The 55,833-nt window shown below is 73.6% G+C and carries 52 protein-coding genes, 3 pseudogenes and 1 riboswitch (2 of these 56 running past the window's edge); of the genes and pseudogenes, 22 read left to right on the top strand and 33 right to left on the bottom strand.

All coding sequences use genetic code 11. From position 1 onward, the window contains the following. Positions 1–405, top strand: partial view of an alpha/beta fold hydrolase gene (locus F0L17_RS02475; protein WP_155069685.1) — the final stretch only. 489 nt of this gene lie to the left of the window's left edge; only the last 405 of its 894 coding nucleotides appear in the window; its start codon lies beyond the left edge, outside the window; the stop codon is at positions 403–405. A gap of 86 nt (positions 406–491) precedes the next feature. Continuing rightward, on the top strand, positions 492–1,316 hold the full coding sequence (locus F0L17_RS02470; protein ID WP_155069683.1) for a MerR family transcriptional regulator: 825 nt from the start codon (positions 492–494) through the stop codon (positions 1,314–1,316). 67 nt (positions 1,317–1,383) lie between these two features. Here F0L17_RS02470 and F0L17_RS02465 read toward each other — a convergent pair whose 3' ends face one another. The 3 genes from F0L17_RS02465 to F0L17_RS02455 form a co-directional block, all read right to left on the bottom strand. Next, complete coding sequence (locus F0L17_RS02465; protein WP_162465688.1) at positions 1,384–2,133, bottom strand: SDR family NAD(P)-dependent oxidoreductase; 750 nt, start codon at positions 2,131–2,133, stop codon at positions 1,384–1,386. A 206-nt stretch (positions 2,134–2,339) separates the two neighbouring features. Further along, complete coding sequence (locus tag F0L17_RS02460) at positions 2,340–3,359, bottom strand: sigma-70 family RNA polymerase sigma factor (RefSeq protein ID WP_155069681.1); 1,020 nt, start codon at positions 3,357–3,359, stop codon at positions 2,340–2,342. A 165-nt stretch (positions 3,360–3,524) separates the two neighbouring features. Next, entirely contained in the window at positions 3,525–4,766 is a 1,242-nt protein-coding gene (locus F0L17_RS02455) for an aromatic acid exporter family protein (protein WP_162465687.1), read from the bottom strand. 314 nt (positions 4,767–5,080) lie between these two features. On the opposite strand from F0L17_RS02455, the gene F0L17_RS02450 reads away from it, so the two are divergent. The 3 genes from F0L17_RS02450 to F0L17_RS02440 all read left to right on the top strand — a co-directional run bounded on the left by F0L17_RS02450 (position 5,081) and on the right by F0L17_RS02440 (position 10,173). Further along, entirely contained in the window at positions 5,081–6,943 is a 1,863-nt protein-coding gene (locus F0L17_RS02450) for a SpoIIE family protein phosphatase (RefSeq protein WP_155069677.1), read from the top strand. A 222-nt stretch (positions 6,944–7,165) separates the two neighbouring features. Further along, positions 7,166–9,700 (top strand): molybdopterin oxidoreductase family protein, encoded by a 2,535-nt coding sequence (locus F0L17_RS02445; protein WP_155069675.1) that lies wholly within the window; start codon positions 7,166–7,168, stop codon positions 9,698–9,700. Then, positions 9,700–10,173: a hypothetical protein gene (locus F0L17_RS02440; protein WP_155069673.1), complete on the top strand. Its 474-nt coding sequence runs from the start codon at positions 9,700–9,702 to the stop codon at positions 10,171–10,173. The genes F0L17_RS02445 and F0L17_RS02440 overlap by 1 nt, the downstream gene beginning before the upstream one ends. Positions 10,174–10,234: 61 nt before the next feature. Here F0L17_RS02440 and F0L17_RS02435 read toward each other — a convergent pair whose 3' ends face one another. The 3 genes from F0L17_RS02435 to paaI form a co-directional block, all read right to left on the bottom strand. Continuing rightward, entirely contained in the window at positions 10,235–10,735 is a 501-nt protein-coding gene (locus F0L17_RS02435) for an MSMEG_6728 family protein (protein ID WP_162465686.1), read from the bottom strand. Positions 10,736–10,810: 75 nt separating this feature from the next. Then, on the bottom strand, positions 10,811–12,181 hold the full coding sequence (gene paaK, locus F0L17_RS02430) for a phenylacetate--CoA ligase PaaK (protein WP_155069670.1): 1,371 nt from the start codon (positions 12,179–12,181) through the stop codon (positions 10,811–10,813). Beyond that, positions 12,178–12,630 (bottom strand): hydroxyphenylacetyl-CoA thioesterase PaaI, encoded by a 453-nt coding sequence (paaI, locus tag F0L17_RS02425; RefSeq protein ID WP_155069668.1) that lies wholly within the window; start codon positions 12,628–12,630, stop codon positions 12,178–12,180. The genes paaK and paaI overlap by 4 nt, the downstream gene beginning before the upstream one ends. A 307-nt stretch (positions 12,631–12,937) precedes the next feature. On the opposite strand from paaI, the gene F0L17_RS02420 reads away from it, so the two are divergent. Further along, positions 12,938–13,795 carry a 3-hydroxyacyl-CoA dehydrogenase family protein gene (locus F0L17_RS02420; protein WP_155069666.1) on the top strand — a complete coding sequence of 286 codons (858 nt, stop codon included), beginning with the start codon at positions 12,938–12,940 and terminating at the stop codon, positions 13,793–13,795. A gap of 45 nt (positions 13,796–13,840) precedes the next feature. Here the strand turns inward: F0L17_RS02420 and F0L17_RS02415 are convergent, their stop codons facing one another. The 4 genes from F0L17_RS02415 to F0L17_RS02400 all read right to left on the bottom strand — a co-directional run bounded on the left by F0L17_RS02415 (position 13,841) and on the right by F0L17_RS02400 (position 16,673). Next, positions 13,841–14,242, bottom strand: a complete 402-nt coding sequence (locus tag F0L17_RS02415) for an OsmC family protein (RefSeq protein WP_155069664.1) — start codon at positions 14,240–14,242, stop codon at positions 13,841–13,843. Between the two features lie 105 nt (positions 14,243–14,347). Further along, positions 14,348–14,758 (bottom strand): SRPBCC family protein, encoded by a 411-nt coding sequence (locus tag F0L17_RS02410; RefSeq protein ID WP_162465685.1) that lies wholly within the window; start codon positions 14,756–14,758, stop codon positions 14,348–14,350. A gap of 127 nt (positions 14,759–14,885) precedes the next feature. Then, the gene (locus F0L17_RS02405; protein ID WP_155069662.1) at positions 14,886–16,232 is read right to left on the bottom strand and encodes a 6-phospho-beta-glucosidase; all 1,347 of its coding nucleotides are present in this window, start codon (positions 16,230–16,232) and stop codon (positions 14,886–14,888) included. A gap of 204 nt (positions 16,233–16,436) precedes the next feature. Beyond that, entirely contained in the window at positions 16,437–16,673 is a 237-nt protein-coding gene (locus tag F0L17_RS02400; RefSeq protein ID WP_155069659.1) for a hypothetical protein, read from the bottom strand. A gap of 277 nt (positions 16,674–16,950) precedes the next feature. Here F0L17_RS02400 and F0L17_RS02395 point away from each other — a divergent pair, with 277 nt between their 5' ends. Together F0L17_RS02395 and F0L17_RS02390 are read left to right on the top strand one after the other, a co-directional pair. Continuing rightward, positions 16,951–18,321: an MFS transporter gene (locus F0L17_RS02395; RefSeq protein ID WP_155069658.1), complete on the top strand. Its 1,371-nt coding sequence runs from the start codon at positions 16,951–16,953 to the stop codon at positions 18,319–18,321. A 36-nt stretch (positions 18,322–18,357) separates the two neighbouring features. Continuing rightward, positions 18,358–19,605, top strand: coding sequence for an anhydro-N-acetylmuramic acid kinase (locus F0L17_RS02390; RefSeq protein WP_155073047.1), 1,248 nt, complete (start codon positions 18,358–18,360; stop codon positions 19,603–19,605). Between the two features lie 11 nt (positions 19,606–19,616). Here the strand turns inward: F0L17_RS02390 and F0L17_RS02385 are convergent, their stop codons facing one another. Together F0L17_RS02385 and F0L17_RS02380 are read right to left on the bottom strand one after the other, a co-directional pair. Continuing rightward, the gene (locus tag F0L17_RS02385; RefSeq protein ID WP_155069655.1) at positions 19,617–20,267 is read right to left on the bottom strand and encodes a phosphoribosyltransferase; all 651 of its coding nucleotides are present in this window, start codon (positions 20,265–20,267) and stop codon (positions 19,617–19,619) included. 42 nt (positions 20,268–20,309) lie between these two features. Continuing rightward, entirely contained in the window at positions 20,310–20,972 is a 663-nt protein-coding gene (locus F0L17_RS02380) for a dienelactone hydrolase family protein (protein WP_155069653.1), read from the bottom strand. A 254-nt stretch (positions 20,973–21,226) separates the two neighbouring features. Between F0L17_RS02380 and F0L17_RS02375 the strand changes: the two are divergent. Continuing rightward, positions 21,227–22,274, top strand: a pseudogene (locus tag F0L17_RS02375) (S66 family peptidase). Between the two features lie 15 nt (positions 22,275–22,289). Here F0L17_RS02375 and F0L17_RS02370 read toward each other — a convergent pair. Further along, positions 22,290–23,564 carry an endonuclease Q family protein gene (locus F0L17_RS02370; protein ID WP_155069651.1) on the bottom strand — a complete coding sequence of 425 codons (1,275 nt, stop codon included), beginning with the start codon at positions 23,562–23,564 and terminating at the stop codon, positions 22,290–22,292. A 157-nt stretch (positions 23,565–23,721) separates the two neighbouring features. Beyond that, positions 23,722–23,781: riboswitch (guanidine-III (ykkC-III) riboswitch) on the top strand. Between the two features lie 51 nt (positions 23,782–23,832). Here F0L17_RS02370 and F0L17_RS27365 point away from each other — a divergent pair. Further along, the gene (locus F0L17_RS27365; protein WP_162465684.1) at positions 23,833–24,147 is read left to right on the top strand and encodes an SMR family transporter; all 315 of its coding nucleotides are present in this window, start codon (positions 23,833–23,835) and stop codon (positions 24,145–24,147) included. A 109-nt stretch (positions 24,148–24,256) separates the two neighbouring features. On the opposite strand, the gene F0L17_RS02360 is transcribed toward F0L17_RS27365, so the two are convergent. The 7 genes and pseudogenes from F0L17_RS02360 to F0L17_RS02335 form a co-directional block, all read right to left on the bottom strand. Beyond that, on the bottom strand, positions 24,257–25,780 hold the full coding sequence (locus F0L17_RS02360; RefSeq protein ID WP_338017924.1) for a sensor histidine kinase: 1,524 nt from the start codon (positions 25,778–25,780) through the stop codon (positions 24,257–24,259). After that, positions 25,777–26,514 (bottom strand): response regulator transcription factor, encoded by a 738-nt coding sequence (locus tag F0L17_RS02355; RefSeq protein WP_155069649.1) that lies wholly within the window; start codon positions 26,512–26,514, stop codon positions 25,777–25,779. The genes F0L17_RS02360 and F0L17_RS02355 overlap by 4 nt, the downstream gene beginning before the upstream one ends. A 136-nt stretch (positions 26,515–26,650) precedes the next feature. Then, on the bottom strand, positions 26,651–27,316 hold the full coding sequence (locus tag F0L17_RS02350) for an ABC transporter ATP-binding protein (RefSeq protein WP_155069647.1): 666 nt from the start codon (positions 27,314–27,316) through the stop codon (positions 26,651–26,653). Positions 27,317–27,350: 34 nt separating this feature from the next. Then, the gene (locus tag F0L17_RS02345; RefSeq protein ID WP_155069645.1) at positions 27,351–28,787 is read right to left on the bottom strand and encodes an ABC transporter permease; all 1,437 of its coding nucleotides are present in this window, start codon (positions 28,785–28,787) and stop codon (positions 27,351–27,353) included. A 65-nt stretch (positions 28,788–28,852) separates the two neighbouring features. Further along, positions 28,853–29,224, bottom strand: a pseudogene (locus F0L17_RS26785) (transposase); the annotation flags it as partial. 19 nt (positions 29,225–29,243) lie between these two features. Beyond that, positions 29,244–29,366: pseudogene (locus tag F0L17_RS28500) on the bottom strand (transposase); the annotation flags it as partial. A gap of 37 nt (positions 29,367–29,403) precedes the next feature. Next, the gene (locus tag F0L17_RS02335; RefSeq protein ID WP_155069640.1) at positions 29,404–29,598 is read right to left on the bottom strand and encodes a hypothetical protein; all 195 of its coding nucleotides are present in this window, start codon (positions 29,596–29,598) and stop codon (positions 29,404–29,406) included. Positions 29,599–29,783: 185 nt separating this feature from the next. On the opposite strand from F0L17_RS02335, the gene F0L17_RS02330 reads away from it, so the two are divergent. The 4 genes from F0L17_RS02330 to F0L17_RS02315 all read left to right on the top strand — a co-directional run bounded on the left by F0L17_RS02330 (position 29,784) and on the right by F0L17_RS02315 (position 33,955). Then, positions 29,784–30,926 carry a CE1758 family FMN-dependent luciferase-like monooxygenase gene (locus tag F0L17_RS02330; RefSeq protein ID WP_162466724.1) on the top strand — a complete coding sequence of 381 codons (1,143 nt, stop codon included), beginning with the start codon at positions 29,784–29,786 and terminating at the stop codon, positions 30,924–30,926. A 61-nt stretch (positions 30,927–30,987) separates the two neighbouring features. Further along, positions 30,988–31,623, top strand: coding sequence for an FMN reductase (locus tag F0L17_RS02325; protein ID WP_155069636.1), 636 nt, complete (start codon positions 30,988–30,990; stop codon positions 31,621–31,623). A 77-nt stretch (positions 31,624–31,700) separates the two neighbouring features. After that, positions 31,701–32,732, top strand: a complete 1,032-nt coding sequence (locus F0L17_RS02320; RefSeq protein ID WP_155069634.1) for a glutathione S-transferase family protein — start codon at positions 31,701–31,703, stop codon at positions 32,730–32,732. 212 nt (positions 32,733–32,944) lie between these two features. Then, positions 32,945–33,955: a zinc-binding dehydrogenase gene (locus F0L17_RS02315; protein WP_162465682.1), complete on the top strand. Its 1,011-nt coding sequence runs from the start codon at positions 32,945–32,947 to the stop codon at positions 33,953–33,955. 183 nt (positions 33,956–34,138) lie between these two features. On the opposite strand, the gene snpA is transcribed toward F0L17_RS02315, so the two are convergent. After that, on the bottom strand, positions 34,139–34,792 hold the full coding sequence (snpA, locus tag F0L17_RS02310; protein WP_155069629.1) for a snapalysin: 654 nt from the start codon (positions 34,790–34,792) through the stop codon (positions 34,139–34,141). Positions 34,793–35,085: 293 nt separating this feature from the next. Between snpA and F0L17_RS02305 the strand changes: the two genes are divergently transcribed. Then, the gene (locus F0L17_RS02305) at positions 35,086–36,201 is read left to right on the top strand and encodes a LysR family transcriptional regulator (protein ID WP_420802460.1); all 1,116 of its coding nucleotides are present in this window, start codon (positions 35,086–35,088) and stop codon (positions 36,199–36,201) included. 13 nt (positions 36,202–36,214) lie between these two features. On the opposite strand, the gene F0L17_RS02300 is transcribed toward F0L17_RS02305, so the two are convergent. Then, positions 36,215–36,442: a hypothetical protein gene (locus tag F0L17_RS02300; RefSeq protein ID WP_155069627.1), complete on the bottom strand. Its 228-nt coding sequence runs from the start codon at positions 36,440–36,442 to the stop codon at positions 36,215–36,217. Positions 36,443–37,084: 642 nt separating this feature from the next. Between F0L17_RS02300 and F0L17_RS02295 the strand changes: the two genes are divergently transcribed. Next, positions 37,085–38,482, top strand: coding sequence for an MFS transporter (locus tag F0L17_RS02295; protein WP_238419237.1), 1,398 nt, complete (start codon positions 37,085–37,087; stop codon positions 38,480–38,482). Between the two features lie 63 nt (positions 38,483–38,545). Then, the gene (locus F0L17_RS26935) at positions 38,546–39,223 is read left to right on the top strand and encodes a hypothetical protein (RefSeq protein ID WP_155069625.1); all 678 of its coding nucleotides are present in this window, start codon (positions 38,546–38,548) and stop codon (positions 39,221–39,223) included. A 6-nt stretch (positions 39,224–39,229) separates the two neighbouring features. On the opposite strand, the gene F0L17_RS02285 is transcribed toward F0L17_RS26935, so the two are convergent. The 5 genes from F0L17_RS02285 to F0L17_RS26930 form a co-directional block, all read right to left on the bottom strand. Next, the gene (locus F0L17_RS02285; protein ID WP_162465681.1) at positions 39,230–40,084 is read right to left on the bottom strand and encodes a dioxygenase family protein; all 855 of its coding nucleotides are present in this window, start codon (positions 40,082–40,084) and stop codon (positions 39,230–39,232) included. A gap of 56 nt (positions 40,085–40,140) precedes the next feature. Beyond that, positions 40,141–41,133: an AraC family transcriptional regulator gene (locus F0L17_RS02280; protein ID WP_238419235.1), complete on the bottom strand. Its 993-nt coding sequence runs from the start codon at positions 41,131–41,133 to the stop codon at positions 40,141–40,143. Between the two features lie 88 nt (positions 41,134–41,221). Beyond that, positions 41,222–43,300: a neutral/alkaline ceramidase gene (locus tag F0L17_RS02275; protein ID WP_162466723.1), complete on the bottom strand. Its 2,079-nt coding sequence runs from the start codon at positions 43,298–43,300 to the stop codon at positions 41,222–41,224. A gap of 288 nt (positions 43,301–43,588) precedes the next feature. Beyond that, complete coding sequence (locus tag F0L17_RS02270) at positions 43,589–44,140, bottom strand: GNAT family N-acetyltransferase (protein WP_155069620.1); 552 nt, start codon at positions 44,138–44,140, stop codon at positions 43,589–43,591. A 90-nt stretch (positions 44,141–44,230) separates the two neighbouring features. Continuing rightward, a complete protein-coding gene (locus tag F0L17_RS26930; RefSeq protein ID WP_155069618.1) occupies positions 44,231–44,392 on the bottom strand; it encodes a hypothetical protein in 162 nt (53 codons plus the stop codon). Positions 44,393–44,685: 293 nt separating this feature from the next. On the opposite strand from F0L17_RS26930, the gene F0L17_RS02260 reads away from it, so the two are divergent. After that, a complete protein-coding gene (locus F0L17_RS02260; protein WP_162465680.1) occupies positions 44,686–45,714 on the top strand; it encodes a substrate-binding domain-containing protein in 1,029 nt (342 codons plus the stop codon). A gap of 64 nt (positions 45,715–45,778) precedes the next feature. Here the strand turns inward: F0L17_RS02260 and F0L17_RS02255 are convergent, their stop codons facing one another. The 4 genes from F0L17_RS02255 to F0L17_RS02245 all read right to left on the bottom strand — a co-directional run bounded on the left by F0L17_RS02255 (position 45,779) and on the right by F0L17_RS02245 (position 48,375). Beyond that, positions 45,779–45,958, bottom strand: a complete 180-nt coding sequence (locus F0L17_RS02255; RefSeq protein ID WP_155069616.1) for a hypothetical protein — start codon at positions 45,956–45,958, stop codon at positions 45,779–45,781. A 207-nt stretch (positions 45,959–46,165) separates the two neighbouring features. Next, positions 46,166–47,101, bottom strand: coding sequence for a hypothetical protein (locus F0L17_RS26925; RefSeq protein ID WP_238419233.1), 936 nt, complete (start codon positions 47,099–47,101; stop codon positions 46,166–46,168). Positions 47,102–47,372: 271 nt separating this feature from the next. Then, a complete protein-coding gene (locus tag F0L17_RS27360; protein ID WP_338017921.1) occupies positions 47,373–47,501 on the bottom strand; it encodes a DUF397 domain-containing protein in 129 nt (42 codons plus the stop codon). Next, positions 47,464–48,375 carry a helix-turn-helix domain-containing protein gene (locus F0L17_RS02245; protein ID WP_155073041.1) on the bottom strand — a complete coding sequence of 304 codons (912 nt, stop codon included), beginning with the start codon at positions 48,373–48,375 and terminating at the stop codon, positions 47,464–47,466. The genes F0L17_RS27360 and F0L17_RS02245 overlap by 38 nt, the downstream gene beginning before the upstream one ends. A 333-nt stretch (positions 48,376–48,708) precedes the next feature. Here F0L17_RS02245 and F0L17_RS02240 point away from each other — a divergent pair, with 333 nt between their 5' ends. Then, complete coding sequence (locus tag F0L17_RS02240) at positions 48,709–49,077, top strand: ATP-binding protein (protein WP_420802369.1); 369 nt, start codon at positions 48,709–48,711, stop codon at positions 49,075–49,077. 120 nt (positions 49,078–49,197) lie between these two features. On the opposite strand, the gene F0L17_RS02235 is transcribed toward F0L17_RS02240, so the two are convergent. Further along, positions 49,198–49,728, bottom strand: coding sequence for a DinB family protein (locus tag F0L17_RS02235; RefSeq protein ID WP_155069613.1), 531 nt, complete (start codon positions 49,726–49,728; stop codon positions 49,198–49,200). A gap of 202 nt (positions 49,729–49,930) precedes the next feature. Then, on the bottom strand, positions 49,931–51,757 hold the full coding sequence (locus F0L17_RS02230; RefSeq protein WP_162465679.1) for an AMP-binding protein: 1,827 nt from the start codon (positions 51,755–51,757) through the stop codon (positions 49,931–49,933). Between the two features lie 183 nt (positions 51,758–51,940). On the opposite strand from F0L17_RS02230, the gene F0L17_RS02225 reads away from it, so the two are divergent. The 3 genes from F0L17_RS02225 to F0L17_RS02215 form a co-directional block, all read left to right on the top strand. Then, positions 51,941–53,032, top strand: coding sequence for a bile acid:sodium symporter family protein (locus tag F0L17_RS02225; RefSeq protein ID WP_155069609.1), 1,092 nt, complete (start codon positions 51,941–51,943; stop codon positions 53,030–53,032). Between the two features lie 193 nt (positions 53,033–53,225). Continuing rightward, on the top strand, positions 53,226–54,197 hold the full coding sequence (locus tag F0L17_RS02220; RefSeq protein WP_155069606.1) for a pectate lyase family protein: 972 nt from the start codon (positions 53,226–53,228) through the stop codon (positions 54,195–54,197). A gap of 154 nt (positions 54,198–54,351) precedes the next feature. Then, a protein-coding gene (locus F0L17_RS02215) for a substrate-binding domain-containing protein (RefSeq protein WP_155069604.1) crosses the window boundary here: on the top strand, positions 54,352–55,833 show its start. It continues 2,169 nt past the right edge of the window; only the first 1,482 of its 3,651 coding nucleotides appear in the window; the start codon lies at positions 54,352–54,354; its stop codon lies off the right edge, out of view.

The raw sequence follows: 55,833 nt of genomic DNA, 5'->3' as shown, positions 1-55,833 counted from the left end.
GACCGGGAGGAGGCCGTGGAACGGGCCGTCCGCTCCGCCACCGTCCTCGGGTCCCCCGCCCACCCCGTCCCGCCCGAGGAACTGCGCGAGCGGGCCGCCGCCGCCCACGACCGTTCCCACCGGCCCGCCGGTTTCGCCCGCCAGTACGCCGCCATCCTGGCCTCGCCCGACCGCACACCGCTCCTGCGTTCCGTCACGGCGCCGACGCTGGTGGTGCACGGCGCGGAGGATCCGCTCGTCGACCGCAGCGGTGGCGAGGCGACCGCCGCCGCGATCCCCGGCGCCGAGCTGCTGGTCGTTCCCGGCATGGGGCACGACCTGCCCGAACCGCTCTGGCCGCCGATCGTCGACGCCATCGCCCGCAACGCGGCCCGTGCCGCCGACCACGCCACCGGCGGCCTCTGACGGCGGTGTCCGGCGCGCGGTCGCTCCGGTGACCCGAGCCGGCCCTTGACCCTGACACCGTGTGAGGCGCTGCACTGGGAGTCGTCATGTTCACCATCGGAGACTTCGCCCGACACGGTCGCGTGTCCGTCCGCATGTTGCGGCACTACGACGCGATCGGTCTGCTGCGCCCCGCACGGGTCGATCCGGTCAGCGGCTACCGCTTCTACGAGGCGGCCCAGTTGGCCCGGCTCAACCGCGTCATCGCGTTGAAGGACCTCGGCTTCACCCTCGACCAGGTGAGGTCGATCCTCGACGAGCGGGTGGGCACCGAGGAACTGCGCGGGATGCTCAGACTGCGGCGGGTGGAACTGGAGGCGGCGGTGGCGGACGCCACCGCGCGGCTGTCCCGGGTCGAGGCGAGGCTCCGGACGATCGAGAACGAGGGACACATGCCCACCGAGGACGTCGTGATCAAGAGCATTCCACCGGTGCGGGTGGCCGAGCTGACCGGCATCGCCGACAGCTACGCCCCCGAGGACATCGGGCCGGTCGTCCGGCCCCTGTACGACGAGCTGTGCCGCCGCCTGGACCGCGCCGGGGTGGTGCCGACGGGGCCGGGCATCGCCCGGTACGAGGACGCGCCGGAGCGGGACGGCGCGGTCGTCGTCCACGCCGGCATCACGGTCTCGGCCGAGCCGGGGGAAGGACGGGACTTCTCGATCGTGGACCTGCCCGGCATCGACCGGGCCGCCACCATCGTCCACCGCGGCCCCATGGACGGCGTCGTCGCCACCGAACAGGTCCTGGCCCGCTGGATCGACGCCGCCGGCCACCGCTCGACCGGCTACGCGCGGGAGCTGTACCTGGAGTGCCCCGAGGACACCGCGCGGTGGGTGACCGAACTCCAGACTCCGATCGCCCCGGCCTGACCCCGCTCGCGCCGCGCCGCGCCGGAACCGCCCGGCGCGGCGCGGCGGCCCCCTGCCCGTCCGTCCCCTACGGCCAGGAGGTCTCGCTGCGCGGCACCACGACCAGCTCGGGCATCACGCTGCCCGTCGGCACCGACAGCGCGCACATGACCGCGTCCGCCACGACGTCCGGGCTCTGCAGCTTGGAGGTGTCGGCGTCGGGGAAGCGTTCGGTCACGAACGGGGTCTCCATGCCGCCCGCGATCACCCCGGTGACCCCGATGCCGATGCAGTCGCGCTGCGCCTCCTTGAACAGCGTGTGGGTGAAGGCGCGCAGCCCGGACTTGCCCGCCGAGTAGGGGCCGGCCTCGGTCCAGGTGCGGTTGGACGCCGTGGAGAGGATGTTGACGATGTGCCCGCCACCACGGGCGACCATGCGCCGGTAGGTCTCCAGACACATGTACATCGGCCCCAGGAGGTTGGTGGACACCACCCGGGTGACCTCCTCGGCGGTCAGGTGCTCGATCGGCTTGGAGACGTCCACGGCGGCGTTGTTGACCAGGACGTCCAGCGGCCAGGACGCCTCGTCCAGCCGGCGGAACGCGGCCGCGACGGCCTCCGGATCGCGGACGTCCGCCTCCAACAGGCGCACGTCCGCGCCTTCCTCCTCGCTCACCCGGGCACAGAACTTCTCGCCCTCCTCGCGCCGTACGTCCACCACCCGCACGGCGGCTCCCGCCCGTGCCAGACGTCGGGTGATGGAGGCGCCCAGACCACGGGCGCCCCCCGTCACCAGAGCGCGTTTGCCGTCGAGGTCCAGCCGTACCGTCTCGCCCACGGGTCCTTCTCCTCACTCGGCCGTCCGGCCGATCCGCCTGCAGCACACGGGGACCGCCCTCGCCCGGTGCCGTTCGGCGGGCGGCGCCGGGTTCGGAGGCGGCTCCCGCCGGGGTGCCCACGCGGCGGGAGCCGAAACGGGGTGCGAGCGCCGAAGGGGGCGGCGGCGCGCACGTCACCCGGACGGAGCCGCCGGAGCCGGCGGGGTCAGCGGGGGGCGAGCCGCGGGGGGAGCCCGAACAGCGGGAACAACCGGGCGGTGTCCAGGAAGGAGGCGAGCGCGGTGACGCGCCCCTCCGACACCTCCACCACCTGGAGCGCCCACGGGGTGAAGCCGCCGTCCGGTGCCGGACGGTACTGGCCGAACCCCCGGCGGCCGTTCGCCGCCACCGGGACCAGGCGTGACCCCCGGCAGCCGCTGCCGTGCCCGGTGAGCCACGCGCGTATGTCGGCGTGGCCGCGCAGCCACAGCTCGTGGGGAGGCATCGACAAGGTGGCGTCCTCGTGGAGCACGGAGGTGAGGGCGTCGAGGTCGTACGCCTCGAAGGCCCGCACATAGCGCTCCAGGAGGGGCCGCTGGGCCTCGTCCAGGTCGGCCGTGCCGGTGCCCTCGTCCCCGGAGACGTCCTCGGAGGCGAGGGTCGCCCGCGCGCGTTGGAGCGCGCTGTTGACCGACGCGACCGTGGTGTCCAGCAGCTCCGCCACCTCGCTCGCCCGCAGGCTGAGCACTTCGCGCAGGATCAGCACCGCCCGCTGCCGGGGCGGCAGGTGCTGCAGCGCCGCGACGAACGCCAACCGCACCGATTCGCGGGCCACGGCCCTCTCGGCCGGGTCGTCGCCGGCCGGGAGGGTCCGGCTGTCGGGCATCGGCTCGATCCAGGTGGCCTCCGGAAGCGCTGGCCCGGGTGGCAGTTCCGCTCCGCCCGGGGAGGACAGGTCCATGGGGCGGGCGCGTCGGGCACGGCCCGCGAGCATGTCCAGGCACACGTTGGTGGCGATGCGGTACAGCCAGGACCGCAGCGAGGAGCGGCCCTCGAACCGGCCGAGGCCGCGCCATGCCCGCACCATCGTCTCCTGGACGGCGTCCTCCGCCTCGAACGCGGACCCGAGCATGCGGTAGCAGTAGCCCGTCAGCTCCGTCCGGTGCCGCTCCAGTCGGGACGCGTCCGCCGTGGGCCCGCGTGTCGCCGTGCCCTTCGGGCCGCTCGTCGTGGCGACGTCGGTCATCGAGGCCCCCTGTGATTCGGTCGTGCCCGGCCGTACCGGCTCGCGGGACGGGGGCACACCTGCGTTCCGTCCGGCCGACCCCGGTCGGGCCGACCCACCTCCCAGCAAACCACCGACCACTGACAATCGCGCTCCGAGCGCCCGGCGCCGCCCGGAACCGGCGGGTCAGGCCTGTGCCCGTCGGCTGTCCCGGCGCCGACGACGGGGACGGGGGAGTCGGAAGCGGCGCTTGAACTCGTACAGCATCGGGTGCCGGTCCCGTTCCTCGCGGGTGTAGCGGTCCAGCTCCTCGGCCAGGCGCGTGGAGCGCTTCTCCACGTCCAGTTCGTCCAGCATGCGGTCGATCTCGGCCAGCAGGGCCCCCAGCAGGTGCCACTGGCGGGGGTGTTCCCGCACGCGGGCGAGCAGCAGTCGGGCGACCCGCTCACGGCCGGTGCGACCGGCCTCCAGTTCGCGGGCCAGCCGGTCCTCGGCCTCCTCCGAGCTGGTGCTCACGGGGCTGGTGACCAGGATGGAGAAGTTGCGCACCGACTCGGCCACGTGCTCGAACAGCTTCTCCAGTTCCGTGGCGACGTCCGACGGGAACAGCGGTTCGTCCTCGCGGTGCCGGGCCAGGTCGGTCAGGGTCCGCGACATCGACCGCATCACGGAGGTGCAGATCTCCAGCGTGTCCAGGCCGGTGCGCAGCACCACCCGGGACAGCAGGGCCTCCTTCACCCGGGGGTTGAGGCGCAGGCTCTCCTCGGCCTGGACGAGGGCGGCGTCCACCAGGGAGATGTCGTTGTCCAGCCGGCGTGCCTCGTGGAGCCGGGCGGCGGCCCGGTGCACGGGAGTGTGGACCCCCGGCGACTCGCCCATGTGCAGCAGCAGTCGGCGCATCCGTCCGGCCAGGTCCACCAGCGCCTCCTCGGCGGGCTGGACCCACACCGGCGGCACGAACAGGAAGTTGAACAGCAGGCCGACGATGGCGCCGATCAGCGTCTCCAGCACTCGGCTCAGCGCCAGGTCCGTGGCGTGGGAGACTCCCAGCACCAGCATGGCGCTGATCGCCACCTCGGGAATGAAGTCCCCGGCCCGCACCAGGTGGCCCACGGTCAGCGAGGTGAGGATGAGCAGGCCCAGGCTCCACCAGCTCAGGCCCACCAGGGCGCTGAAGCCGACGGCGATGGACACTCCCGCCACCACGGCGTTGACCCTGGTGATGCCGCTGGTGAGCGTGGCGTACAGGGTGACCTGGACGACCAGCAGGGCGGTCAGCGGGGCCAGCAGGGGGGCGCGGGCGTCCGTCAGCCACAGGGCGGCCGCGTAGGCGAGGGTGGCGGCCGCCGTGGAGCGGAGGGTCCGCACCACCGTCGGCTCCCTGCGCCGCTTGACGAACTCGATCACGGGTCCGGGAACATCAGGCACACTACGGCCCTTCCCGTCCGCTGAAGATCGACACAATCCGTCCGGCCGGCACTTCTGCCTCCTTCGTCACATCCGCCCACCGGATCCCCGGAAGCCGGGCCCGCCATGCTTCCCGCGCCGTCCGTCACCCGGCCGGGCCACGGCGGCCGCGGTGGCCACGGTGAGGACACGGGCCCGACGGAAGCGCCTCGGATACCACTCCCGTTCGCGAAGAATGTCTGAAAAAGTGGTTTTAGGGTAAACGGCAGTGTCGGTGGGCGAGGCGCGGGCGGGAAGGCGGTGAGGGACGTGGGAGCACCAGGGGGCTCGGGGAGATGAGCGCCCCCGACCGGGCACAGGAGCCCGGTGTCCTGCGCGCGATCTTCGAGGACGTGGGGTCCGGGGTGTTCGCCACGGACGCCACGGGCAGGCTCATCGCCGTCAACCCCCGCGGCGAGCGGATCGTGGCGCGCCCGGCCGCCGGAATGCTCGGTCACGACCTGCACGATCTGCTGCACCGCACCGCCGACGGCGACCCCGTCCCCCGGGAGGAGTGCCGAATGCTGCGGACCCTGCGCGACGGCCACCCCCGCGAGGGCGGCGACGAGTACCTCCTGCGCGGTGACGGCACCACCGTCCCGATCATCTGGGCCGCCTCCGGACTGCGGCTGCCGGGGGAGCCTCCCGGCCTGGTCTTCACCTTCCACGACTTCAGCGTGCGCAGGGCCGCCGAGCGGCAGACGGCGGCCCATCTGGCGGTGCTGGAGTCCCTGACCAGGCGACTGACCCTGGTGACGGAGATCTCCTCCGTCCTCATCTCCTGCCTGGACGTCTCCCGGGCGCTGCGGGAGACGAGCCGTCTCCTGGTGCCGGAACTGGCCGACTGGACCGCGGTGGACGTGTACGCCGGCCACGACCGGGACGGGGCGCGCCGCATCGCCGTCCACGGTCGGGACGGGACGGGGGCCGTGGAGGCCGTGGATCTGGAGGGGCCGCTGCCGCCGCTGCCACGGGAGTCCGGCTCGTTCCTCGCCCGGGCACTGCGCGGCACCGGTCCGGTCCGGTTGACCGCCGACGACCTCGCGCGGGTCCCCGACTCACCGCTCGTCGCCGCCTACCGGAACCTGTTCGAACGGCTCGGCGGCCGCAGCGCCGTGGTGGTGCCGCTCCACAGTCGGCGGCAGGTCTTCGGGGCCCTGACGGTCGCGCGCACCGGGGAGGCCCGGCCGTTCGGCGAGGACGAGACGGCGGTGCTCGCCGACATCGGCCGCCGCGCCGGACTGGCGATGGACAACGCCCGACTCTTCGACCAGCAGCGGCACGTCGCCGAGACCATGCAGCGCCAGCTCCTGACCCCCCTGCCGCAGACCGACCACCTGAGAATGGCGGCCCGCTACCGACCCGCGCAGGTGGCCGCCGAGATCGGCGGGGACTGGTACGACGCCTTCCTGCTCGCCGACGGGGCCACCACGATGATCATCGGGGACGTGGTCGGTCACGACCTGCGGGCGGCGGCCCACATGGCCGAGGTCCGCAACATGCTGCGCGCCCTGGCCTGGGACCGCCAGGAGCCCCCCAGCCTGATCATGCGGCGGCTGGACGAGGCGATGACCAACACCAGCGACGCCCCCATGGCCACCGTCGTCTTCGCCCGCATCGAGGGCGCCGAGGGCGGCCCCTGGCGGCTGCACTGGGTCAACGCCGGGCACCCGCCACCGCTGCTGGTCACGCGCGACGGCGAAGTCCGGTGGCTGGAGTCCGGCCACGGTCCCCTGCTCGGGATGAGCTCCACCCTGCACCTGGGAACGCACTGGCCCGACGCCCACGAGGAGCTGCCGCCGGAGTCGACGGTGCTGTTCTACACCGACGGGCTGGTGGAGAGCCGCGACCGTCCCATCGACACCGGCATGGACCTGTTGGCCCGGCACGCCACCGCCCTGGCCCGCCACGACCTGGAGGACTTCTGCGACGAACTGCTGGAGCGGATCGACCCGCGCGGTGACGACGTCGCCCTGCTGGCCATGCGGCTGCCACCGTACGGCGCGGGCTCCCCCGGCGACCACACCCCGCCGCCCGGGGGCAGGAGCGCCCACAACCCGGCCGACCCCTCCCGCTCCGCGCCCGGCGCCGAGGCGCTGGACGCGGACGAGGTCTTCACGGAGGCGCCCCACGGGAGCGAACGCCCGCCGCTTCCCTGAACGGGTTCGTGGGCGGGGCGAAGGAGGGGCATCACGCATCCCGTCGCCCTGACGGGGTACCGCGTGGGGCGGTGCGTTCGGACCGCCCGTCCGGGCGCGCCGCCGTCGGCCCCGCGCCGGACGGGCGGCGTGGCAAAGACACCGCTGAGGCGTCGCGCGGACGGCACCGGACCCGGCAGGACACGGCAGAACACGGCACGGACACGGCAGGAAGAGGACGGCATGGATCGGATCGCCGACATCTGGGGTCCCCGTACCCCGCACGCGAGAGGGACGGTGTGGCCCGCCCGCGTCGACCGGCACCTCCAGGAAGGGGTGGCGGAGGAGGACGTGGAAAGGTGGGTGCGCTCCGCCTGTGTGCTGTGCAGCAACGGCTGCGGCTGCGAGATCGCCGTCCGGGACGGGCGGATGGTGGGGGTGCGCGGGGTGGCGACCGATGTGGTCAACCACGGCCGGTTGGGCCCCAAGGGGCTGTACGGGAGCTGGGACTGGGCGAACAGCCCCGACCGGCTCACCCGGCCGCTGGTCCGTGAGAACGGCCGGCTGGTGGAGACCGACTGGGACACCGCGATGGCCCGGATCGCGGAGGTCTCCCGGCGGCTGCTGGACGAGAAGGGCCCCCTGTCCCACGGCTTCTACACCACGGGGCAGCTCTTCCTGGAGGAGTACTACACCCTGGCGGTGATCGGGAAGGCCGGCCTGGGCACCCCGCACATGGACGGCAACACCCGGCTGTGCACGGCCACCAGCGCGGCCGCCTTCAAGGAGTCCTTCGGCACCGACGGGCAGCCGGGCTCCTACACCGACATCGAGCACTGTGACGCGATCTTCCTCTTCGGCCACAACATGCCCGAGACCCAGACGGTGCTGTGGGCACGTGTCCTGGACCGGACCCGCGCCGACGACCCGCCGAAGGTGGTGTGCGTCGACCCGCGCCGCACCAAGGTCGCCGAGGAGGCCGAGCGGACCGGGGGCGTCCACCTGGCGCCCCGGGTCGGCACCAACATGGCCCTGATGAACGGCCTCACCAGGGAACTCTTCGCGAACGGCCGGGTGGACACCGCCTGGGTGGAGCGCCACACCCTCGGCGTGGACGACCTGCGCGCGACCGTGGAGCCCTACACCCCCGAGGAGACCGCCCGCATCTGCGGAGTGGACGCCGAGGACGTACGGCGCGCGGCACGGATCTTCGGGGAGAGCGAGCGCGTGCTCTCCACCGTCCTGCAGGGCTTCTACCAGTCCCACCAGGCCACCGCCGCCGCCGTGGCCGTGCACAACCTGCACCTGCTGCGCGGCATGATCGGCCGCCCGGGTGCCGGGGTCCTCCAGATGAACGGCCAGCCCACCGCGCAGAACACCCGCGAGTGCGGAGCCGACGGGGACCTGCCCGGCTTCCGCAACTGGAGCAACCCCGCCCACGTCCGCGAACTGGCCGAGCTGTGGAACGTCGACGAGATGACGATCCCGCACTGGGCCCCGCCCACCCACGCCATGCAGATCTTCCGCTACGCCGAACAGGGCTCGATCGGACTGCTGTGGATCTCGGCCACCAACCCGGCCGTCTCCATGCCCGAGTCGGCCCGCGTCCGGAGGATCCTCGGCGGCGAGCAGTGCTTCGTCGTCGTCCAGGACCTCTTCCTCACCGAGACCGCCCGACTGGCCGACGTGGTGCTGCCGGCGGCCGGCTGGGGGGAGAAGAGCGGCTGCTTCACCAACGTCAACCGCACCGTGCACCTGTCGGAGAAGGCCGTCGAACCGCCCGGCGAGGCCAGGAGCGACCTGGACATCTTCCTGATGTACGCCGACGCCATGGACTTCCGCGACCGGGACGGCGCGCCGTTGATCAAGTGGCGCACCCCCGAGGAGGCCTTCGACGCCTGGCGCGAGTGCAGCCGCGGCCGTCCGTGCGACTACTCCGGACTCTCCTACGACAAGCTGCGCGGCCCCACCGGCATCCCCTGGCCCTGTACCGACGAGCATCCCGAGGGCGTCGACCGGCTCTACGGCGACGGTGTGTTCAACACCGATCCCGAGCTGTGCGAGACCTACGGCCACGACCTGCTCACCGGAGGCACCGTCACCCCCACCGAGTACCGGGCGAAGGGCCCGGCGGGGCGGGCCTTCCTCAAGGGCGCGCCCTACGTACCGCCCCACGAGGAGGCGAGCGAGGAGTACCCGCTGCTGTTCACCACCGGGCGCACCGTCTACCACTTCCACACCCGCACCAAGACCGGCCGCTCGCGGAACCTGAACGACGCCGCGCCCGACGTCTGGGTGGAGCTGTCCGTCCCCGACGCGCGGCGGCTGGGGATCGCCGAGGGCGACCGGGTGCGGGTGGAGTCGCCGCGCGGGGCGATGGAGGCGCGCGCCCGCGTCGGGCAGGTGATGGAGGGCGCGGTGTTCGCCCCCTTCCACTACGGCCACTGGGATCTGGACGAGGTGGTGCCCGAGGACTTCTCGCGGCAGGCGAACGAGTTGACCATGACCATCTGGGACCCGGTCTCCAAACAGCCGTACTTCAAGACCGCCGCGTGTCGGGTGGTCAGGGTCGCCGACGGTGACGGGCCCGCGCCCGCGCCCACCACCACGGCCTCGCGGCCGGTCGACCCCTCCGTCCCGCCGACCCGGGGCGGTCCGGGGGCGTCCACCGTCGCCGAAGTGGTGGACGGCTTCGTTCCGTCCTACCCGAACGACCCGGCGCTCCCCTCCGGTGACACGGGGCACATCGCCGAGGTCTCCGCCCCCGGGAGGTCCTGATGCCCCACCTGGCCACCTATGTCGGACTGTTGCACCACAGCGAGCGGTCCCTCGCCGAGGCGTTGCGCACGGTGGGCGAGGGACACGCGGCGGAGGCCGACGTCTACCACGTCTGCGACACCCTGGCGAAGATGAGCGAGGAGCACGTACGGCGCCTGGAGCCGATCGTCCGCCGGTACGGCGAGCAGCGGCACGGCGACGACGTCGAGGAGCCCGAGCGGCTGTACGCCGACGGACCGGGCGAGATCCGGAAGGGGCCCGTCGGCCTGCTGCGGGACCTGCAGGACCTGTACGTCCTGGCCACCTTGGTGCAGACGACCTGGACCGCCGTCGGCCAGGCGGCCCAGGGGGTGCGCGACCGGGAGCTGCTGGAGCTGGCGCAGGCCTCGGAGACCGAGACCGGCCGCCAGCTCTCCTGGCTCACCACCCGTCTGAAGGCGGCGGCGCCCCAGGCCCTGATCGTCGCGCCCTGACGGGCGCTCGGCCCCGGGCCGCCGCGGTCCGGGGCCGAACGGGCCGCGTCCCGGCCCGGGCTCAGGAGCGGTCCCGGTCGGGGACGTCGCGCCCCGCCGCGCCGCGGTCCGAGGCGGGCCACACGTACGGCAGGTCGTCCGGTACGCCCGGGAAGAGCGGCGCGTAGTGCTCCGGATCCTTGCGGACCAGCGCGGAACGGTGGCTGAGGTGGAAGGTCGGCTCCCCGAGCCAGGGGGGCAGTTCGCCGGCCCGCGCCAGTTCCCGCTGGGTGCGGGGCGCGGCGATCCCGGTCGCGTGCCGCAGGTCGGTGAGCATGGTGGTCTCGCAGGTGTCGGTGCGGCCCGCCAGGCGCCAGTGGCGGCAGATCTCCATGCCGTAGCGGACCAGGGCCTCCTCGTACCCCGTCCACATCCGCACCGCGGGGTGCCGTGCCCAGCCGTAACCGGGCACGGTCAGGGCACGCAGCACCTGGAGCGTCTCCACCCGTTGCTTGCCCAGGCGCCGCCAGTCGAGCGTGCGGGCCGTCTCGGCGAAATCGGGGAGCGGAAGGAAGGTCTGCACGGCGTCGCGGTCCGATCGTCGGCCCCCCGCCCCCCTCGTCGGTCCAGGAACGCGTACCCCGCCCCCGGCCTTCGATCACCTGTCCCGTTCGTCGACGACGCGGCGGATCTTGCCCACCGAGCGCTCCAGGGTCTCCGGGTCGACGACATCGACGTCGACGGTGACGCCGACCCCGTCCTTGACACCCCGGACGATCGCGGCGGCCGCGGCCTCGCGCTGCTCCGGCCCGGTACCCGGACGGGCCTCGACGCGCACCGTCATGTGGTCTCTCCGGCCCCGGCGGGAGAGGCGTATCTGGAAGTGCGGCGCCACACCGGGGACGCGCAGCACCACCTCCTCGATCTGTGTGGGGAAGACGTTGACGCCGCGCAGGATGATCATGTCGTCGCAGCGGCCGGTGACCTTCTCCATGCGGCGGAAGGCGGGGCGCGCGGTGCCGGGCAGCAGTCGGGTCAGGTCACGGGTGCGGTAGCGGACGACCGGCATGGCCCGCTTGGTCAGGGAGGTGAACACCAGTTCGCCCTCCTCTCCGTCGGGCAGCACCTCGCCGGTGATCGGGTCGACGACCTCCGGGTAGAAGTGGTCCTCCCAGATGTGCAGGCCGTCCTTGGTCTCCACGCACTCCTGGGCGACACCGGGCCCCATCACCTCCGACAGGCCGTAGATGTCCACCGCGTGCAGTCCGGCGCGCTCCTCGATCTCGTGGCGCATCTCCTCCGTCCACGGCTCGGCGCCGAAGACGCCGATCTCCAACGACGAGGTGCGCGGGTCGACCCCCTGGCGCTCGAACTCGTCGAGCAGGGTCAGCATGTAGGAGGGCGTGACCATGATGATCTCGGGCCGGAAGTCCTGGATCAGCCGCACCTGGCGGGCCGTCATGCCGCCGGACGCCGGGACGACCGTGCAGCCGGCCCGTTCGGCGCCGTAGTGCGCGCCCAACCCTCCGGTGAACAGTCCGTAGCCGTAGGAGACGTGGACCTTGTGTCCGGGACGGCCGCCGGCCGCCCGGATGGAGCGGGCCACCAGGTCCGCCCAGGTGGACAGGTCCTCCTCGGTGTAGCCGACGACGGTGGGACGTCCGGTGGTGCCGCTGGAGGCGTGGAGGCGCCGCACCTCGGACATCGGGACGGCGAACATCCCGAAGGGGTAGGTCTCGCGCAGGTCGGCCTTGGTGGTGAACGGGAACCGTGCCAGGTCCGCCAGGGAACGGCAGTCCTCGGGGGTGACGCCCGCCGCGTCGAAGGCGCGCCGGTGGTGCGCCACGTTCTCGTAGGCGTGCCGCAGGGTGCGGCGCAGGCGCCTCAACTGGAGCTCCGCCAGCTCTTCGCGGCCCATGCGCTCGGCCGGGTCGAGGAGTTCCCCGTCCGGCGCCGGCCCCGTCCGGGTGGCCGGCGCCGGAAGGGGAAGCGCGGACCGGGCCGGGGGAATCGTCGGGTCGCTGGTCATGGTGTCTCCTTCCGGCCGGGAACGCCGCGGTCGCCCAGGGCGCGGCTGCGTCCGCGGAACTCCACGATCACCTGCTCGTCCCGCAGGACGGTCACGTCGTAGACGCCGCTGCGGCCGAACCGGGTCCGTTCCTCGGCGACGGCCAGCAGGGCGTCGCCCTCGTACGCCGGGGCGGCGAAGACGACGTCGGCGCCGGCCGCCACGGTCACCGGGCCACGGCTGTTGCAGGCGCAGGCGAACGCGGTGTCGGCGAGGAGGAACAGATAGCCCCCGTGGGCGACGCCGTGCCCGTTGACCATCGCGGCCGTCACCGTCATCCGCACCGCCGCGCTGCCGTCGCCGGCCCGGAGCAGCTCCATGCCCAGGTCCCGGGAGGCGCGGTCGGCGGCGAACATCCGCTGGGCGGGGCCCCGAGCGGTTGCCGTCTCGGTGTCCGTGGGCCGTGTCATGCGCCTCCACCACTTCCTCGTCGTGGGCCGTCGTGGGCCGTCGTGGGCCGTCCCGCCCCGCGTTCGCCCGGTGTTCCGGTGTGCCGGTGCGCCGTCCCGCCCGGCCCCGTCCACAGGTCGCGGCCCACCCTTGAGCCCGACCGACCATTCGGTTAGCGTTGCGGCGACGTCAGATAACCCAACGCCCGAGCCACCTGTCAAGGGGTGGGGATCCGCCGGTACGGTCGTCACCGACACCGGGCGGGGTCACCCGACCGCGCGGCCGACGGCGGGGCGCGGGGCGGGCGCGAGGAGGCGAGGAGAGGGCATGGCAGCGGCACCGGGGACGGTCGGAGTGCTGGGCGGTGGGCGCATGGGCGCGGGCATCGCCCAGGCCTTCGCGACGGCGGGTTCGGTCGTGGTCGTCGTGGAGAACGGGGAGGAGGCCGCCGAGGCGGCCCTGGAGCGCGTCTCGACCGGGCTGCGCCGGGCGGCCGAGCGCGGAAAACTCGACGAGGAGGTCGAGCGGGTGCTGGCGCGGGTCACCGTCGCCACCTCGGTGGACGACCTTCCGGCCGCCGCCGACCTGGTCGTCGAGGCCGTCCCCGAGGACGCCGCCCTCAAGGTCCGGATGCTGACGGCCGCCGAGGGGGCCGTGGGCGAGGAGACGGTGCTGGCCACCAACACCAGCTCCCTGTCGATCACCGAGCTCGCGGGCGCGCTGGCCCGCCCCGAGCGCTTCGTGGGCATGCACTTCTTCAACCCGGTGCCCGCCTCCGCACTGGTGGAGCTGGTCGTCGCCGAGCGGACCGCGGACGCCACCGTGCGGGCCGTGCTGGAGTGGACCCACGCCCTGGGCAAACGGGACGTCGTCGTCAGGGACTCGCCCGGCTTCGCCAGCAGCCGGCTGGGCGTGGCGCTCGGTCTGGAGGCGATCCGGATGGTCGAGGAGGGCGTCGCCGAGCCCGAGGCCATCGACGCCGCCATGACCCTGGGCTACAGACATCCCATGGGGCCGCTGCGGCTGACCGACCTGGTCGGGCTCGACGTGCGCCTGGCCATCGCCGAGCACCTCCACGACACCCTGGGCGAACGCTTCGCGCCTCCGAGGCTGTTGAGGGAGAAGGTCGCCCGCGGGGAGCTGGGCCGCAAGACCGGCCGCGGCTTCTACACCTGGGAGGACTGAGCCCACCGGGCGAGTCGCGCCGGTCGGCGCGGGCTCGGGTGGGGGTCAGGCCGGCGGTGGGTCCAACTGGTCGCCGAGGGGGCAGATGCGCAGCGCCTGGGCGACGACGCGCTCCCGTTGGCCGTCGTCCGCGGAGGGCAGGGAGACGTCGGCGGTGGCGGCGAAGGCGTAGTGCTGGCCGCCGCCAGTGCGCAACCGCACCCGGGCGGTCACCTCGCTGCCGGTGGGGTCGACGCCGGTCTCGGTGGCGGCGATGACCACGGCCTGGTGGAGGCAGGTGGCCAGCGCGGCCGCGTAGAGCTGTTCGGGGTCGTATCCGTGGCCGCTGCCACCCAGCTCGCCGGGGGCGCCGACCGGCAGGCCGGCCCTACCGGAGACGTCCACCCGGCCGGTGCCGTGGAGGGAACGGGCCTCGGCGCTGTACAGGTCCTGCTCGGAAGGGGACATGGGGTGAGGTCTACCCGCGCGTCCCGCGGGGAAGGCGCCCCCGAACGTATGACGTCCCGGGGCGCCCACGGGGGGCTTCCCCCACGGAGGGCCCGCCCGGCCCCGTCAGTCTGCTCGGTCCACGCGCAGCCTCACCTGTTCGGCCAGCCGCTCCAGGCTCTGGTCGAGGGAGACGTGGACGGCGTCCCGCGAGGGGGCGTGTTCCTCGTCGAAGAAGGACAGGTGCACGGTCACCTCGCTGGCGCCGCTGCCGATCCCCGCCACCTGGAGCCAGCCCGCGTACGACCCCTGGTCCCGGGTGCCCCACTCCGCGCGCATCTGGTCGGGACGGGTACGGAACAGAGCCCGCACGTCGTGCCCGGTGCGGTCCTCGTGCACGGTCACGGCCGGCGGGTCCTCCACGTGGGCGTGGAGGTCCATGGGGAGCCAGCGGTTGAGGGAGTCCGGGTCGGACACCTCGTTGAAGACGATCTCGGGCATGGCGGGCATGGTGCGGGAACGCTCGAATTCGCTCACCGGATCTCACTTTCGGGGTCGGTGCGTCAAAGGACGCTGGACGGCGTACCCCCTCCCGGGCCGGGCATCCACACCGGTCCGCCCGGCCGCTCGCCGGCCTTCCGCCGCCGGCGTGTGGACGTGCCGCCTACCGGAGGCCGCCCGCCGCCTCCAGGATCCGCTCGGCCACCCGCACCGAGTCCACCAGCGGGTGCAGCGCCAGGGCGCGCAGCGCCGCACGGCGCGAACCGTTCCGCGCCGCCTCGATGGTCGACCGCTCCACGGCCTTGAGGGTGAGCATCAGCCCCAACTGGTCGGGGGCGACGGAACCGGTCGCCGCCGGGTGGACCCCGGAGGCGTCCACCCGGCACGGCACCTCGACCACCGCGTCGTCGTCCAGACCCGGTACGGCGCCGCGGCCGGGGACGTTCAGGACCAACGTGGTGCGCTCGTCGCGCGCGATCGCCCGCATCAGGGCGAGCGCCACCCGGTCGTAGCCGCCGCCGTCCAGGTCGCAGCTGTCGCGCTGCCGGCCGCCGGAGGCCGCGCGGCTCTCGGCCATGTAGGTCTCCTCGCGCTCCAGACGGGTGCGCTCCCACTCCCGGTGTGCCTGCTCCGGGTCGTTCGGGCGGGCCGTCTCGTAGAAGCGGGACTGCTGGTCGAGGAGGAACTCCCCGCGGGTGGCCCCGGCGGAGCGGACGGAGGCGAGGGCCTCTCGGGTGAAGTAGTAGTAGTGCAGGTACTCGTTGGGCAGCGCGCCCAGCGCGCGCAGCCAGTCGGCGCCGAACAGTCGACCCTCCTCGAAGGAGGTCAGCGCGGCGGTGTCGGCCAGCAGGTCCGGCAGCCGGTCGGTGCCGTCCACCGTCAGGCGGCGCAGCCAGCCCAGGTGGTTCAGGCCGACGTAGTCGTAGTCGACGCGGTCCGGGGCGACGTCCAGGGCGCGGGCGGCACGGCGGCACAGCCCGACCGGGGAGTCGCAGATGCCGATCACCCGGCCGGGCAGGCCCCGGTTGCGCAGCACCCGGTCCATCGCCTCGGTGACCATGCCGGCGGGGTTGGTGAAGTTGATCAGCCAGGCGTCGGGGGCGACCTCGGCGACCCGCTCGGCGATCCGCACCGCCACCGGCAGGGTGCGCAGGCCGTAGAGCACGCCGCCCGCGCCCACCGTCTCCTGTCCCAGCACCCCTTCGGCGAGCGGGACGCGCTCGTCACGGACCCGGCCCGCCAGGCCGCCGACCCGGATCGCCGAGAAGACGAAGTCGGCGCCGCTCAGCGCCTCGTCGAGGTCGGTGGTGGTGCGCACGGCGGGGGCCGGGCCGGTGTGCCGGTCGCGCTGGTGGGCGAGGACGGCGCCGATCGCGTCCAGTCGGGCGCGGTCGGTGTCGTGCAGGACGAGTTCGGTGCAGCGGCCGGCGGCGTCCCCGGTGTCCTTCAGGAGCGCCCGGTGCACCAGCGGCACTCGGAATCCTCCGCCGCCCAGCACTGTGAGTCTCATTCCCGGCGCCCCCGACACGACTCTTCCGCCTCTGCGCTCCCGCCGCCTTCCGGTGCGGTCCGCGGCGGCGGGACGGTCCCCACCGTCTCATAACCGGACCCCGCCCGGCCACGCGCCACCGTCTCCCCGGCGGTTCCGGGCCGGGAGGCGGAACCGTCCGGGAGCCGGGACGGCCGTCGGCGGGCGACGGCCGTCCCGGCGGCCTCAGGCGTGGTCGACGAGCTCCACGTGTCCCTGGACGCGCGCGCAGTGGGCGCAGCAGAAGAACCGTCCGTCCGCCGACTGCACGCCGTGGCCCAGGATGCGGCACTCGCAGTTCTCGCAGATGGGGGCCATGCGCTGGGCCGCGCACTCCAGGCTGTCGAAGACGTGGACGGCACCGGCCGCGTGCACCTCGAACGCCATCTCGTAGTCGTTGCCGCACACCTCGCACACGCTCATGAAACGTTCCTCTTCCCTCGGGGCTCCGCTGGGGCGTCAGCCGCAAGGATGGGACGGGTCCCGCACCGGCGCTCCTCCGACGCGGCCGCCGGGCTCCGACCGGCGCACCACAACCACCCGCCCGGCCGACGTCCCGGCCCGGAACCGCTCGCCGATATGACGTGCCCTCGACAAAAGAATCCGGGTCCCGGACATTCATCCGTCCCGGACGGGGCATGACTGGGCCTGACCGCGCAGCGGGACCCGACGGATCCCGCACGACCGGGAAGGGCGGAGGATGACGGCAACCGCGGAGGTCCACACCGGGGGCGACGGTGCGCCCCGCGCGTCACGGCGCGCGCTGGTGGCGGGATCGGTCGGCAACTTCATCGAGTGGTACGAGTTCGGTGTCTACGGTTACTTCGCCACGATCATCGCCGCCCGGTTCTTCGCCCCCGAGGGCGCGAGCGACATCGAGGCCCTGGTGAAGACCTACGCCTCCTTCGCCCTGGCCTTCTTCTTCCGCCCGGTCGGCGCCGCCCTCTTCGGGCGGGTGGGCGACCGCGTCGGTCGTCGCCCCACGCTGATCCTGGTGGTCCTGCTGATGACCGCGGCCACCGCGACCATCGGACTGCTCCCCACCTACGACACGGTGGGCGCCGCCGCGCCCTGGTTGCTGACCCTCGTCCGCGTCGTGCAGGGACTGTCGGCGGGCGGCGAGTTCGGTGGCGCGGTGTCGGTGATGACGGAGTCCGCGCCCCCCGGGCGGCGCGGACTGTACGGGGCGTGGCAGTCGTTCACGGTGGCCCTCGGCCTGTTGGCGGGGGCCGGACTGGCCGCGCTGGCGGCCACGGTGTTGAGCGAGGACGCCCTCCACGACTGGGGCTGGCGACTGCCGTTCCTGCTGGCGGTCCCGCTCGGGGCGGCCGCCCTGTGGCTGCGGTTGAGGCTGGAGGAGACCCCGTCCTTCCGCCGCTCCACGGGCCGGGCGCCCGGTGGGGCGCAGACCGGGGCGCCACGGGGCCGCGCCGACCGGACGGCCGCCGCCACCGCGTGGCGGCGGCCGTCCACGGCCGAGACCCTCCGGGCGATCGTCCTGGGGGTGGGCCGGCTGATGGGCTGGTCGGCCGCCGGGTACACCTTCCTGGTCGTGATGCCCTCCTACCTCCAGACCGGTCTGGGCGCCTCGTTCCGGGAGGCGCTGGTCGCCACGGTGGTGGCCAACGCGGGCTTCGCGTCGGCCATCCTGCCCGCCGGAGCGCTCAGCGACCGGATCGGACGTCGGGCGGTGATGTGCGCCGGGACGGTGCTGCTGGTCGTCCTCGCCTTCCCCCTGCTGAACCTGCTCCAGGACCCGGCCTCCTCCACGGCGGTCAAGTCGGCGGCGGTGTTCGCCGCCGGCGCCGCGGTGGGGCTGCTGGCCGGTCCGGGGCCCGCGATGCTCGCGGAGATGTTCCCCACCACGGTCCGCTACACCGGTCTCGGGCTGGCCTACTCGTTGTCCAACGCCGTCTTCTCGGGATCGGCCGGCCTCGTCGTCACCGAACTGATCAAGCGGACCGGCGACCTCGACGTCCCGGCCTGGTACGTGGTGGTGGTCTGCGCCGCCGGGCTGCCGGCGCTGCTCACCCTGCGGAGCGACGACCACCGACGGGCGCTGCGCGACTGAACTTCGGGAGACGAGACCATGAGGGAGACCCGCGACATGAGGGTGATCGGACTGATGTCGGGCACGTCCTGCGACGCGATCGACGCGGCGGCCGCCGACCTGGCGATCGAGGGCGACACCGTCGTCCTCACCCCGCTCGGCGCCCTCGACCACCCCTTTCCCGAGGGGCTGCGCCGCGAGTTGTCGGCCGCGCTGCCCCCCGCGTCCACCAGCATGGCCGACGTCTGCCGGCTCGACACCCTCCTCGGGCAGGCCCTCGCGGCGGCGGCCGAACGCGCCGACCGGCAACTGTGCGAGGGGCGGGCCGACCTGGTCGTCTCCCACGGCCACACCCTGTACCACTGGACCGAGGGCGGCCGCGTCCTGGGCACCCTCCAACTGGGGCAGCCCGCCTGGATCGCCGAGCGCACCGGCCGCACCGTCGTCTCCGACCTGCGCCCCCGCGACGTCGCGGCCGGAGGCCAGGGGGCGCCGCTGGTGAGCGCGTTGGACGTGATGTGGCTGCGCGACCGTCCCGGAGCGCCCGTCGCCCTCAACCTGGGCGGGATCGCCAACATCACGGCGGTGGCCGAGGGACGCGAGCCGTCGGCGTACGACACCGGGCCCGCCAACGTCCTGCTCGACACCGCCGTGCGGGAGTTGACCGGCGGCCGCGCGGACCGCGACACCGATGGCGCGCTGGCCGCCGCGGGCACCGTCCACGGGCCGCTGCTGGAGCGGCTGCTGGCCGAGCCGTACTACGCCCTGCCCCCGCCCCGGACCACCGGTCGGGAACTGTTCGACGCCGCCTATCTGCGGGCGGCGTCGGAGGGGTTCGGCCGGCTGTCGGCCGAGGACCTCCTGGCCACACTCACCGAGTTGACGGCGCGTACGGTCGCCGACGCGGTGCGGGCCGAGGGCGGCACCGAGGTGATCGCCTCGGGTGGCGGCACCCGCAACCCCACCCTGATGGCCGCGCTCGGCCGGGCCCTGGGCGGGGTGCCGGTGCGCGTCTCGGACGAACTGGGGCTGCCGTCGGACGCCAAGGAGGCGTACGCCTTCGCGCTGCTGGGCTTCCTGACCGTCCACGGGCTGCCCGGCACCGTCCCGTCCTGCACCGGTGCGCGCCGCTCCGTCGTGCTGGGGTCGATCACGCCCGGTCGGGAGCCGCTGCGACCGGTGCCGCCCGTCCGGGCGACGGGCGGCGACGCCGGTGCCGGTGCGGTGACGGCCCCCGACCGCCTCCGCGTGGCCGGAACGGGACCTTCACGGAGGTCCCGGACGCGTACCCGGGAGCCGCGCTGACGGGGCTCGCCTCACGCGGTGGCCGAGGTCCGCAGCACGGCGACGACCTCCTCGTCCCCCACCTGGGTGAAGTCCTCGTACCACTGCCCGACGCCCTGGAAGTCCGGCGGTCGCGACAGGCACACCAGCCGGTCCACCTCCGGCTCCAGCGCGTCCGCGGCCTGCGGCGAGGAGACGGGGACGGCCAGCACCAGACGGGCCGGTCCCCCCTCGCGGACGGCGCGCAGCGCGGCACGGGCGGTGACCCCGGTGGCGAGCCCGTCGTCGACGACCACCACCGTCCGTCCAGCGACCTCCGGGGTGGGCCGGCCGCTCCGGTACAGGTCCTCGCGGCGGCGCAGTTCCGCCCGTTCCCGCTCGACCCGCGGGGCGAGTTCCTCGGGGGTCAGGCCCAGCAGGGTCAGGGACCGCGGGTCGAAGAGCGGCGGCCCCTGACCCGCGACGGCGCCGACCCCCAACTCCGGGTTGAACGGGGCGCCGATCTTGCGGGCCACCAGCACGTCCAACGGCGCGCGCAGCGCGTGGGCGATCTCGTCGCCCACCGGCACCCCGCCCCTGGGCAGCGCCAGGACCAGGGGGTTCTCCAACTCCCCGGCGTTTTGGAGGTCACGCAGCGGCTCGGCGAGCAGCCGGCCCGCCTGCCTGCGGTCGTGGAAGCGCATGGTCTCTCCTTCCGGGCCTCCGGCGGGCGGCGCCCCGGTCCGTCACCGGGGTGCCGCCCGCCGGGCGGTGCGGACGAACCAGTCGCGCGCCACCGCGGCGACCTGGTCCAGGGCCCCCGGTTCCTCGAACAGATGGGTGGCGCCGGGCACCACGTGCACCGTGCACGGCGCGGCCGTCCGGGCGGCCGCCCGCTCGTTCAACCGCAGCACCTCGCGGTCCTCGCCGCCGACGATCAGCAGGACGGGGGTCTCGACCCGGTCCAGCGCGCCGCCCGCCAGGTCCGGCCTGCCGCCCCGGGAGACCACGGCCCGCACCGTCTCCGGACGCTCCGCGGCGGCCACCAGGGCGGCGGCGGCCCCGGTGCTGGCGCCGAACAGACCGATCGGCAGTCCGGTCGTGTCGGGCCGGGCGGCGAGCCAGTCGACGGCCGCCACCAGACGCCGTGCGAGCAGCGGGATGTCGAAGCGGTGCTCGGCGGTGGCCGCGTCCGTCCGCTCCTCGGCCTCGGTGAGCAGGTCGAACAGCAGCGTGCCCAGGCCCGCGTCCCGCAGGACGCCGGCCACCGCCCGGTTGCGCGGACTGTGCCGTGAACTGCCGCTGCCGTGGGCGAACGCCACCACGCCGCGCGCCCCCTCGGGCATCTCCAGGTCACCGGTGAGAAGGGCCCCGGGGCCGGTGGGGATGTGGGCTGTCTCGGGGAGCATGGGCACCTCCCGCGCACTGGACGTCCGTGCTCGGCGGGGTACCCGCCGACGGCGGCGCCATGCGCGCCCGTGAGGTGCGGAGGGAGGCGGAGCGTCGGGGGCTTCGCGGAACGCCCCCGGCCCCCCTCGTCGCCCGCTGTGCCTCACCCGCCCCGGAACAAGGGGCCGCCGGTTCCGTCGATCCGCGCCCTCGCGCGGTGACGCGGTCCGGAAAAACGAATGACACCCGGGCCTGTGAACTCCAGACTGCGGGCATGCCGACGATCTCCTACCCACCGAAGCCGCGTCCGGGCGACCGGATCGCCGTCCTCTCTCCTTCCGCCGGCTTGCCGGGAGTGTTCCCCTTCCCGTACGAGCTCGGACTCTCCCGCCTGGAGGAGGACTTCGGCCTGGTGCCGGTGGAGTACCCCACCACGCGCACGATGGGGGCCGACCCGCGCCGGCGGGCGGAGGACGTCCACGCGGCCTTCGCCGACCCCACGGTCAAGGCCGTGATGGCCAGCGTCGGGGGCGACGACCAGATCACCGTGCTGCCGCTGCTGGACCGGGAGCTGATCCGAGCCAATCCCAAGCCGTTCTTCGGCACGAGCGACAACACCAACCTCCTGGCGTACCTGTGGAACACCGGGATCGTCGGCTACCACGGGGCGAGCGTGATGGTCGAACTGGGCCGCCCCGGGGCGATGCACCCGCTCACCGCCGAGTCGCTGCGGGCCGCGTTGTTCACCTCCGGTCCCTGGCGACTGCGTCCGGCCGAGCGCTTCCGGGACGTCGACCGCGACTGGGCGGACCCGAACGGCCTCGCCACCGAGCCCGAGACCCGACCGGGCCGCGGCTGGAGTTGGCACGGGCCCGAGAAGGTCGTGGAGGGCCGCACCTGGGGCGGCAACCTGGAGATCCTCTCCTGGCTGCTGATGGCGGACCGCGAGGTGCAGCCGGACGAGTCCGCGTACGACGGCTGTGTGCTCTTCCTGGAGACCTCCGAGGAGATGCCGCGCGCCGAGGAGGTCTTCCGCATCCTGCGGAACATGGGCGAGCGCGGACTGCTGCGGCGCTTCCCCGCCCTGCTGATGGGACGCCCCAAGACCTGGTCCCTCGACCGCCGCACCACCCCCGAGGAGGGGGAGCGCTACGCGCGGGAGCAGCGTGGGGCGGTGCTGCGCGCGCTCCGGGCGTACGCGCCCGAGACGACGGTCGTCTTCGACGTCGACCTCGGTCACACCGATCCGCAGGTGGTGATCCCCTACGGTGGACTGGTCCGCGTCGACGGGGGTGCGGCGGCGCGTCACCGTCACCTACTGAGGACCCAAAGGGCCGTCACCCGCTCCGGCCCGGCGCCGGAGCAGGCTCGTCCGGATCGAACACCGAGATCGTGCCGAACGTCCCGTCGTAGCCCGGAACGCGCCGCACCCGGTGGGCGCGCAGCCGCTCGATCGCCTCGGCCGCCTCCGGCTCCCCGGCCGCGCGGACCTCCTCGGTGGGAACCTCCAACAGCAGGGGCAGTTCGGGGCCCAGCGCGGCGGTCAGAGCGTCGACCCAGCGTCCCACCGTCTTGCTCTTCGGACCCACCCCCAGGATCTCGCTCGCGAGTTCCGGCAGCGGGACGATCTTCATCGCCTCGCCGGCGGTGGCCGGGCGTCGCCCCTCCGGACGGTCGGCCAGCGCGTCGACCCGGTGCAGCACGCCGACCGTCAGCCGCCGGCCGCACACCGGGCACCGTCCGTCGAGCGCCCGGGTCTCGGCGGGCTCCAGCCGCACGCCGCAGCCCCGGTGCCCGTCGAGGTGGTACTTGCCGGCCTCCGGGTAGAGGTCCACGGTGCCCACGTACCCCTCGCCCGTCTCCAGGGCGCGCCGGAGCGCGAAGTGGTCGAGGTCGGTGTCGAACACGGTGGCGTTGCGCCCCAGGATGGGCGGCGAGTGCGCGTCGGAGTGGCTGACCAGCCGAAAGCGGTCCAGGGACGGCACCCGCCAGTTCATCTCCGGTACGGAGGACAGGCCCGTCTCCAGCGCGAAGACATGGCCGGCCAGGTCGCCGAAGCACTCGTCCACGTCGTCGAAGCCGGACTTGGAGCCCAGGATCCCGAACCAGGGGGTCCAGGCGTGCGCCGGGACCAGGTAGGCGCCCTCCCCGGCGGCCAGGACGGCCTCCAACAGGTCGCGGGCGTCCATCGCCAGGGCGGGGCGCCCGTCCGAGGCGAGGTCGCCGTACGGGGACAGGGCCCGGGTGAGCCGCTCGGCCTCCTCGAAGTCGGACGCGTAGCACAGGTGGTGGATCCTGCGACCCCGGTCGCCGCGCCGGTAGTTGGTGGAGACCTCCACCTGGAGCAGGAAGCGCAGGGGGCCGCGGCAGGAGGGCGGCAACTCCTCCAGCACCTCGTGGTCGAGGTCGTCGCGGAGCCGGAACAGCCCCGGCTCGGCGGGCACCAGCGACTCGCGCAGGACGCGTGACCACTCGGGGTGGGTGAAGTCGCCGGTGCCCAGCACGGTGATCCCCTTGCGCCGCGCCCACCGGGCCAGGTGCGTCAGGTCGCTGTCGCGGCTGCAGGCCCTGCTGTACCGGGAGTGGACGTGCAGGTCGGTGTAGAAGCGCATGCACGCACGCGTGCCCCGAAGCGGCCGGGGCATGGGCCGCGAGGGTTCGGAGCCGTCGGTCCGCCGGTCCGCCGGTCCGCCGGTCGTCCGGGGCGGCGAGGCCGAGGAGTGGGGGAGTGGGGGAGGAGGTGGACGTGTGACGTCCGGTGCTACGTTGGCGACGGCGCCTCGCGCCCCGGACGAGCGCGTCGTACCCGGTAGGACAAGACGACGCGGATCATCAGCAGTCGCAGGCGGTCGCGCACCGCCGTCCGCAGGAGGTCGTGCCGTGTCCTGGGTCGTGTTGGTCCTGTCCGGAGTGCTGGAGGCGGTGTGGGCCGCGGCGCTCTCCGCCTCGGAGGGCTTCAGCCGCCTCCGGCCCAGCCTGTTGTTCCTGGCGGCCCTCACCCTGAGCATGGGCGGCCTCGCCTATGCCCTGCGCGGTATTCCCATCGGCACGGGATACGCGGTGTGGGTGGGCATCGGCGCCGTGGGCACGGCGCTGTACGGCATGGTCGCGCTCGACGACCCGGTGTCGGTCGGGCGCGTGGTCTGTCTGGTGCTGATCGTGGCCGGTGTGGTGGGGCTGAAGGTCCTGGAGTGAGCCGGAGGGACGGTGCGGGAGCGCGGGAGCCCGCCCGGTCCGGCGTGACGGTGCCGGGCCGGTCGGCGCCCCCGCGTGGCCGGTCGGTCGCATTGCTCGGGCCGCGCGATCAGCTCGCCGGGGGAAGTGGCAGGACGAGGCGAAAGGTGACGCCGCGGTCTTGGCCCGGGTCGAGTTCGAGTCGGCCGCCGTGGCCCTCGGCGATGGCTGTCGCGATGGCCAGGCCCAGTCCGGAGCCGCCTCGCGCCCGGGTGCGGGCGGGGTCCGCCCGGTAGAACCGCTCGAACACGCGTTCCGCGTCGGCGGCCGTCAGTCCCGGGCCGTCGTCTTCGACTTCGATGACGGCGACTCGGGTTCCGGCCGGGAAGGGCGGCGCCGTGCTGACGCGTCCCGGCGCGTCGGTGCCGCCGATACGGACACTGGCCCGGCCTGCCCCCACGCGGACCTGGACACGGGTGCCGGGTGGGGTGTGGGTGCGGGCGTTCGACAGCAGGTTCTCGACGATCTGCCGGAGACGGTGGGGATCTCCCACGACTTCCACCACGTCCAGTTCGGCTTCCCCTTCCCCCGCCTCGGCGTCGGTGGCGGGGCGGTCGCGCAGGGGGGACAGGCTCACGGGGTGGCCTGGTCGCTGCAGGGCTGCCGCGCTCACTGCGTCCGCTGCCAGTGACAGCAGGTCCACGTGTTCCTGCTGGTACGCGGGCTGCTGGTCGAGTCCGGCGAGCAGTTGGAGGTCGTCGACGAGAAGGCTCATCCGTTCGGCGTTTTGGGCGATGTGTCGGTCGGCTTCCTGCCGTTCCCGTGCGGTGCGGCGGTCGGAGCGCAGTGCGAGCTGGGCGAATCCCTGGATGGCGGTCAGCGGGGTACGCAGTTCGTGTCCGGCGTCGGCGACGAAGCGGCGCAGCCGCATCTCCGAGGTCTCGCGCTCCCGCAGGGCCTGCTGCAGTCGGTCGAGCATGGTGTTCAGTACGACGCCGAGCCGGCCGATCTCGGTCTGCGGGTCGGTGTCCGGCAGCCGCCGGTCGAGGTGCCCGGCGCCGATGGCCTCGGCGGTGCGCTCCATCCGGGTGAGCGGCAGCAGGCTCAGCCGGACCACTTGACGTCCCAGCACCCACAGGGCCACGACGGTGACGATGAGTAGCAGGCCGTCCAGCCAGAGGATCGTCGATGTCGCCCCGTCCACGGTGTCGAGCGGCAGCGCGACGATGACGGTCAGATCGCGTGGTCCGTCCCGGCGCAGGACGCGCCAGTTCCCGTCGCCGGTGTCGGCCGCCACCGAGGTCGGGCTGCCCTCCGTCGGCAGACGGTCGATGTCGTCGGGGAGCTGGGGGCCGGGCTTGTCGTCCGAGCCGAGTTTCTGGGGGAGGAGGTTGCCGCGGGCATCATAGAAGTAGACGCGGAAGTCCGAGGGCAGTGCCCTGGGGTCCGGTTGGCCGGGACGGCGCATGTCGAGGGAGGCGGAGGCGGGCAGGGGCCGGAAGTCGGCGAGCCGCTGGTCGACGCTGTCGAGGAGCCAGGACCGCAGGACGACGAAGCCGATCAGTTCGGCGGCGAGCACGGCCAGGGTGGCCGGCACGGTGACCCCGAGGACGAGACGCCGACGCAGTGAGCCGGGCGCGCGGAGGCCGGTCACCGGTCCGCCGCCCCGTTGCTCGCGCGCGGCAGCCGCAGGCTGTAGCCCACGCCGCGGACGGTGTGGATGAGGGGCGGGTCGAAGCGGTCGATCTTCTTCCGCAGGTACTTGATGTAGGTCTCGACCACGCGGGTGTCGCCCGCGAAGTCGTACTGCCACACATGGTCGAGGATCTGGGCTCTGCTCACCACTCGGCCGGCGTTGTCCAGGAGGTAGGACAGCAGCTTGAACTCGGTCGGTGAGAGCTGTACGTACTGGCCGGCCCGGTGCACCTCGTGTGCCGTCTCGTCGAGCTCGAGGTCGGCGTAGCGCACGATGGTGTCCGGCAGCAGGGCGTCGGGGCCGAGCGTCCTTCGCAGGATGGCCTGGATGCGGAGCAGTACTTCCTCGATGTTGAAGGGCTTGGTGACGTAGTCGTCGGCACCCCGGCTCAGCCCTTTGATGCGGTCGTCCACGCCGGTGCGTGCGGTGAGCAGCAGAACGGGCACGAGGTTGCCGGCCGCGCGCAGCCGGCGGGTCACCTCGTAGCCGTCGAGGTCGGGCAGCATGATGTCCAGCAGGATCAGGTCGGGCTGCAGGCGCGTGGCCTCGGCCAGCGCGGCAGCTCCCGTGTCGGTGCTCTTCACCCGATAGCCGGTGAGGCTCAGCGTCGATTCGAGCAGCGTGCGGATGCTGGGCTCGTCCTCGACGACGAGAAGCCGGTGCTGCCGCTTCTCTTCGGTCCGCTCGGTCATGTCGGCACTACGTTCCGTTCTCTCGCCAGGCCCGGCACTCGCCGGCCCGTCGTGGAGGCTGTCCCCGCACCGGGGCCGGCGCGTCGTTGGCGTGTGGGACGCGCCGGGCCCGGTACGGATGCGCAGCGGTGTTGTGTCAGGACGACAGCTTGCCCTTGCGGAGCGTGATGGCCCGGGGGGCGTGCCTGGCCAGGTGGGAGTCGTGCGTGACCATGATGAAGGTGAGTCCGTCCTCCTTGCAGCGGGTCTGCAGGACGTCCATGATCTCGTCGCGGGTGGACTCGTCGAGGTTGCCCGTCGGTTCGTCCGCGAGCAGGACCTGTGGCTTCTTGACCAGTGCCCGGGCGATGGCCACTCGCTGCTGCTGGCCGCCGGACAGTTCGCTGGGCACGTGGCCCAGCCGCTCTCCCAGCCCGAGCGAGGCGAGAGCCTCGGCGGCCAGTTCGCGTCGCTCCTTCGGCTTGACGCCCAGCGGCACGAGGGCCGTTTCGACGTTCTCCTGGGCAGTGAGAGTCGGGATGAGGTTGAAGCTCTGGAAGACGAAGCCGATCTTCTCGCTGCGCAGGCGGGTCAGACGGGCCTCGGGCAGCTTCGCCAGGTCGACACCGTCGAGCAGCACACTGCCGGAGGTCGGCCGGTCCAGGCCGCCGAGCATCTGCAGGAGGGTCGACTTGCCACCGCCGGTGGGGCCCTTGATGACCAGGTAGTCGCCTGCGGCGATGGTGAGGTCCACTCCGGCGAGCGCGTCGACGACGCCCTTGCCGCGGGTGTAGCGCCGGGTGACGCCGGTGAGTTCGTACATGGTGATTGCTCCTGAGGAGAGAGACAAGGGCCGGTCAGGCGACGCGGGAGAGGGCGTCGGCGGGGCGGAGCCGGGAGGCACGCCACCCGCCGAAGCCACCGGCGACGAGGCCACCCGCGGCGGCGAGGCCGACGGCCAGGATGATCACGGAGAGGCTGACCGGCGCGGTGAGCACCACATCCAGCGTCCGCGCGGCGGTTTCACGTGCGGCGCCACCGGGGCCGCCCATGCCGCCACCGCCACCGGGGCCGCGCATGCCGCCGCCGGAAGCACCCAGTTCCGCGGAGAGCGAGGGCCCGAACGCGGTGACCGCCCACGCACCGGCCAGGCCCAGCCCGATGCCCAGCGCACCACCGACCAGACCCGTCACGACAGCCTCGCCGACGACCTGCCCGGTGACCCGGCGCGAGCGCCAGCCCAGTGCCTTGAGGGTGCCGAACTCCCGCACGCGCCGGGCGACCGCGGACGAGGTGAGCAGGCCGGCGACCAGAAACGCCGCGGCCAGGACCACCACGGACAGCCAGCGGCCGACCGTCTCGGCGAGGCCGGATGCGGTGGACAAGGACCCCGAGACGGTGTCCGCCAGGTCCTCGGACGTGGTCACGGTGGCGTCCGGAACCGCCTTGAGCACCGCGGCCTCCACCGCACCGAGCTGCTGCGCGTCGTCGGCCTGAACGTAGACGGTGGTGATCTTGTCCTTGGCGTCGGCCAGGGTCTGCGCCTGGGCGAGCGGCAGGTAGACGTTGGCAGCGGCGTCCCCACTGGTCGCCGTGGCCACGCCGACGATCTCGAACTCCGTGCCGCTCACCGTGACCGTGTCACCGGTCCCGAGCTTCTTCTCCTTCGCGTAGGCGCTGTCCACCACGGCCACCTTCGCCGACGTCTCGGACGCCTCGAAGCCGCGTCCGTCGGTGATCTCCGAGGAGGACAGCGGACCCATCTCCGGATGTGCGACGTCCGTGCCGTACACGGTGAAGCTGTCCACGGAGAAGTCGGCGCCGCCGCCCGTCACCTCACCGCCCGCGCCGCCACCCGGCCGCCCTTCGAACTGGCCGCGGCTGAACTCGCCGTCGACCTTCATCACGTTGAGGCTGAGCCCGCCCACGGCGTCCGCCACACCATCGGCCTTCGTCACGGCGGAGACGGTGGCGGCGTCCAAGGTCTGAAAGCCCCGCACCATGACCCGGTCGCTGCTCTGCCGCTCGCCGTCCTCCCCGTCGTCGCGCGCGTCGAAACGGAACCGGGGCCGCTCCTCGCCGTCCTCCGACGGCGGCTCCGGAGCCTTGGTGACGGTCATGTCGGTACCGAGCCCGTAGAGGGATTCCAGGACCTGGTCCTGGGCTTTCCCCATACCAGTCGAGACAGCGTTGACCACGATGACCAGAGCGATACCGAGAGCCAGCCCGGAGGCGACGACCAGCGCCGACTTTCTCCGACGGCGCAGTTCGCGGCGCAGATAGGTGAAGAACATGCGCCGCACGCTAGGCGGGCCGCCTGGCAGCACCGTGAGCGTTGTGTGAGAGAACGCCGAGAGTCTCACCGGGACGGATACCGCTCTTGGCCGGCGGTGAGGGGGCCCTGTGGATCATCGGCGGACCAGAGGAAAACACCCGCGATGTGGAGTCCGGCCAGGTAAATGGTCGCGGTCTTCTCGTAACGGGTGGCGATGCCACGCCACTGCTTGAGGCGGTTGATGCACCGTTCGACGGTGTTGCGCTGCTTGTGCGCCTCCCGGTCGAAGGCAGGCGGTCTGCCACCGGCTCTTCCGCGCCGCATCCGGTTGGCCCGTTGATCGGCCCGTTCCGGGATCACCGCGCGGATACCGCGTCTGCTCAGGTGGATGCGGATCTCGCGCGAGGAGTACGCCTTGTCGGCCAGGACCACGTCCGGCCTGGTGCGGGGGCGTCCACGGCGGCTGGGTACCAGTCTGGAACCTGTAGGCGATCGCGTCGATTACCTCACGATGATCCCGCCACCGGCCACCCCGCTTCGGTGTCCGGTCCGGAAGCAACGGCTCGATCCGCGCCCACTGCGTATCAGTCAGCGGCACACCCGGACCAACGACCGACTGATCCAAGCGAAACCGCCTAGCGGCCCGTGCCGCCGGCCGTGTCGGGGGTTCCCTCCTCGGGTGGCGTCTTCCGGTGGGGTCGCCCGTTCGCGGCGGGGTCGGTCCGTCCCGCGGCGGTCTCCGCCGACAGGTGGCGGACGTGTTCCCTGGCGATCCGCCTCAGCCGTTCGTCCCTGTCGGTGCGCTCCTTCTTGCGGTGGCGTCCGAACATGGGCGTCGCCCCCTGTTCTCCTGCGTGGTGTGGGCCCTGCGCGGGCTTGTTCGGGGTACGCGGTTCCCGGGGTGGCGGCATTCATGCGTCCGTGCCCCGACACGTGGGGGAGGGTGGGAATAGGGGTACGCCGATCGGTGTTCGGCGGTATGATTGAACAATCAACCATCTGGGGTGTGAGCGCAGTGCAGTTCGGAATCTTCACCGTGGGCGACGTCACCACGGACCCCACCACGGGGCGTGCGCCCACCGAGCACGAGCGCATCAAGGCGATGGTCGCCATCGCCCTCAAGGCGGAGGAGGTCGGCCTCGACGTCTTCGCGACCGGGGAGCACCACAACCCTCCCTTCGTCCCGTCGTCCCCCACCACCATGCTGGGGTGGATCGCCGCCCGCACCGAGCGGATCGTCCTGTCCACCTCCACCACGCTGATCACCACCAACGACCCGGTGAAGATCGCGGAGGACTTCGCGATGCTCCAGCACCTGGCCGACGGGCGCGTGGACGTGATGATGGGCCGGGGCAACACCGGGCCGGTCTACCCGTGGTTCGGCCAGGACATCCGCCAGGGCATCCCGCTCGCCATCGAGAACTACGCGCTGCTGCACAAGCTGTGGCGCCAGGACGTGGTGGACTGGGAGGGGCGCTTCCGCACCCCGCTGCAGGGCTTCACCTCCACCCCCCGCCCGCTCGACGGCGTCCCCCCGTTCGTCTGGCACGGTTCCATCCGCAGCCCGGAGATCGCCGAGCAGGCCGCCTACTACGGTGACGGCTTCTTCCACAACAACATCTTCTGGCCCAAGGAACACACCCAGCGCATGGTCGCCCTGTACCGGGAGCGCTTCGCCCACTACGGACACGGCACCCCCGAGCAGGCGATCGTCGGTCTCGGCGGACAGGTGTTCATGCGCCGCAACTCCCAGGACGCGGTCCGCGAGTTCCGTCCGTACTTCGACAACGCGCCCGTCTACGGCCACGGACCGTCGCTGGAGGAGTTCACCGAGCAGACCCCGCTCACGGTGGGCAGCCCCCAGGAGGTCATCGAGCGGACCCTCACCTTCCGGGATTACGTCGGCGACTACCAGCGCCAGCTCTTCCTGATGGACCACGCCGGGTTGCCGCTGAAGACCGTCCTGGAGCAGATCGACATGCTCGGCGAGGAGGTCGTGCCGGTGCTGCGCGAGGAGTTCGCCGCGCGCCGGCCGGCCGGTGTGCCGGACGCCCCGACGCACGCGTCCCTGGTCGCGCGCCGGGACGCCGAGGCGGCCGGGTCCACCGGCTCCGTGGCGGGCTCCGGTCCGCACGGGCCGTCCGGCACCACGGCCTGAGGGTCCGCCCCCGCCGTCCGTCCCGCACCACCGCACCACCGCACCACCCACAGGAGAGAAGATGAAGCCCATCCGGCTCGTGGCCGTCTCGGCAGGACTCGGACGCCCCTCCACCACGCGTCTGCTGGCCGACCGGCTGGCCGAGGCCGCCCGACGGTCGCTCGCGGAGGGTGAGCGGCCGGTCGAGACGCGGGTGGTCGAGCTGCGCGACCTGGCCGGTGACATCGCCAACAACCTGGTCACCGGCTTCCCCGCCCCCGCCCTGCGCGAGGTGGTCGAGGCGGTCGCCGAGGCGGACGGCCTGGTGGCCGTCACCCCGGTCTTCACCGCCTCCTACAGCGGTCTGTTCAAGTCGTTCTTCGACGTGGTCGACAAGGACGCGCTGCGCGGGACGCCCGTCCTCGTCGCCGCCACCGGAGGCACCCCGCGCCACTCCCTCGTCCTCGACCACGCCATGCGCCCGCTCTTCGCCTATCTGGGGGCCCCGGTGGTGCCCACCGGCGTCTACGCGGCCTCCGAGGACTGGGGCGGTGGCGGGGACGGGGAGTCCGACGAACTGTCCGCGCGGATCCGGCGGGCGGGGGAGGAACTGGCGGATGCGGTCGCCGCGCGGCCGCCGCGCCCGGCCGGCTCCGCGGAGCGCGGTGAGGCCGTCACGCCCTTCGCCGAGCAGTTGGCCTCCCTGGGGCTCGACTGATTCCGGCCGGCCGGGATGCCGGGGCGTGGAGTGGGTAGGCATGCCCTTCCCGCCCCGAATCCGGAGGAGACGTCCGCATGACCACCACCGTCGGCAACCCCGGCAGCAGCACCGCCGAGTACCAGCGGTCCCCGAGCCGTTTCACGGACCGTGTCACCGCGGACGGCCGGGACGGCTGGCCGGTCGAGGCGGGGCGGTACCGGCTGGTGGTCAGCCGGGCCTGCCCCTGGGCGAGCCGCGCTCTGGTCGTACGGCGGCTGACGGGGCTGGAGGACGCGATCTCCGTGGCCGTCGCGGACCCGCTGCAGGACGAGCGGAGTTGGCGCTTCACCCTCGACCCGGACGGCAGGGACCCGGTGTTGGGCATCGCCTTCCTCGGCGAGGCGTACGCCGCCCGCCACCCCGACTACGACGGCGGGATCAGTGTCCCGGCGCTCGTCGACGTCCCCAGCGGGAAGCTGGTCAGCAACGACTACCCGCAGATCACGCTGGATCTGGCCACCGAGTGGACCGCCCTGCACCGCGACGGCGCGCCGGACCTCTACCCCGAGCCGCTGCGCGACGAGATCGACGAGGTGATGGAGGACGTCTACCGCAACCTCAACAACGGCGTCTACCAGGCCGGGTTCGCCAAGAGCCGGCAGGCCTACGAGCGTGCCTACCGGGACCTGTTCGCGTGCTGGGACCGACTCTCGCAGCGCCTGGCCCGCCGCCGCTACCTCGTCGGGGACACCATCACCGAGGCCGACATACGGCTGTTCACCACGCTGGTGCGCTTCGACGCGGTCTACCACGGGCACTTCAAGTGCAACCGCAACAAGCTCAGCGAGGACCCGGTGCTGTGGGCCTACGCCCGCGACCTGTTCCAGACCCCCGGTTTCGGCGACACCGTCGACTTCGACCACATCAAGCGCCACTACTACCAGGTCCACACCGACATCAACCCGACGCAGATCGTGCCGCTCGGCCCGGACCTGTCCGGCTGGCTGACCCCCCACCACCGCGAGGAGCTGGGCGGGCGCCCCTTCGGTGACGGGACCCCTCCGGGCCCGCCGCCCGCCGCCGAGGAGATCCCGCCACGGGGCCGGGCCACGGCCGACGCGGTCTGAGCCGGCTCCGAGCCGGCTCCGAGCCGGCTCCGAGCCGGGCGGGCCGGTCCCGCCCGGTCTCACGGGCCCGGGAACCGCCTCGCGCGTCCCGCCTCGCACGTCACGTCGCGCCGTCCCGACGCGCTTTTGTCGTTCCGCGCCCGCGTTCGTTCCGCGCCGAGGGGGTACCCCGGGCGGGAAGAGGAAGACCGCAGCACCGACGCGGAAGCCAGGTGATGACCGTGCTCGCCGGACGACTCGACGTGAGGACCCGCTCCTTCTCGGTGGAGGAGGTGCCCACCCCACGTCCCGGGCCGGGGGAAGTGCTGGTCAAGGTCGAAGCCGCAGGGGTCTGCCTGTCGGACGTGCACCTGATCGACGGCACCCTCACCCCGCTCCACCTGTCCGGTGACGCCGTCACCCTCGGCCACGAGACCGCGGGCGTCGTCGCCGAGCCGGGGCGGGGCGTGACCCGGTGGCGGCCGGGGCAGCGCGTCCTGCTCCAGGCCGGTGAGGAGCGCGACGGGGTGGTGTGGACCCGCGGCGTGGACTACGACGGCGGCTGGGCGGAGTACGCGGTGGCCACGGAGTCGACGCTGGTGGAGATTCCGGACGACCTGCCGTTCGAACAGGCCGCGATCATTCCGGACGCGGTCTCCACTCCGTGGGCCGCCATCACCGCCACCGCCCGTGTCGAACCCGCGCGGCCGGTCGGTGTCTGGGGGGTCGGCGGTCTGGGCGCGCACGCCGTGCAGCTGCTCCGCCTGGTCGGAGCCGCGCCCGTCATCGCGGTCGACCCCGTCGCCGAGGCGCGCGAACGGGCCCTGGCCTTCGGCGCCGATCTCGCCCTCTCCCCGGACGATCCCGAGTTGGCCGCCCGGATGCGGGACGAGACCGGTGGCGCGGGACCGGCCGTCGCGTTCGACTTCGCCGGGGTTCCGGCGGTGCGGGAACAGGCGGTGCGGTGTCTGGGCCGGGGCGGCAGGCTGGTGCTGGTCGGCCTCACCGACAAGCCGCTGACGGTCAGTGACGGCACGACCTTCAGCTATCTCCAGCAGCAGGTACTGGGCCACTACGGCTCGGCGGACGAACACGTGGAGCAACTGGTGGAGTTGACGCGCCGGCACCGGTTGGACCTCTCGCGGTCGGTCAGCGGCGTGTTGCCGCTGACGGAGGCGCGGCAGGCGGTGGACCGGCTGTCGAACAAGGAGGGGAACCCGGTCCGGTTGCTGCTCAAGCCCTGACGCCGCGTCGGGGGCGGAGTCGGGGCTGACGTCCGGCGCCGAGCAGGGCCGGGGCTCTCCTGCCCGGCGCCGGTGGCGCGGGGTGCCGGTCCGGCACCGGTGGGGGACGGTGCCGGACCGGCGGGGAAGGGCGGCGGCCCGGGCGAGCGGGCCGCCGCGCGGTCGTCGGGGCCGCCGGGTGGATCAGCGGGTGGCCACGGCCTCCTTCTGGAAGGCGCTCAGACCGTAGGCCCAGATCCGGTCGACCCGGCTGCGCTCGGAGGCGTTGGGGTAGGCGTTGGTGCAGGACGGGCCGGGACCGCCGCCGGACATCAGCTCGCTGCACGGGCCGGAGTAGTGGTCCGGCAGGCCGAGCACGTGGCCGGTCTCGTGCGAGGTGACCCGAGTGGAGTTGTAGATCTGGTTCTGCCGGTAGTCCAGGAAGATGTAGCCGTTGCCGCGGCCGTCGGTGCTGGCGTAGGAGCCGCGCGAGTCGTTGCCCTCGTAGTAGCGGAAGTCGGCGTTGCTGCCCGAGACCAGCCGCACGTTGCTGACGGAGGAGTTCCAGATCTGGGCGCTGCGGGCTATCTCGGTCGCGAAGGAGGGTGCCCGGCTGGCGTCGTAGACGACCGTGACGGCCTGTGCGCCGGCGGTCTTCTGCTTGGCGAGCGCGGACTCCATCACGGCCTCGAAGAAGGCCCTGGTGTTGGCCTTGTCCTCGGCGGAGCCGGCGTAGGCGGCGATGGAGGCGGGGAGTCGGTCGGCGGGGGCGGGGGCCGCGGCGGCGGGGACGGCGGTGATGCTCATGGCCATGCCAAGGCCGAAGGTGAGCGAGAGCGCCAGTCTGGAGGACTTCATGTGGGGGGTCTCCTTCTCCTCTACTCGTGCTCGTCCGCGAGCCCGGACGGTCGTGCCGAGGGGGGGCGGGCCCTGCGGAAGAACCGCGAACGCCCAGAATTCTGTTGGACATCGGCGCCGTCGGGATGATGCCAACTGGCGATAGCCCCGGAGTATCACCCCCGATGCCCCGATCCGATCGCCATTGTTCCGGCACTCCGTGCCGCCGGTGGAAAGAGCCGTCGTTACTGTGGCGTTCGGCAGGCTGGTGCGGTCTGTTGGGGCGTCGTTATCCTCCCTGTGTGGAGCTCGACGTGAGGCATCTGCGCGTGCTGTGCGCCATCGCCGACACCGGCAGCGTCCGCAAGGCGGCGCTGAGCCTGGGCATGAGCCAGCCCTCCCTGACCACGCAGCTCCGCCGGATCGAGAACGCCATCGGCGGTCGACTGTTCACCCGTGAGCGCACCGGCAGCCGTCCGACGCCCCTGGGGCGCACGGTGCTCCGCCGCGCGCGTCCGATTGTCGCGGACATGGCGTCCCTGGTGAGGGAGGCCAGGAGCGCGGCGGCCCTCGACGGGGAGGCGCGGCTGAGGATCGGCAGCACCGCCAGTCGGGCCGTCGCCGGATGGCTCCGCAGACTCCGCGTCCGGTTCCCCGACACCGACACCACCCTCCACATCGACGTCTCCTCCGACGCGCTGCTCCAGACCGTCGCGGACGGGCGGCTGGACGCGGCCTTCGTCCACGAGCCGGAGGGCTTCTGGCTGCGCCTGCCGGCCGGCGTCGAGCAGCATGTGCTCGTCGACCGGGAACCGCAGTTCATCGCCCTGCCCGAGGATCACCCCCGGGCCGCCGATCCGGTGGTCGACATCGCGGACCTCGCCGGCGACCGGTGGCTCGTCGATCTCACGGCGGACGACGAGTGGGCCGCCACGCGTCGGGCCCTGGAGGTCGCCGGAGTGGAGCCGCGCATGGTCCACGTGCCGGACAACACCACCGCCGCGACGCTGATCGCCGGCGGCGAGGCGGTCAGCGTGTGCCAGCCGATATCGCAGCAGCGTCAGGGAATGGTCATCCGTCCGTTGCTCGGCGACCCCCTGGCGGTGCGCCTGTCCCTGCTGTGCCGCTCCGACGGCCGGGCCGCGGCGGAGATCGACGGGCTCTACGCCGACCTCCTGGACTCCTACGCGGAGACCGCCTGGGCCAGCCCCGTCTACCGTCGGTGGCTGTTGGGCCACGGCAGCCCACTGCCGCCGTCCCACGTCGCGCCGTCGGTGGACGGGATCGGCGGGGAGGACGGGGTCGGCGGGGTGGAGGAGGGGCCCACCGGGACGCCGGAGCGTTCCCGCGCCCCACGGGTCGTCCCGCACCGGCCCCGGCGTCCGGCCCAGCGGGCCGCCGCCGTACCGGGCACGCCCCCGCCCCGGTGAGCCGGGGCCGACCTCAGCCGGCGGGTTCGCCGGGGTCGGCGGGGTCGTCGGGAGGCGCGACATCGGCGGCACGGGAGGCGTCGGGTCCGGAGCGGTCGAAGTCCGGTGGGGGTTCGACGGTGTGGAAGCACTGGGTGCACACGTAGCCGCCCCGCGGCCCCTCCCGGACCGCCCAGCCGCACTGGTCGCAGTGCATCACGGCGATGTCGGAGGCGGGCACGCCCGAGTACGGGGGTGTCATGCGTCGCCCTCCGGTAAGGCCTCGACCCCGTGTGTGTCGCGGTTCACCGTCGACTCCCCTCCCGCCGTGCCCCGCCCGTCCGGTCGCTCGCGGCGTGGTCGGCACCACCGACCGCGGCGTGTCACGGATCACCGTAGCCCGGCGCGGGGCGGGGTGACGAGAGGGCCGCCCCCGGCCGGGCGGCGGCGGGGGAGGGGCGGGGGACCCGGCGACGGGGTGGAGGGGGCGGGGAGGACGGGAAGGGGTGTGAGCAAGGACACCCGCGGGCCACGGCCCGTGCGCGGGAGGGGAGTTGGGAAGCCGGCGGAGCCGGTGCGGGCCCGCACGACACTCCGTACCCCCGGACCTCTGTGAGGATGGATCGCCGCCGGGCCCGCGGAGCCGCGGAGTCGCCCGTCGCCGGAGAGCCCTTCCGAGCCCCGGCCCGTCCTTCCCGCCAACGGGACCCACGAACCACTCGGCCCTGCCATGCCCACCACACCGATGTCCGATCCGCCGCCCGCCGCCGGCTCCCCGACGGCGCCCGCCGCCCCCACCCTTCCCACCCGCTCCGGAGCGCGCGCCCGCCTCCCCGGGGCCGGGAGGCGGGGGAAGGGGCGGGACGCGGGCCGCTCCCCGTGGCGTTGTCTGCGTCACCCGAGCATGCGCTGGTGGTCCGCGGCCAACCTCGTCTCCAACACCGGCACCTGGATGCAGCTCACGGTGCAGAACCTGCTGGTGCTCCAGATCACGGGGTCCGCCGCGACGACCGGCCTCTCGGTGGCGGTGCAGGCCGCGCCCGGACTGCTGCTCGGGGTCGCGGGCGGGGCGGTCGTCGACTCCTGGCCCCGCAAGGTCACCGCTTCGGTGAGCCAGGCCGTGCTCGGCCTGGTGGCCCTCGTCACGGCCGCCCTGGTGGCGCTGGACCTGCTGGGCACGGGCGTGTTGATGGCGTTGGCCGCCCTCACCGGTCTGATCGCCACCGTCGACGGTCCGGCCTGCGCCCTGTTGGGCAACGACCTGGTGGAGCCGCGGGACGTCCCGTCCGCCATCGCCCTGGGGTCGATGGTGCACAGCGTCGGCCGGTTGACGGGCGCGGCCCTGGCGGGCGGGGCGGTGGCCTGGTTCGGTATCGCCGCCGCCTACGTGGCCAACGGCCTGTCGTTCCTCGCGGTCGCCGCCGTCGTCCCCTTCCTGGAGCCGGCGCGCCGCCCCGAGGACGCCCCGGCAAAGACCGAGGCGCGGACGGGACGGACGGCGGACGGCTCCCCTCCCGGCCGTGGGGCCGCCGCCCCGCGCGGGTCCGCCCGTGGGGGTTCGGCGTTCTTCCTGGGCCGGCCCCGGTTGGTGGCGCTGGCCGTGGTCACCGGGGTGAGCGCGGTCTTCGGACGGAACTACGGACTGACCCTGGCGGTCCTGGTCACCGGCCCGTTGGCCGGAGGAGCGGAGGACTTCGGCACCGTCTCCGTCGTGCTGGCCGTGGGCGGCATGGTCGGAGCCGTGGTGGCCGGACGCCTGCGCGACCCGTCGGTCCGCACGGTGGCCGCCCTGGCCGCCGCCGGGGCGCTGCTCCAGGTCGTCGCCGGGCTCGCTCCCTCCCTGCTGGTGCTGCTGGTGCTGGTGGTGCCGATGGCGGTGGTGGAGTCGGTCTCCGACACCGCGGGCGCCACCGTGCTGCAGACGGACCCGCCCGCCGCCCTGCGCGGCCGGGTGCTGGGGGTGTGGCGCAGCGTGAGCACCGGTTGGGGGCTCGTCGGGCCGCCGCTGCTCGGTGTGCTCATGGAGGCGGTGGGGGCGCGCGGTGCCCTGGTCGTGGGCGGCCTGGTCATCGCGGGCACGATCGGCGCGGGCGCGCTCTGCCACGGCCGGCGCGCCGTGTCGGCCGGGACCGCGCCCGACCGGTGGCCCGGTCCCGTCGTGGGGACCGGTGTGGCCGTCCCCGACGGTCCCGGCGGGCCCGTGCCCGCCCGGCCCGTGCCCGCCGCCGTGGTGCCGGCTCCCCGGCGGCCCGTCGAGGACGGGACTCCGAGCCCGGCCCCGGCTCCGGCTCCGGCCCTCTGACCGGGGCCGGAGCCACCGTTACCATCGAAAACGGAATCCGCCCTTTCCGATTGCGGGGCCAGTGTGTCTGTCGATCTCTCCTCCGTCATAGCCGCCACCACCCGATGGTTGGTCCGGTCCTACCCCACCGCGGGCGGGGTGCTCAGCGCCTCCCTGGTCGAGGCGCAGGCCCGGCAGGCGGTCACGGTCGCCGCGTGGCTGCGCTATCCGACGCTGCTGGACGCCGCGCTGGTCACGATGGCCGGACCGGGCGGCGCCCTGCGACTGGACCGGATCACCGGCGCGGCACCGCCCGAGAGCGCGGAGGCGGACGGCGGCCTCGGAGGTCCCGAAGGTCCCGGCGGTCCCGACGCCGCCGGCCGTGCGGCGGAGGGCTTCGGCCGTGACGGGGACGACGGGACGCCCGCCGGTCTGCCGTGGATCCCCGTGCCCCGCGAACCGGGCGAGACGGGCGGCGGCTGGCGCACCTGGGTGGACGAGGTGCTGGCCAGTTGGGCGGCCGCCCTGCTGACCTCGCCCGAGCTGGTGGACGAGGCGGTCGCCGCCGCCCTGCGCAGCGAACACGCCCGGGGGCTGCCGGTCGACTTCCGCAGACTGACCGCTCCGGACGGACTCGACCGGGAGGCCGCCCCCCTTCTGCGGCACCCCGACCTGATGGCGCCCATCGCCGATCTGCACCGTGCCGGTCTGCTGGAATGCCTCGGGGCGCACCGCGACCCGGGGGCCGTCGCGCCGGACTGACACCCCTCACGAGCGGCGCCACAGGGCCGGGGCGTTGGGCGGCTCCCAGCCGGCCTGGGAACGGTGGCCCTGGAGGCAGGTGTAGGGGGCGCCGCCGTACGCCACCCGGTCGCCGGGCCGGTAGTCGGTGCCCGCGCGCCAGGTGGCGCCGGGGTCCGGAGGCGGCGTGGTGGGCGGTGGGGTTCCCGGCACGTCGAGGACGAAGTCGAAGTCGGCCTCCTTCCCCGAACCGACCGTCCGCACGGTCATCAGCAGCGCGGGGTCGAAGATCGCGTCCGTGGCGTTGCGGGGCTCGCCGGGGAAGTAGAGCTGGGTGGTGAGCACGGGCCGACCCGGTGCCTGTGCCTTGACGTGGATGTGTCGGGTGCGCCCCGGATACAGTCCGGGGACGATCGTGGTGAGTTCGAAGGCTCCCCGCGCGTCGGTGTACTGGTGGCCGCGGAACCGGTGGCCGACGTTGTCGTAGGCCCCGTTCTCGTCCGCCTGCCAGAAGTCCAGCAGCACGTTGGCGAGCGGAGCGCAGGAGCGGCCGAAGACGTATCCGCCGACGGTCAGGGGCGTGCCCCGCGTCCCCGGCTCCACCAGCGAGGTGCGGCGCGGCGAGTTCGGCTTGAAGTACGGGCCCTCCATCTGCGGGGGCGTCGGGTCGTCCCCGTCGTCGCAGTACGGGGTCGGTGCGAGCCGTTCGCCGCGCTCCGCCGCGGGGCGCAGGGTGCGGGCCAGGGCGGGGGCACCGCCCAGCAGCAGGGGCACGGGCGCGGCCAACAGCGCGCCCTTCAGCAGGTTCTTGCGGCTGAGGGCGGGACGGTCCCGCCGTTCGTCGCCGGGCGCGCTCGGGCGGGGGGTGGTCTCGTCTGTCACGGTCTTCTCCTCGACCTCGGACACCAGGTCTGGACCTTTCGTGGGCAGATGTGAACCTACGGTGCCTTCGGGGGAGGAGCGATGGACTCGGTTCGGGGATCGTGGTGATTCGGTACGCTCCGGCCGTCCCGCTCCGCCGCGCGCGCCCGGTCGCGGAAGGAGCCCGGGGTGACACCGGTCTCACGGCGGAAGAACCGGCAGAAGTACGCCGGGTCGGAGAACCCCGTCTCCCGGGCGATCCGGCCGACGGTCAGGTCGGTGCCCACCAACAGTCGCTTGGCCTCCAGCACGCGCGCCCGCCGGAGCACCTGTCCGGGGGTGTGTCCGGTGGCGCGCTTGACCACCTCGTCGAGATGGCCCACCGAGACCCCCAGCCGTGCCGCGCACGCGCGCACCGACAGCCCGCCGGCGCCGGACCGCTCCGCCAACTCGCCGAAGGCCCGCGCCAACTCGCCGGCCCGTCCCGCGGCCCCGCTCGCGGTCCCGTCTCCCCCGGTGCCGTCCGCCGCCCGGCGGCCCGTCCGTTCCCGGACGGGGGTGGGCGCGCCGTGGGGCAGCCGACCCGCACGGACCAGGAGCACCCGGAGGTAGGACCGCAGCACCGGGACGAACCCCTCCTCCCGACGGCGGTACTCCCGCTCCATCTCGCGCAGCAGCGCCGAGAACCGCACCGCGTCGTCGGGCGCGGGACACCGCCACGGCCACTCGCGCAGCGCCCGCAGCGTCCGGCGGTCCTCCGGCCGGTCCGGCAGGAAGTCCTCGGTGAACAGCACCACCCAGCCGTCCGGCCCGGAGGCCCCGCGCCAGTGGTGCACCTGTCCGGGGGAGACCAGGCACAGGTTCGGCGGGCTCAGCGGCCAGGCCACCGTGTCCACCACGTGCGCGCCCCGGCCGCCGGTGACGTAGACGACCTCGTGGAAGACGTGCCGGTGCGGGAAGGACGCCCGGGAGAGCGGGCCGATGGTGTCGAAGGAGCCGATGGCGAAGGGCAGCACGTCGGGGGCGGGCACCTGGAGCCGGTGCAGCGGAACCGGATCGTCCGTCGCCATGCCGACTCCTTCGCGTCCTCGTCCGTGCCCCCTCGGGGAGCCCCGCGGGAGGGCCGCGCGGCACGGCGCGGCCGGTTCGGGAACGGGGTCAGCCCAGGACCGCGAAGGGCCGGGTGGCTCCCGAGAAGGAGCGGACGCCGCCCAACAGCGCCTTGGCGTCACCGTGGTAACGGACGCGGTAGCGGCCCGGGACGGCTCCGGCGGGGACGTCCCAGGTGACGGTCACCTTCGAGGCGGCGATCCCGTCGCGCTCCCAGCGCAGGGTCGTGGACCAGTCGCCGTCGTCGGCGACGGTGCGCCAGGCGCCGCCCTCGGAGCGTTCCACCCGCAGGTAGGTGCTGCCCCGGTGCGGATCGTTGCCGGGGTGGGCACCGGCGAAGACGGCGGTGACGCGTTCGCCGGCCCGGTAGCTCTCGCGCGGCTGCGTCAGCACGTCCCCGAAGGACCGCCCCACCTGCGGCGCGTCCATCACGATCGGCGGCTGGAGGGAGAGCGCCTTCCCGGTGAGGTCGGGCGGAGGGGTCCCGGTCGGCAGGTCCCGCCCGTCGCGCATGGCCCGCGCCAGACGGGCCGCCGTCTGCTGGAGCGCGGGCAGTTGCCAGCGGCCGAAGAGCGTACTGCCGCCCTCGTAGTGCTGGGCGTCGTACTCCTCGGGTGTGGTGACGTAGTGGAAGTAGGCGTTGGCGTAGCCCGCCACTAGGACGTCGTCGACCCGCGCGTCCACGATGCCGGCGACGGTGCGCCGCAGCCGCAGTCCGGCTCCGATGGTGACCTCGCCGGGGACGCCGATGAGGTACAGCCCTCCGATCCGCAGCAGTTGGAGGGGGACGACCTCCTGCACCCAGGGGTACACGCGGTTCATCTCCCCGATCGGCACGGCGATGCCCTTGGGGGCGTGGGCGTCGCGCAACTCGGGGGAGACGGTGTAGACCACCGAGTGGGAGATCGCGTCCCAGAAGGGGTTCTCGCCCTCGGTGAAGCCGGGGAAGGCCGGGCCGTCCTCCAGGCTGCCGGCCGCCATGGCGGCGCCGATCGCGGGCTTGGCGGTTCGGTGGGCGCGCCCGTCGCCGGTGAACTCCGGTTCCACGGTGACGTCGGAGAGGTCCACGTACACCAGCCGGGAGTCCACCCCTTCGGACAGTCGGGTGCCGGGACGCTCCAGTTGGCGGGCGGCGGCCTCGTACTGGCGCAGCCCGTTCGCGCGGGTGGCCGCGAAGTCCTCCGGGGTGGTCGGAGGTTCCAGGTCCAGGTTGGGGGACATGTCGCCGGCGTTGGTCTGGGCGAAGGCGCAGACCACCTCGGGGGCGTCGTCGGCGAGGTAGTCGACACCGGCCACCTCGCGCTCCCAGTGGTAGGCGGCGTAGCCCTTGTTGTCGGCGCTGATCAGCCGGTTGTCGCCGGACATGCTGGTGCAGTGGGTGGCGAACCAGTTGACCGCTCCGACCAGGCGCCCCTGTCGTTCGATCCGCAGCAGGGTGGTGAGGGGGTCGATCGCGTCGGGGAAGTGGTTCCGGATGTCGGCGGGGTTGCGGTCGAAGGCGGCGCGCGAACGGTTGACGCCGGCGCCGCGCAGCTCGCCGTGGGAGAGGGAGAGGTCGGCGGGGGAGAGGTCGGCGTGGGCCCGTCCGACGGCCTCGACGATGCCGCGCACGACCGCCTCGAAGGTCCTGGCGTGGAAACCGAGGGTGGTGACGTTGTAGAGCAGGTGGTGGGAGTAGCCGCCCGGCCCGGCGTGGGTGTGGGTGGCGGTGATCATCACGTTCCGGGCGGTGTAGAGGTCGCCGTACCGCTCGTTCAGGCGGACGAGCACCTCGCGGTGGACGCTGGAGAAGATCATCGGGGAGTCGACCACGACCAGGGCCACCCGCTGCCCGGCGGTGCCGTCGTCGGCCCGGTCGGCGATGACGAAGGCGCGGGCCCGCAGCCGGGTGTGCAGCCCCTCGGCCTGCTGGTCGGCGCGTCCGTAGCCCATCATGCCGACCTCGGCGATCTCGCCGGTGGCGTCGGCCGTCCCGCGTCCCACCAGGTGGCCGCCCCGCTCCGGGGCGGGGGGCGGGGCGGCGGCGCGGGCGGTCGCCGGTGACGGCGGAAGGCCGGTGGTCAGGCCGAGTCCGGCGGTCGCCGCCGTGGCGCGCAGCACGGTCCGGCGGCTGCTGCCGGCGCTCACGGTGGTCGCGGCGGCCGCGGTCTCCGCTCCCGCGGGCGTACCGCCCCGCTCGTCGTGGGCGTCACCGGACGGTTCGTGCCGTGGGCCTCGTGACTCGTCCACGCGCGCTCCTCACGGTCCTGTTGTGGGGGTTACCGGCGGTTCATCGACGCTCGCTGTGAGCATGACACCGGTACGCCGCACGGGCAATCCACCGGAGGGCATCGGCCGGAACCGACCGGAACCGGTCGGGGACGCGCACGGGCACCCGGCGCGACGGGGCACGGGAGCGACGCCCGGTACCGTCGGTCACCACACGTCGCCCTCGCGCCAGTCGCAGACCAGCTCGCCCGTCGGATCGAGCTCGGCCGTCACCGGCAGCACCAGGACGTACCCGTCCTCCTCCGCGGTGCGCGCCACGCCCGTGGGGGTGAGCGCCGAGGTGGGGCCCGACCACCGCAGCCACCCGCGTGCCGTGTAGAAGGGCAGGCCCTCGTCGCTGGAGCCCAGCGCCCCCAGCTCGTACGCGCCGCGCACCACCCGCTCCAGCTCCGCCATCATGGCCGCGCCGTACCCGTGCCGCCGCCGGTCGGCGCGCACCCCGACCCCCTCGACGTAACCGGTGCGCAGGGCCCGCCCGCCGTGCAGCAGACGGCGCTGGACCAGGGCGGCGTGCCCGACCAGCTCCGAGCCCTCCCGGGCCAGGGCGTGCACGCCACCCAACGAGTGCTCCCAGTCGTGGTCGTCGAAGTCGCCCTCGAACACCTCCTCCAGCAGGGAGCGTGCCGCCGTCAGCGTGTCGGCGTCCAGGTCGGCGGTGTGGGCGACACGGACGGTGAAGGAGCTGTTCGACTCGGCCATGGGGTCATGGTGACAGCACGCGCCGTCGTCCGCCGCCGATATTCCGGCGGCGGACGACGGCGCGTGGACGGGAAGGGAGTGGGGGGCCGCTCAGCGGTGCCCGTGGCCGCCGCGGCCGCGCAGCCTGCTCAGGGTCCGCTTGGCCTCGGCCCGCTTCCGGGGGTCGGAGGCCATCCTCTTGGCCTGCTGGGTCAGCCGGCGTCCCTGCGGACTGCGGGCGAACATGGCGATCTTGCTCAGAATGCCCGGCACGGTTCCTCCAGATGCTCGCGTGGGCCCGCCGCTCCGCTCGCGGCACCGACTCGACGCCACGGCGAATGCGTTCCGCACGCTCTGTGTGCTTGCTGTGCTCCTGCGCGCTGTGTCCGCTTCTACCCCGGAGCGCGCCGATGATGCCGGTCGGTCGGGCGAGGTCGCCCCACCGGGTCCGGGGCTTCGGCCCGGTCCGCTCCGCGCGTCGGGCCCCGGGCTCCCGGTGTCCGGAGCCGGCCGACCCCCTCTAGGATGACCCCAGTTCGCCGGTGGCACGGTGGGAGGGGGTACCGGTGAAGCGTCCCACGATGGTGGACATCGCCCGCCGTGCGGGAGTGACCAAGAGCGCCGTGTCCTTCGCGCTCAACGGCCGTCCGGGAGTCTCGGAGGCCACCCGGGCCAGGGTGCTGGCCATCGCGGAGGAGCTCGGCTGGCAGCCCAACAGCGCCGCCCGAGCCCTGTCGGACGGCCGGGCCGGCGCCTTCGGCCTGGTGGCGGACCGCCCGGCCCGTTCCCTGGGCATCGAGCCGTTCTTCATGCAACTGGTCTCCGGCATCCAGGGCGAACTCTCCGGGGACGGCACCTCGCTGCTGTTCACCGTCGCCTCCGACGCCGAGGCCGAGCTGGCCACCTACCGGACCTGGTGGGCACAGCGCAAGGTCGACGGCGTCTTCCTGACCGACATGCGTCTGGACGACCCCCGGGTGAGTGCCGTGGAGGAGTTGCGCCTGCCCGCCGTGGTGATCGGCGCGCCCGTCGGCTGCGGCGGCCTGTCGGCGGTGTGGAGCGACGACGCGGCGGCGGTGCGCACCGCCGTGACCCACCTCGCCGACCTCGGCCACCGCTCGATCGCCCACGTGACCGGTCCCGCCACGCTGCGGCACACCCGCATCCGCGCCGAGGCCTTCACCGCCGCGACCGCGGAACGGGGCGTCGGCGGGCGGAACGTCGAGGCCGACTACAGCGGGGAACAGGGGGCGGCCGTCACCCGCGCCCTGCTGGAGGGCGACGAGCGACCCACCGCGATCGTCTACGACAACGACGTGATGGCGGTCTCGGGCCTCAGCGCCGCCCAGAGCATGGGCGTCCGCGTTCCCGGCGAACTCTCCCTGATCGCCTGGGACGACTCCCCGCTGTGCGAACTGGTCCACCCCGCCCTGACCGCGCTGCGCCGCGACATCGCCGCCTACGGCGCCCTGGCGGCCCGCCAGTTGCGCGACGTGGCCGCGGGGTACTCCGTCGAGCACCGCCACGCCCCCGACCCGACCCTCGCCGTCCGCGACAGCACCGCCGCCCCCTCCCGGAACACCGCCGCCCGGTAGTCGCCCCCACGGGTCGGACCCGGCCCCTCCGCGTTCCGTGCGCAAGGGGCCGCCGGCCGCCGTCTCAGAGCAGCGAGGGAACGACGAACAGGAGGAAGGGAACCAGGAGGACGGCACCGGTCACGAGCAGCCCGAGCGCACACCCGTTCCCCGTGCCGTCCGTTCCGAGCAGCGAGAAGGCCACTCCCAACACGACCGCGACGAGGAGGATCCCTCCCAGCGGAATGAGCATGCCCGGTGCCATGGGGGTTGTGGTCCTCTCGTGGCCGGTCGGATGGCGGTGGCGGGTGTGGTGTGACCCACCGTCGGCGGCCGTCGGGCCGGATACGGCCGCCGCGCCCCCGCCGCGCGGCGCGAGCGGCGGGGCCCCTCTCGACTGTCCCGATCGGCCGTCCGTGAACCTGCCGACCATGATCGACCTTCCGTTGGTGTCGGGCTCCGCGACGTCTGTTCAGCAGGCCGCGCTCAGGGCCCCCTCGTCCGCCGTGCGGCAGTCGCGGCAGAGGCCGGGGGCGGCCGCGCGGAAGGCGCGTTCGCACCCGTCGCAGGTCTGGAAGGGCAGGACCACGGGTTTGGCGGGCGGCGGAGCCTGGACGGGGGCGGGGAGGGGCGGTTCGCCGAGGCGGAAGGCCAGGATGCGGGCCGGGCGGGCGACGAGCCGGTCGGGGAGGCCGGCGGTGAGCGTCTCGGTGAGCCGGGCGGGGGCCACGCCCGCCGCGAGCCACCGGGTGACGTCCGGGGCGAGCCGGGCGGCCTCGGTCTCGGAGAGGATCAGTCGGGGATCGACGGCGCGGAGGGAGGCGAGGAGCCGCACCGCGCGCGGATCGGCCTCGGCGAGTGACGTCCTGGCAGGTGGGGGAGGGGACGGCTGCGGCGACCGCACCACCGCGGGGAGCGGGGCCGGGGTCGGAGCCGGGGTCGGGTTCGGAGCCGTGGGTGTCACGTCGGCCGCCGCCCGCGGCGCCGGCACCGGTACGCGCTCGGGTGCGGGAGGGCGCCGGCGGCGGGGAGTCGGTGTGGGGTCCGGGTCGTCGTCGCCGGGCGGTACGTCGTGGAAGTACGTGCGGGTGCGGACCCGGCCGTCCGGCCCGCGTTCGCGCCGCCGCTCCAGGTAACCGGCTCCTTCCAACTCCCGCAGGGCCCGGGAGATCAGGATCTCGCCCTCGGAGAAGTGCTCGCACAGGGCGGCGATGCTCACCGGGGCGCCGTCCGGCAGGGAGGCGACGTAGGCCGCGACGCCGATGGTGACCGCGCTGCCGGGCCGTTGCACGAGCGCGTTGGCGAGGACGGTGAAGTCGGAGGTGAGGCGGGTACGGACGTGGATCACGCCGGAGGTCGGAGTTCCGGCGCGGGTGCGCGAAGGCGCGCTAAACTGCGGGCCAGCCATCGGGAAGGTCTCTTCTTCCTGATCGGTGAGGCCCTCGGACCGGGATGGCAGTCCCGACCGGGGGCCGCAACTTTTTGCGGTTGTCGCGGTGAACGTAACCGCCCGCTTCTCAAACCCGCAAGCTCGTCACCCGTACGGGTGGTGAGGGGGAGGGTGGGTGGGAGGGAGGTTCTTTCTCCCGGTCCTTTGGGGGAGTTCGTGGCCCGCCGGACCCTCGCGAACGAGGGTCCGGCGGGGCCGGGGGACCGCCGCGTACCGATCCCCGGACCGTTCAGGAGCGGTGACGGTCCTTCAAGCCGCCGGTGAAGGAGGCCCAGGAAGCCGCCGGAAAGACCAGCACCGGGCCGTCGGGAGCCTTGCTGTCACGGACGGGGACGCTGCCGGGGAAGCCGTCGGCCACCTCGACGCAGTCGCCACCCGCCTGGTTGCTGTAGCTGCTGACGCGCCAGTCTGCGCCGTCGAGGTCGGGACGGGACGCTCTCTCCATGGTTGCCCTCCAGCGCTGATCGGATCATGTCGAGCGACATGAGCGGAGGCAGGGCCGCCGCCCGCAGCCGATCGTAGATCCCCGCGTAACGTTCGACCTCGGTCGGTTCCTCGATGAGTCGGCCGTAATCGGCGCCTTCCGTGTAGGCGACCTCGGTGCCGTCCGGCAAGGTCAGCACGGTCAGGGACCCGCCCATCGCGCCGTGCCCGCCCTGGTCGAACGGCAGCACCTGCACGGTGATGTGGGGCTCCGCCGCCGCCTTGAGCAGCCGGAGCAACTGGTCGCGCAGGACACCCCGGCCGCCGACCGGCCGCCGCAGCACCGCCTCGTCCAGAACGACCCACAGTTCGGGGCGGGCGGGCGAGCGGAGCCGGTCCTGTCGTGCCAACCGCGCGGCGACCCTCTCCTCCAACTGCTCGCCGCTCTCAAGGAGGACGTCGAGGCCGAGGACGGCCCGTGCGTAGCCCTCGGTCTGGAGCAGACCGGGCACCACGTGCGCCGCGTACTGCCCGATGCGCACCGCTCGTTCCGAGAAGGCGATGAACCTCCGCGACCAGTTGGGGAACGCCTCCCGGTGGACGTACGGCAGCAGATCGACCAGAAGACCGTCCGCGCCGAGGGCGTCGTCGAGCGCACGCGCCAACTCCAGCGTCGGTCTGGCGCCCAAGGCCCGCTCGATCTGGGCGATCCGGCTGCCGACCACGTACGCCTTCTCGCCCAGTTCGGCCTGGGTGAGCCCGGCGGCGGTGCGGAGTCTGCGGACCCGCGACCCGAACAGCGCCGCCATCGACGAGTGGGGATCGATCTCCTTGGCCACGACGTCCCTTTCGTTTTCTTACGGACCGAGGGATAAGACTTCGTCCCCTTCCGAGCCTAGGCACGCGGGTCCATCCTTGTGCACTGAACGTGATGGTCCGCGTACGGTGCGGATCGCGAGGAAGTGAGGGACGCCGCCGTGTTGATGACGACCGCCGTGCCGGACGAGGAGCCGCGACCACGACAGCGACGACCACGACCGGCCCCGGGAAGGCCCGCCCGGTCCGAACCGTCCGTCCTCACCGGGCAGTTCACCTCGTCACCCAAGGGGGCCCGGCTCGCCCGGCGCTTGGCGGTGAAGCGGATGGACGAGTGGGGATGGCCGCCGGAGTCGGAGGACTCGTGCACCGTCGCCCTGCTGGTGGGCGAGTTGACCGCCAACGCGGTGCGGCACGGCCGTGTGCCCGGCCGCGACTTCCGTCTCCGCCTGACGTACGAGGCACCGGCGGGCACCGTGCGCGTCGAGGTCTCCGACGCCTCGTCCGACCGGCCCCCCATCGAGCCGTTCGACCCGTCCTGCGACGACGAGTCGGGACGCGGCCTGTACCTGGTGGACGTGCTGGCCGACCGCTGGGGCGTGGCTCCCCGTGAGCCCGCCGGGAGCGTCGGCAAGACGGTCTGGGCCGAGGCGACGGTGGCGCCACCCGCCGTGACCGCGGCGCGGACCGACTGACCGGCGTCCCGACGCCGGGGGTCCGGCCCCGGTCGACCGAGGACCGGGGCCGGGCCGTGCCGGTGCGCTCGGCGGCCGCGGACGGACCGGACGGGGCCCCGGTCCTCCGGCCGCCGCGGCTCAGACGCCGGTGGCGCCGTCGATGCGCTCCCGGATCAGGTCCGCGTGGCCGTTGTGGCGGGCGTACTCCCCGACCATGTGGATCAGGATCCAGCGCAACGACACCCTCCGCTCCCCGCCGAGGTGCCCGCTCTCGGCCTCCGGAAGCAGCCCGAAGTCGTCCGGCGAGGCCCCGGCGACCAGTTCGCGGCTGCGCGCCACCTGGGCCCGCCAGGTGGCCAGCGCCTCCTCGATCCCCTGGTCCGGGGCGAGGTCGAACCCGCTCTCCGTGCCCTCCCCGTACAGCCACGGCACATCGGACCCCGCGAAGATCCGCTGGAACCAACTGCGTTCGACCTCCGCCATGTGACGGACCAGACCCAGCAGCGTCATCGACGACGGCGGCACCGACGCCCGACGCGCCTGGTCGTCGTCCAGGCCCGAGCACTTCATCTCCAGGGTCGCGCGGGCCAGGTCCAGCCAACCCTCCAGGGTGGCGCGCTCGTCGGCGTGCGGGGGTGGTACGGGACGCCCGTCCGGCAGTGTGGTCATCGGTGCTTCCTCCTTCGTCGGGAACGGGAGTCGGAGGGGTCGGGACGGTCCTGGCCGTCTCCGGCCCGGCGGACGTCCCCACCGGACGGTGCCGGCGGGGAGCGCCACGCGACGCATGGTGCCGGCCGGCATCGGCGTGCCGCGATCGTTTCCGCCGCGTGCCGCCCGTCGGCCCCGCCGTCCGTCTCGTCCGTCCCGGGCGTCAGGAGGTGTAGAGCGCCTCGATCTCCGCCGCGTACCTCTTCGCGATCGCGCCGCGCCGCAGCTTCAGCGACGGTGTGACCAGGCCGTCGGCCGTGTCGAACTCGGCGGGCAGGATGCGGAACCTGCGGATGGACTCGGCCCGCGACACGGCGCTGTTGGCCCGGGACACCGCCCGCCGGATCTCCGCGTGCAGGTCCTCGTCGAGGAGCACCCCGCCGGCGTCGGACGGCCGCCGGCCGCGCAGCCGGGCCCAGTGCTCCAGCGCCTCCGGGTCCAAGGTGACCAACGCCGCGACGTAGGGGCGGTTGTCGCCGACCACCAGGCACTGCGAGACCAGGGGATGGGCGCGCACGCACTCCTCCAACACCTGCGGGACGACGCTCTTGCCGCCGCTGGTGATGATGACGTCCTTCTTCCGCCCGGTGATGACCAGGTAGCCCTCGTCGTCCAACCGCCCCACGTCGCCGGTGGCCAGCCACCCGTCGCGCAGCACCGCCCCGGTGGCCTCCGGGTCGTCCAGATAACCGGCGAAGACGACGTCGCCGCGCACCCGGATCTCCCCGTCGCGGGCGATGCGAACGGCGTGTCCGGGCAGCGGACGGCCCACGGTGCCGTACCGGACGCGTCCCAACGGCTGCCCGGTCACCGCGGCGGTGGTCTCGGTGAGGCCGTAACCGTCGTAGACGGTGATCCCGGCTCCCGCGAAGGCCAGGCCCAGCTCGCGCCGGAGCGTCGAGCCGCCGGACACGGCGTACCGCACGCGCCCGCCCAGCACCGCCCGCAGCCTGCGGTACACCAGACGGTCGAAGACGGCGTGCGAGGCCCGCAGGGCCGGGCCGGGGCCGGGGCCCTCCTCCAGGGCGCGCCGCTCGGTGGCCTCGGCGTACCGCACCGCGACGGCCATCGCCCGGTCGAAGAGGTCGGCCTTCCCCGCCTCCGCCGCCACCTGACGGGCCCGGCGGAAGACCTTCTCGAAGACGTAGGGCACCGCGAAGACGAAGGTGGGGCGGAAGGAGGCGAGGGCGGGCAGCAGCGCGGCGGGGGAGATGTCGGGCTGGTGTCCCAGCAGCACGCGGTGGCGCAGGCAGAACACCTGCACCATCAGGCCGTAGACGTGCGACAGCGGCAGGAAGGCGAGGATCGAGGGCCGCTCGTCGGGCCGGGCCAGGAGTTCGGACCAGCCGGCGAACAGGATGTCGCACTCGGCCGCCAGGTTGGCGTGGGTGATCAGACACCCCTTGGGACGCCCGGTGGTGCCGGAGGTGTAGGCGATGACGGCGGTCGAATCCGGTGTCACCGCGCGGCGGTGGCGGTGCACCAGGTCGTCGGGGACGTCGTGCCCGCGCTCGGACAGCCGGCGCACGCAGCCGGCGTCGAGCTGCCAGATGGCGCGCAGCGACGGCACCTCGTCACAGACCGCGCCCACCGTCATGGCGTTGTCCTCGTCCTCGACGACGATGGCCACCGTGCGCGAGCCGGACAGGATGCGGCGCACCTGCTCGGCGGAGGAGGTCGGGTAGACGGGCACGACCTCCGCGCCGACCGTCCACAGCGCGTAGCAGAACAGCGTCCACTCGTAGCGCGGCGGGGCCATCACCGCGACCCGGTCGCCGAACCGCACGCCCTCGGCCAGCAGCCCCCTGGCCAGCGCCAGCACCTCGTCCCGGAAGGCGGCGGCGGTGACGGTGGCCCACTCGCCGTCCGGCTCCTCGCGGCGGGCGAGTTGGAGGAGACCGGGATCGCTCTCGGCCGTGGCGTGGACGGAGTCCGCCAGGCCTCCCGTCCTCACCGGTTCCACCAGGGGCGGAAGGCTGAAATCGCGCACGGCATCCCCCTCGACGTACTGTGCCGTGCCGCGTTCGTGCGGCAGGGAGCGAAAAATACCGTTCCGTGTTCGCGCTGCCTAGTGGTGTGGTCGGAATCAGCCATTCCATGGAAGGCGGCTGGTCGTGGAGGCTTGGTGAGACACCCTTGCGGTGCGGGGGCCGCCGGGCGTTGCATCGGACGCATGCGATCCGGACACCACCGGCACGACCAGGGGACACCGTCCGAGCCCACCGGGGCGTCCGACGCCGTCTCCCCCTCCCCGCCCGCGTCCGGTGCGGGGCCCGCCCCCGGCCGGGAGCGTGGCGCTCGTCGGGCCGTCACCCTCTTCCCGTTGCTCGTGCTGCTGGCCGGCGCGGTCGGACTGCTGCGTCCGTCGTCCGTCGAGGGCTGGGCGCCCTCGGTGCCGTACCTGCTGGGCGTGGTGATGTTCGGCATGGGCCTGACGACGACCCCGCCGGACTTCAGGGGCGTGCTGCGGCGCCCCCGGGCGGTCACGACGGGCCTGGCCGCCCAGTACGTGGTCATGCCGCTGCTGGGCTGGCTGATCGCCGAGGCGCTCGGGCTCCCCCCGGAGTTGGCCGCGGGCGTGATCCTGGTGGGGTGCGCGCCCGGTGGCACGGCGTCGAACGTGGTGACGTACCTGGCGCGCGGCGACGTGGCCCTGTCGGTCTCCCTCACCAGCGTCTCCACCGTCCTGTCGCCGCTGCTGACGCCCGCGCTGACGCTCCTGCTGGCCGGTGAGTTCCTGCCGGTGGACACGGGGTCGATGACGGGCTCCATCCTCAGGACCGTGCTGCTGCCGGTCCTCGCCGGCCTGGTGGTGCGGCTGGTGGCGGGACGCCTGGTCGAGCGGGCGCTGCCGGTGTTGCCGTGGGTGTCGGTGGCGGCCGTCGGGGTCATCGTGGCGATCGTGGTGGCGGGCAGCGCCGGCGCCGTCAGGTCGGCGGCGGCGACGGTGTTCGTGGCGGTGGTCCTGCACAACGGCCTCGGGCTGGCCCTCGGCTACGCGGTGGGCCGGTTCGGCGGCCTGGGGGAGTCCGCGGGACGTGCGCTGACCTTCGAGGTCGGGATGCAGAACTCCGGCCTGGCCGCCTCGCTGGCGGCGGCGCACTTCAGCCCGGCGGCGGCCCTGCCCGCCGCGGTGTTCTCCGTCTGGCACAACGTCTCGGGCGCCCTGGCCGCCGCGTGGTTCTCCCGCCGTGGCGCCGGGGGGCGACACCGGGGCGACACCGGGGGCGGGCCGGCCCCGGACGGGGGCCCGGCCGCGCGGTGACGGTGTGGACTCCGGCGTGTTCACGCGGAGTTCGACCGGCGGGACGCGGGACGTCGGGTGCGCGCCATAGTCCACACGCATCCCGTCATCGTCCACAGAGGGGTTCCTAGCATCGACGTGAGCCGCCGTGCGGAGGCCGCACGTACGTACGTGAGCGTGTCCCGAAATCCCCCCTCACTGGATGGAGCACCCCATGCGCAGGACGAGCGCACGCTTCAAGCTGGTCGGTGCCGTGGCCGTGGCCGCGGCCGCCCTGACCCTCACCGGTGCCAACGCGCCGACCGGCGTGGCCGCGGAGGCCGAGACACCGAGCCCGTCGGCCGCCGACCGGCCCATGGGCTTCGGAGCTGGCACCACCGGCGGCACGGGCGGGGCCACCGTCACCGTGACGAACGCCGACCAGTTCGTCGACGCCGTACAGAGCGACGGGCCGCTGGTGGTCCGGGTCAACGGCACCATCGACCTGGACGGCATGACCAAGGTGGCGTCGAACAAGACCGTCGTCGGCGTGGGCACCTCCGGGAGGATCACCGGCAGCGGGCTGAACATCAGCAAGGTCAGCAACGTGATCATCCGGAACCTGACCTTCAAGGGCTCGGACGACGACGCGATCAACGTCCAGTACTCCACCCGGGTCTGGATCGACCACAACGACATCTCCGACGCCAACGACGGCGCCCTGGACATCAAGCGCGCCTCGGACCACATCACCGTCTCGTGGAACCGCGTCCACGACCACGACAAGACGTTCCTGCTCGGCCACTCCGACAGCAACGGCGGCGAGGACTCCGGCAAACTGCGAGTGACCTACCACCACAACTGGTTCGACGGGACCAACCAGCGCCACCCGCGGGTGCGCTTCGGCAACCCCGTCCACGTGCTGAACAACTACTACAGCAACATCGGCGACTACGGCGTGGCCTCCACCGAGAACGCCGGCGTGCTGGTCGAGGGGAACTACTTCGAGAACGTCGAGGACCCCTTCCACCTCGGTGAGGGCTCCTCCGACCCCGGCTCCCTCCAGGCCAGGAACAACCACTTCGTCAACTCCGGCCGGGGCGAGACGGGCGGATCCGTCGCCTCCATCCCCTACGGCTACACGGCCGACAACGCCGCCGACGTCAAGTCGATCGTGCGCGCGGGCGCGGGCGTCGGAAGGATCTGAACCGACCGCACGAACCGCACCCACCCACCGTCCGGGCAGGGCAGACGCACCGTCTGTCTTGCCCGGACGCGTACCCGCCGCTATCGTCCTGCGACCCGGCGGAAGACGCCGTGCGGCGGGGGGCCGTTTCCGAGCGACGAGCGGAGGCAGTCCCATGGCGGAACGCGGAGCCGTACCGGAGCGATCCGAGGAGGACGAAGGTCCAAACGGGACGGGGGACTCCCCGGCGCCGGGGACGCGGAGACCCCGCCCCACCATCGGACTGGTCACCGCCAACATCCACCTGGGCGTCGGCGCCACCCTGTGGGCCGGGGTGCTGACGGCGGCCGAGCGCAACGACGTCAACGTGATCTGCCTCCCCGGCGGACCGCTGCGCCCGACCGGGACACCGCGCACCGTGCTGTACGACCTGATCGGCCCCGAACGCCTGGACGGCGTCATCTGCTGGACCTCCACACTCGGCCTGCCCGCCGCGGGCGACGACGAGCGGGCGGCCCGACTGGTGAGGAGACTGGGCAGGTTACCGGTCGTCAGCCTCAACCGGCCCCTGGAGGGCCACGCCGACCACGACACCCTGCGGCTGGACGGTTACACGGGCATGCGGGCGGCCGTCGGTCACCTGGTGAGGGAGCACGGTCGCCGCAGGCTCGCCTGTGTGCGCGGCCCCCTGGCCAACCCCGTCTCCCGGGACCGTTACCGCGCCTACACCGACGCCCTGACCCGCCACCGCATCCCCGACGACCGCTCCCTGGTCGTGCCCTCGACGGACTTCGGCGGCGGAGCCGGCGCCGCGGCGATGCGGGTGCTGGTCGACGTCCGCGGACTGCGTCCGGGCCACGACTTCGACGCGGTGGTCGCGTGCAGCGACATGCTGGCCGCCGACGCCCTGCGGTTCCTGACGGGGCGCGGGGTGCGCGTGCCCGAGGACGTGGCGGTCGTCGGCTTCAACGACTCGCTGGAGGCCCGGCTCGCCGACCCGCCGCTGACCTCGGTGGCGCTGCCCTTCGCCGAACTCGGCGCGCTGGCCGTGGACACCCTCCTGGCCCGGCTGCGGGGCACCGCGCCGCCCGCCCGCAGGGCGGTGTCGGGCACCCTCGTCGTCCGCCGCTCCTGCGGGTGCCACTCGCCCCTGGTCGCCCAGGGGGACGGGAGCGGGACACGGACGACGGAGACGGGCGAGGCCGTGGAGCGCGCCGGGAACCTCTTCCCCGAACTCGCGGAGACCGGCGGGGAACTGACCGGGGCGTTACGCGCCGACCTCGGCGGCGCTCCGGGACGGGGTGAGGGGACCGGCGGCTTCCTGCGTCTGGTCGAGCGGTTGGTGGGGGAGCGCATCAGGGATCCGGAGGACGCGGCCGTCTGGGACCGCGCCCTGCTGCGGGCGCGGGAGTTGGCCGCCCCCGGGCTGCCCCCCGGGGAGAGGACCGCGGTCGAACGGCTGCTGGGGCAGGCCCGACTGATGGTGGCCGACAAGGTCCACCGGCTGTTGGAGTACGAGCGCTGGGCGGAGCAGCAGGACGCCCGGAGACTGCGCGCCCTGGGCACCGCCCTGACCACCGTGGTCGACATGGACGCGCTCACCGGGACGTTGGCCCGCCACCTGCCGGGCACCGGGGTGCCGGGATGTCGCCTGGTG

The organism is Streptomyces taklimakanensis (assembly GCF_009709575.1).
GTDB lineage: Bacteria > Actinomycetota > Actinomycetes > Streptomycetales > Streptomycetaceae > Streptomyces > Streptomyces taklimakanensis.
Note: the sequence above shows the minus strand (reverse complement) of the source record. Positions and strands in the feature narration are given on the sequence as shown.

Bases quoted from the DNA above. Each gene is read 5' to 3' on its own strand.
- F0L17_RS02355 (WP_155069649.1), bottom strand. From the start codon at position 26,514: ATGACCGAGCGGACCGAAGAGAAGCGGCAGCACCGGCTTCTCGTCGTC.
- F0L17_RS02335 (WP_155069640.1), bottom strand. From the start codon at position 29,598: ATGTTCGGACGCCACCGCAAGAAGGAGCGCACCGACAGGGACGAACGG.
- F0L17_RS02415 (WP_155069664.1), bottom strand. From the start codon at position 14,242: ATGTCCCCTTCCGAGCAGGACCTGTACAGCGCCGAGGCCCGTTCCCTC.
- F0L17_RS02400 (WP_155069659.1), bottom strand. From the start codon at position 16,673: ATGAGCGTGTGCGAGGTGTGCGGCAACGACTACGAGATGGCGTTCGAG.
- F0L17_RS02390 (WP_155073047.1), top strand. From the start codon at position 18,358: ATGAGGGTGATCGGACTGATGTCGGGCACGTCCTGCGACGCGATCGAC.
- F0L17_RS02295 (WP_238419237.1), top strand. From the start codon at position 37,085: ATGCGCTGGTGGTCCGCGGCCAACCTCGTCTCCAACACCGGCACCTGG.
- paaK (WP_155069670.1), bottom strand. From the start codon at position 12,181: ATGACCAGCGACCCGACGATTCCCCCGGCCCGGTCCGCGCTTCCCCTT.
- F0L17_RS02280 (WP_238419235.1), bottom strand. From the start codon at position 41,133: ATGGCGACGGACGATCCGGTTCCGCTGCACCGGCTCCAGGTGCCCGCC.
- F0L17_RS02245 (WP_155073041.1), bottom strand. From the start codon at position 48,375: ATGGCGGCGCTGTTCGGGTCGCGGGTCCGCAGACTCCGCACCGCCGCC.
- F0L17_RS02345 (WP_155069645.1), bottom strand. From the start codon at position 28,787: ATGTTCTTCACCTATCTGCGCCGCGAACTGCGCCGTCGGAGAAAGTCG.
- F0L17_RS02350 (WP_155069647.1), bottom strand. From the start codon at position 27,316: ATGTACGAACTCACCGGCGTCACCCGGCGCTACACCCGCGGCAAGGGC.
- F0L17_RS02460 (WP_155069681.1), bottom strand. From the start codon at position 3,359: ATGACCGACGTCGCCACGACGAGCGGCCCGAAGGGCACGGCGACACGC.
- F0L17_RS02470 (WP_155069683.1), top strand. From the start codon at position 492: ATGTTCACCATCGGAGACTTCGCCCGACACGGTCGCGTGTCCGTCCGC.
- F0L17_RS02240 (WP_420802369.1), top strand. From the start codon at position 48,709: ATGGACGAGTGGGGATGGCCGCCGGAGTCGGAGGACTCGTGCACCGTC.
- snpA (WP_155069629.1), bottom strand. From the start codon at position 34,792: ATGAAGTCCTCCAGACTGGCGCTCTCGCTCACCTTCGGCCTTGGCATG.
- F0L17_RS02420 (WP_155069666.1), top strand. From the start codon at position 12,938: ATGGCAGCGGCACCGGGGACGGTCGGAGTGCTGGGCGGTGGGCGCATG.
- F0L17_RS02440 (WP_155069673.1), top strand. From the start codon at position 9,700: ATGCCCCACCTGGCCACCTATGTCGGACTGTTGCACCACAGCGAGCGG.
- F0L17_RS02450 (WP_155069677.1), top strand. From the start codon at position 5,081: ATGAGCGCCCCCGACCGGGCACAGGAGCCCGGTGTCCTGCGCGCGATC.
- F0L17_RS02395 (WP_155069658.1), top strand. From the start codon at position 16,951: ATGACGGCAACCGCGGAGGTCCACACCGGGGGCGACGGTGCGCCCCGC.
- F0L17_RS02320 (WP_155069634.1), top strand. From the start codon at position 31,701: ATGACCACCACCGTCGGCAACCCCGGCAGCAGCACCGCCGAGTACCAG.
- F0L17_RS02235 (WP_155069613.1), bottom strand. From the start codon at position 49,728: ATGACCACACTGCCGGACGGGCGTCCCGTACCACCCCCGCACGCCGAC.
- F0L17_RS02370 (WP_155069651.1), bottom strand. From the start codon at position 23,564: ATGCGCTTCTACACCGACCTGCACGTCCACTCCCGGTACAGCAGGGCC.
- F0L17_RS02270 (WP_155069620.1), bottom strand. From the start codon at position 44,140: ATGGCCGAGTCGAACAGCTCCTTCACCGTCCGTGTCGCCCACACCGCC.
- F0L17_RS02445 (WP_155069675.1), top strand. From the start codon at position 7,166: ATGGATCGGATCGCCGACATCTGGGGTCCCCGTACCCCGCACGCGAGA.
- F0L17_RS02380 (WP_155069653.1), bottom strand. From the start codon at position 20,972: ATGCTCCCCGAGACAGCCCACATCCCCACCGGCCCCGGGGCCCTTCTC.
- F0L17_RS26925 (WP_238419233.1), bottom strand. From the start codon at position 47,101: ATGGCTGGCCCGCAGTTTAGCGCGCCTTCGCGCACCCGCGCCGGAACT.
- F0L17_RS02300 (WP_155069627.1), bottom strand. From the start codon at position 36,442: ATGACACCCCCGTACTCGGGCGTGCCCGCCTCCGACATCGCCGTGATG.
- F0L17_RS02220 (WP_155069606.1), top strand. From the start codon at position 53,226: ATGCGCAGGACGAGCGCACGCTTCAAGCTGGTCGGTGCCGTGGCCGTG.
- F0L17_RS02225 (WP_155069609.1), top strand. From the start codon at position 51,941: ATGCGATCCGGACACCACCGGCACGACCAGGGGACACCGTCCGAGCCC.
- F0L17_RS02255 (WP_155069616.1), bottom strand. From the start codon at position 45,958: ATGGCACCGGGCATGCTCATTCCGCTGGGAGGGATCCTCCTCGTCGCG.
- F0L17_RS02325 (WP_155069636.1), top strand. From the start codon at position 30,988: ATGAAGCCCATCCGGCTCGTGGCCGTCTCGGCAGGACTCGGACGCCCC.
- F0L17_RS02385 (WP_155069655.1), bottom strand. From the start codon at position 20,267: ATGCGCTTCCACGACCGCAGGCAGGCGGGCCGGCTGCTCGCCGAGCCG.
- F0L17_RS02405 (WP_155069662.1), bottom strand. From the start codon at position 16,232: ATGAGACTCACAGTGCTGGGCGGCGGAGGATTCCGAGTGCCGCTGGTG.
- paaI (WP_155069668.1), bottom strand. From the start codon at position 12,630: ATGACACGGCCCACGGACACCGAGACGGCAACCGCTCGGGGCCCCGCC.